Here is a 57,671-nt window from a genome sequence, read left to right as displayed (position 1 = left end):
CATTTTCCAATTACACCCTGGCCCTGAATCGTGCCTAATGTTAGAAAAAAAACACCAATCGTTAACATCCAATTTTTCATCTTATTTATTTTTTTTTGTTTTAATTTTCTGATAGTGGCATTCAGTTCAAATCCCAAAAGCAGAATCATACAGTTTATCCAAATATAAAACATTAGAATTAATAATGTACCTATCGAACCATAAAGTTCGTTATATTTTGAGAATTTTATAACCCAAATCCCAAAAAAAAATGAAGATATCACAATTAAAATAGTTGTAAAAACGGACCCAATACTTATAAAAGGCACTTTGTTATATTGCCTCGTACCATAACGCAATAATAGTGAAGAGGTTATCAGAATCATTAAAATAACGAACAAATATCGCCCCAAAATAATCAACGGAATGCGATCGCTTAACACATCCTGAATAATTGTTTTTTGAATGAATACCTCAAAAACAACAATTGTCGCTACTGTTACAAACAATATAATAGTCATGATGAGTGAAATTGCCAGCGCCACCAAATACTGATTCAGAAAACCGCGCTTATCAAAGACATGTTTCGAGGATTCAAAACCGCTAAGAATACCGTTAATACCATTTGCCATTAAAAATATCGAAAGCAAAAATCCCGACGACAATAAACCGGAGTGACTGTTGTTTAAAATATCACTTATAATCTTACTGATCGCCTCGTAGGTATTCGGAGGAACTCCCTGTTGCACAAACTGCAAAAAGTCCTGCTGAAATCCTTCAATAGGAATAAAGGGAATTAAGTTTAAAATAAATAATGCAAAAGGAAATAAAGCCATAAAGAAGCTGAACGAAACAGCACTCGCATGATACGAAAATGCTCCTTCAATAATACCGATGGTATACATTTCAAGCAAATCGTATAACGAAAAACCTTCAAGCCAGGGTAATTTTATTCTCTTGAAAAAACGAACTACAGATCGTACCACGGGAACTTTCTCAATCCGTTCTTCTATCTCTTTTGACATCTTTAATTTTTAGATTATTAGATTGTTAGATATTTAGATAATTCGAATATAACATGTAAATTTTAGATCTTTACTAACTATGTTTTTCTTTAGTCTTTATTCATAGCTAATTCCCACATCTTACAACTCACATTTCATTTAAAAAGCCTTCAAACTTAAATCCATGTTATAAACAGAGTGCGTTAGTGCTCCTGATGAAATGTAATTGACACCACAGAGTCCGTATTCACGAATTGTTTTTTCATTAATATTACCCGAAGATTCCGTCTGACATTTGTTGCCTATTAATTGCACTGCTGTTTTAGTATCTTCATAATTAAAATTATCGATTAAAATTCTGTGAACGCCTTCACTTAATAAAATTTCGCGAATCTCATCTAAATTTCTGGCCTCAACAATAATTTTCAAATCTAAATTATTCTCTTTTAAATACTCTTTGGTTTTCTTGATTGCAAGTGTAATTCCTCCTGCAAAATCAATATGATTGTCTTTCAGCATGACCATATCGTACAATGCAAAACGATGGTTTTCTCCTCCTCCAATTTTGACAGCCCATTTTTCGGCAACTCTGAAATTTGGAGTCGTTTTACGGGTATCTAAGATTTTAGCTCCGGTTCCGTCCAATAGCTGCACATACTGATCTGTTTTGGTCGCAATGGCCGACATACGCTGCATACTGTTCAAAACCACTCTCTCTGCTTTTAAAATGGACTGAGAACTTCCTGAAACTTCAAAAACTACATCACCATATTCTACATGAGTTCCGTCTTCTATAAAAACTTTCATTTTTAATTTCGGATCTACGTATTCAAAAATCATTTTCGCCAATGCAACGCCGGCAATAATTCCCTGATCTTTCACCAGTAATTTAGCCTGCCCGTGCGCCGTGTCCGGAATACAAGCCAGCGAGCTGTAATCTCCCGTGCCTACATCTTCCCGAATGGCATTGCTGATTAATAATTGTAATTCGCTTTGAAACTGTTCTTCGCTAATCATTTTCCTAAAATTTTTATATGATGCTAAAGTAGGACATATTTTGTGGATTTAAAAGCTTCGCTTTGATTTTAAAATTGAGAAATTAGCCGAAGATAGAGAAAAATAAAGATTAAACTCTTAACTAAACTTAATCTTTTACCAGCTTAAATAATTAACAAACATTAAATATCTTTGAGGTTCATTCAAACAAAATCATGGGATTAATTAAAGACATTTACTCCGTTTCTTTCTACGAACAATTTGGTCAGACTGTCGCGGAAGTACATCCGACATTTGACAAACAAAAATTTATTGCAGCCATTTATGAAGGCGATTTTAGCCAAAAAGAATGGAAAGACCGCATGAAACACACCACCGTTGTTTTACATCAGTTTATGCCTAAAAATTTCCCGGAAGCTACTTCTTTACTGGACAAAATAATTGAAAACTTAAAGAAAAACAGTTTTACCGATAGTAATCTGGCATTTATATTTTTTGCTGATTATATCGAAATGTACGGCCTGGATGATTTTAAAACTTCAGCGAAAGCCTTTGTTTCTATCACTCAATTTATAAGCTGCGAATTTGCTGTTCGTCCTTTCATTTTAAAATACAAAGAACAGATGATTGATGAAATGACCAAATGGTCTCTGCATGAAAATCATCATGTTCGCAGATTGGCCAGTGAAGGTAGCCGACCAAGATTACCCTGGGCAATGGCGATTCCGTACTTAAAAAAAGACCCTGACTCTATTCTGCCAATTTTAGAGAATTTAAAAAACGATCCTTCAGAATATGTGCGTCGAAGTGTCGCCAATAATCTAAACGATATTGTAAAAGACAATCCGCAAATCGTCTTGGAAATTGCCCGTAAATGGAAAGGTCATAGTAAAGAAACGGATGGAATCATTAAACACGGCTGTCGTACTTTATTAAAACAGGGACATCCAGAAATTCTGCATCATTATGGTCTGAACAATGCTAATATCGAACTTTCTTCTTTTGAAATCAAGACACCAATTGTAAAAATTGGAGATTATCTGCAGTTTCACTTTCATCTGAACAATAAAAATAATGACCCGAAAACGATTCGTTTAGAATATGCCGTTCATTATAAAAAAGCGAAAGGACATCTGGCAAAAAAAGTCTTTAAAATTAGTGAGAAGGTTTATCAGCCCAATGAAACCATTAAAGTAGAGCGAAATCAGTCATTTAAAATCATTACAACACGTGTTTTTCATACCGGAAAACATCAGTTGTCTATCATTATTAACGGGACAGAAAGCGAAACCCTCGATTTTGAATTGATTGAATAGTTAAAACACGAATTACACAAATTAACACAAATTGATTGAGTAATTTTTTAAACACATAAAAACATAGTTTTTGATTGTACATATAAAGTCATTTCATTTTAAATAAGATTCATCGTTTTGTGAAAAAAACTTGATTTTCTTGAACCTTCCTCCGCATCCAATTTAGGGTTCTATGTTTCTATGTGTTCAATCATTACACAAAATTAGTTCGTGAAAATTGGTGTAATTGGTGTTCTTTTTCAATTCAAATCAAATCTTTTTAATTCTATTCCTTACTTTTATAAAGAATACCAAAAACAAACTTTCTTAATCTAAATTAAGTTACAGATTGTGACTACAGCTGTAATTTTGCTTTCAACTAAAACAAAGAACATGTCAAATATCAGTTTAATCATCGAAGAACGCGCTGCCAATATTGGCAACTTTATGGTAGGTCGTCTATTGCCTTTCCGTGAAAAAAGAGCCGTTGGTCCGTTTGTATTTATCGACCATATGGGTCCGGCACATTTAAATCAGTATCAAAATATGGATGTTCCTCCGCATCCGCACATCGGACTTTCTACTTTGACTTTTTTATTTGAAGGCAGCATTATGCACCGCGACAGTCTGGGTACCGAACTGGAAATAAAACCAGGTGCCGTAAACTGGATGACAGCCGGAAAAGGGATCGTACATTCAGAGCGAACGCCTGAATATTTAAGACATTCTGACAAGATGCTTCACGGTCTTCAAATTTGGGTGGCATTACCTAAAGAACTGGAAGAAATGGATCCTAACTTTACACATGTGGAAGCCAGTGATATTCCGAGCTGGGAAGAAGATGGCGTTTCGTATAAATTAATCGCGGGAGAAGCATTTGGCAAAAAATCACCTGTTCCTGTATATAGTCCGCTTTATTTTATCGAAATCAAAAGCACCGAAGCCCGAAAAATCAACATTGGAAAAGATCTTTTTGGCGAAAGCGGTTTGTACATTCTCGAAGGAAGTATTAAAAGTGGAGAACATGTTTACGATCCGAAACAAATTCTGATTACCAACGACAGTACTTTATGCGAGTTCGAAATAGCCGAAAACACAACAGTTTATATTTTTGGGGGACAGCCCTTCCCGGAAGAACATTTTATCTTTTGGAATTTTGTTTCCTCTGATAAAAACCGAATAGAAAAAGCTAAAAAAGACTGGACAGAACAGACTTTCCCTAAGGTTCCGGGCGAAACGGATTTTGTTCCTTTACCTGATCCTAAAATGAGATAACTATGGATACACTATCAGCACAAATTGACACCCGTTTGTATCGCACGGAGATCACATCTGCCAGCGGAAATATTGTAATTGCAGATGAGCCGCAAGAAATGGGAGGCAAAAACTTAGGATTTAGTCCGTCAGAATTGCTAGCCTCTTCTCTAGCCTCCTGTACTTTGATCACACTTCGCATGTATATCAATCGCAAACAATGGGAGGTTACCGAAATCAATATCAAAGTTGACTTTGAAAGAGATCTCGACCAAAAAATCTCCTTGTTTACAAGAAAAATAGAAATTATCGGCGAGGTCGACGACAAGCAAAGACAACGTCTTGAAACCATTGCCAACAGCTGTCCGATACATAAAACATTAACAAATTCAATCGAAATAAAAACCACACTAATATAACACATCATGGAAATTCAACAAATAAACGATACAAGAAGAGGCTATTTTGAAGCTGTAGAAGATGGAAAACAAGCCGGAAAAATGACTTATACCTGGGCAGGTGATTCAAAATTCATCATTGACCACACCGAAGTAAATGAGGAATTTAACGGAAGAGGCGTCGGTAAAAAACTGGTTATGGCCGCCGTAGAATATGCCCGAAAAAACGATTTAAAAATTATCCCGCTTTGTCCTTTTGCAAAAAGCGTTTTTGATAAGGTCGAGGAAATTCACGACGTACTTTTTTCTTAAAGGGGCTGAGAGGCTGAGGGACTGAGGTTCTAAGTTTTTTTTAACCGCAAGGCTCGCAAAGAATTACGCAAAGTTCGAAAAGTTTTTTTTAGGTAAAGCGTTGCGAACTTTGCGTTTATATAAAATTTAGCACATAACAAAACCTTGCGCTCTTGGCGGTAAAAAAACAACACAACGAAATCAATTTTTAAATCTCGGCAGAAACTCGTATATTTGCATGTAATTTAAACTTAGAGTATGACAAGGATAATTACACTTTTCTGTATTTTTATAGCACAGATCGGCTTTTCTCAAACGGCTGACAGTTATTTAGAAAAAATAAGAAACAACGAAGCGCTTTCCACAGCTTTCTTCCAACAAATGCCAAAAGGCGGCGATTTACACCATCATTTTTCCGGATCGATTTATGCAGAACCTCTTTTAGAAAGAGCTATTGCAGAAGATTTTTATTTGAATTTAGAAACGATGGAAGTTTCTAAAACAAAACCAGAAAAAGGAAACTGGCAAACCTTCTCTTCTCTAAAAAAGGATGGCAAACTAGATCATTACCAACAACAGGTTATGCAAACTTGGTCTGCAAAAGATTATAATGGTTCTGTACCTTCTGATGATTTGTTTTTTGATTCTTTTCAAAAATTCGAACCTACTATTAAAGGCCATTTTGCCGAAGGAATGCTGGAATTAAAAAAACGTGCTCTGGCTGAAAATGTAAGTTATATTGAAACTCAATTATCAACGATTCCGTGTGATATGAATGTTTCTGACCTTGCTGATTTCAATGCAAAACTTCGCCAGACCGCGACTCAAAAAGATGAAAAAGCAGCTCTAAAGCTTTTAGACGAATTGTACCAATCACTTCAAAAGAAAGAAGCCAAAAAATATGCTGCAGACTTCAATACAAATTTTATTGCCAAACTGCACAAGGATCTGAAAATTGACGACGAGCGTTTTACCATGCGTTATCAAAATTTTGTGCTTCGTTTTATGGATCCTGTAGATTTATTTAAAAACCTGACGATTGCCTTTATTTCTGCCAACGACAGTAAACTGGTTGCAGGTGTAAACATTGTTTCGCCAGAACATGGCGAAAACTCCATGAAAGATTATTGGTTGCACATGGTCATGTTTAAATACTGTAATTCTAAGTTTCCTGCTGTAAAATATACGCTTCATGCTGGCGAACTGACTTTAGGACTGGTTCAGCCGGAAGAATTAACCTGGCACATTAACGACGCTATTCACATCGCCGGAGCCAACAGAATTGGACATGGTGTTGATATTGCGTACGAAGCAAATTCATATGATTTATTGCGTCACATGGCTCAAAAAAATATTCCAATCGAGATTAACTTAACGAGCAACGAGTTCATTTTGAAAGTAAAGGAAAACAGACATCCGTTTACACTTTACAAAGAATTTAATGTGCCAATTGTAATTAGTACAGACGATGCCGGAATTTTGAGAACTAATATGACAGAGCAATATGTTTTACTAGCCAAAAGATACCCTGATGTTTCCTATGCAACGATAAAAAAATACGTATACAACAGTATTAACTACAGTTTTATTCAGGATGAAGCGGTTAAAAAACAATTGATTAAGGATCTGGACAACCGTTTTAAAACTTTCGAAGCGAAGTTCTCTAAAAACTAGTACAAAAAAATCTGCCGAATCAGCTAAATCTGTGTGAGAAATTTTTACTCTTGCAGATTTAGCGGATCAAGCGGATAAAATCATAATAATGAATAGGATTCTTGAAGCTGCATATCTTTTTGTTAAACCGGAATTAGCCTCACAATTTGAAGCTGATTTTACGAAAGCAAGTCAATATATTTCCTCTATAAACGGATACTTAGGACATCGTTTAGAGAAATGCCTTGAAGTCGAAAACAAATATCTTTTATTGGTAGATTGGAATACTCTTGAAGATCATACAGTGGGCTTTAGAACCTCTGAGGCTTATCTGCAATGGAAAAAGATCTTACACCACTACTACGAACCTTTTCCGATTGTAGAACATTTTGAAACGGTTTTTGAAAACAAAAAATAAGCAATGAATATCAAACTTATCGCCATTGGCAAAACAGACAACAAATCGCTTCAAACTTTGATTGACGATTACACCAAACGTTTGTCGTTTTATATCAAATTTGATCTGGAAATTATTCCGGATATCAAAAATGTTAAGAATTTATCCGAAAGTCAGCAAAAAGAAAAAGAAGGTGAATTGATACTGTCGAAACTCTCATCAACGGATCAGCTGATTCTATTGGACGAAAACGGCAAAAACTTCTCCAGTGTTGGTTTTTCTGAAGAGTTACAAAAGAAAATGAATTCGGGAATCAAAACTCTGGTCTTCGTAATTGGCGGTCCTTATGGGTTTTCAGATACGGTATACAGTAAGGCACAAGGCAAAATCTCGCTTTCGCTAATGACGTTTTCCCACCAGATGGTACGTTTGTTTTTTATTGAACAACTGTATAGAGGATTTACTATTTTAAGGAACGAACCTTATCACCATCAATAATTATCAATTGATAATTATTAATTGTTAATTGCTCTTCTTAGCTAATACAACTTATTGCTTACAGCTTAAAGCCTAAAGCTAAAACACAAACTCTTCTTCCTGGTTTATAAAAACAAAAGGGATCTTTTTATCAGCTATGGTTTTTACCAATATTTTACACTGAATATACGTTCCAAAAGTCATGTTTTTATCGTACGAAAACTTAATCTCAGCCTTTGGATTGATGATTAAACTGTCTAAAAACTTTGGCAAATCATTTTTAGGGAAATCATATGTTTTTCTTCCGCTGTATCGTATCATTCCATTCTTTTTAAAATACAACTGGCTTCTGTTATTGGCAATCTCCATTTTATAATACACTTTCGTGAAAGGTATAAAAGCAAGATTCTTTCCGATCGAATCAGCGTAGGAATAATAATTTTCAGCATTTTCGTTTTTATGGGCACTGTCAGCTCGCTTTTTCTCTTGTAATTTCATTACTTCCGGAATGACCAATTTTAAAGGCAGACGCTTGTCAATATTAAAAATCCAATTGGTTGAAATAATGCTGCTTTTTCGGTTCACATCGGCGATGGTATCTTTTCCTTCGGTTTTAAAGAAGATATAAATCGGTGAAAGATCTTCCACATCTTTTACGATTGTAACATTCGATTTTGGAAGTAAAACGTCCTCTTTTTTTCCACAAGAGAATAAAAGACAGATTATAAATAGAGAAAAGTATTTCATAATTTATTTTTTTAATATATAAAATTCACACAAAGTTGTCATTCCGAGGAATGACAAATCTATCGTTTAAATATTCAGTTTATTAAACAAAGTAACACATTCCACCGCTTCCTTCACATCGTGAACACGAAGAATTTTAGCACCTTTTGTTAATGCAATAGTATTTAAAAACGTTGTTCCGTTTAAAGCTTCCTGTGGCGTTATATCAAGCGTTTTATAAATCATTGATTTTCTTGAAATCCCGGCTAAAACTGGTAATTCTAATATATTAAAAAGCTCCATTTTTTGCATTACTTCATAATTCTGATCGGTTGTTTTGGCAAAACCGAAACCCGGATCTAAAATCAAATCATTGATTCCTAAAGTTCTTGCACGTTTCACTTTCTCAGAAAAATAAAACAACATCTCTTTTACAATATCATCGTATTGTGTGAGGCTCTGCATCGTTTGCGGATTGCCCCGCATGTGCATCATAATGTATGGCACATTGTATTTGGCAATCACCTCAAACATTTTATCGTCAAGTTCACCTGCCGCAATGTCGTTTATAATGGCTGCACCGCTTTCGATACTTGCTTTGGCAACTTCGGCTCTAAACGTATCAATTGACAATAAAGCTTTTGGAAAATGTTTTAAAATCAACTCTATTACAGGAACAATTCGTTCAATTTCCTCTTGTTCTGATACAAATTCTGCACTCGGCTTACTGGAATAAGCGCCAATATCAATAAATGCAGCGCCTTCAGAAAGCATTTTGTCAACCTGATCAATTATTTCATCTTCATTTTTATATTTTCCACCGTCAAAAAAAGAATTGGGTGTCACATTTAAAATCCCCATTACTTTAGGAATCGATAAATCTATAAGCTGGCCTTTGCAATTAATTGTCATGGTTTGTTTTGTTATTTTTGTTTCAGGTTTCACGTTTTCTTTGTTTCAAGTTTCAGGTTTCAAGTTCCGGAACTTACACAATCTGTATCAACTTGAAACCTGAAACTTTTTTAAACCCTTCCCAGGTTTCAAGTTCAGAAAACTACACGATCTGCGTCAACCTGAAACTTGAAACCTGAAACTTTATATTTTATAGTTTCAAAATCGGGCATTAACACTTTGTTTAGAAAAAACTTGAAACAAAGAAAACCTGAAACTTGAAACTCTTTAATATTATCCCTATTTTTGAAGAAATTTTTAGCAAATATACAGCAATAAATGAAGAATACTTCCCTTGAATTTGATAATGTAATTACGGTTTGCCGTACTTTGTTTATTAATAAAATGAAAGATTACGGCAGTGCATGGCGTATATTAAGATTGCCATCCTTAACCGATCAGATTTTTATAAAAGCACAAAGAATCAGAAGTCTGCAGGAAAATGAAGTCCGTAAAATAGACGAAGATGAAAAAGGCGAATTCATTGGAATCATCAATTATTCGATCATGGCACTGATTCAGTTAGAACTTGGAGTTGTCGATCAGCCAGATTTAGATGTTGAAAAAGCAACTGAATTGTACGATGCTCAGGTAAAACGAACCAAAGACTTAATGGAAGCCAAAAATCATGATTATGGCGAAGCCTGGCGTGACATGCGCGTAAGTTCCCTGACGGATCTGATTCTGCAAAAAATACTTCGCGTAAAACAAATTGAAGACAATAAAGGAAAAACTATAGTATCTGAAGGCATCGATGCCAATTATCAGGATATGATTAATTATTCTGTTTTTGCTTTAATCCTAAACCCTATCACTAAATAAAATTCAATTTTAAAAATACCAAACCCCAAAAATTTTTTTGAAAAGTTGGAATTTGGAATTTTAGTTTTGGAATTTTAAAATCATTATTTTTATGAAAAACATCATTACCCAATTTTCCAGATTATTTGTCGGAGTACTTTTTATTATTTCCGGACTGATTAAACTAAACGATCCGGTTGGTTTCTCCTATAAATTAGCCGAGTATTTCAGTGAGCCGGTTTTTAACATGCCGTTTCTGGAGCCATTGGCTTTAGGATTAGCCATCTTTTTAGTAATTCTGGAAGTAGTTCTGGGTGTAATGTTATTGGTAGGATACAAATCAAAACTTACGATTTGGGCTTTACTGCTGCTAATCGTTTTCTTCACTTTCCTTACCTTCTACTCTGCTTATTTTGATGTAGTTAAAGACTGTGGATGTTTCGGAGACGCGCTTCACTTAACGCCTTGGCAATCTTTTACAAAAGATATTGTTTTACTATTCTTTATTCTGATACTGTTCATCAATAAAAAACTGGTAAAACCTTTATTTTCAAAAGCAGTCACGAATATTGTTACTTTGATAAGTATCGTTTTATGTGTTATTATGGCTGTTTGGGTACTCAACCATAATCCGATCAAAGATTTCCGTCCGTATAAAGTAGGAAGTAATATCGAGAAGGGAATGGAAATTCCGGAAGGTGCACCAAAATCTGTTGTTGAAATGATTTTCATCTACAAAGTAAATGGTGTTGATAAAGAGTTTACAGAAAAAGACCTGATGAACATTCCGGAAGGTGCTACGTTTGTAGACCGTAAAGACAAAGTAATTACAGAAGGTTATGTACCGCCAATTCACGATTTTACAATGACTAAAGATGATTCTGATTACAAAGACGAATTATTGAAAGAGCCTAAATTACTGGTATTTGTAACGTATGATTTAACATTGTCTAATCCTGAGGGAATGAAAAAATTAGAAATACTGAACAAAGAGGCGAAAACCAAAGGTTATAAAGTAATTGCAATGACCGCTTCAGGTCCTGATGAAATTACAAAAGCAAAAAAACAATACGGCTTAGATGTTGACTTCTATTTCTGTGATGCCACTACTTTAAAAACAATCGAAAGAGCTAATCCAAGTATTGTAGTACTGCAAAAAGGAACTGTCGTTCAAAAAGTACATTACAACGATATCAGCGATTTAAAATTATAAAATAGCATTCAACCTGAAAGGTTACAAGATCTTAGCAAAGTCCGCAAAGTTATAAAACGTTGCGGACTTTGTTTTTTTACTCCTCTTAGATACCTTCACTAAAATGGCATAGGATTCCTTTTTAATACCTCTTAAATACGTATTTCAAGAAGCCCTTTTTTAAGTCAATCTGACGTTTTTTTCCCGCCAAAAACTTATCGTTCCCAAAAAAATATTTCTCTTTTTTGCTTTTTCACAGATTTACTTTTAAAAATTCATTCCAATTTGAAGTTTATTCTCTCAACTATTACGATTTCACTCCTCTTTTTTTAACCGAAATTGGCTGATTTGTGATAAAATAAACGAGTCTTCAATTTTTGTTAATGTCCGATTGGCTTTCCATTTGTTTGTTTAACTTTGTTCAAAATCATTTACCACTATGAAACAAATAACGCTAATCTTTATTGCATTTATCACTTTTTCATGCTCACAAGCTCAGAAAACCAGTTTTTCTAAAGAAGCTTTGTCTGAAAAATTATTAGCAGCTGATGATAGTCAGGTTGCTTTCAAAAACATTTTAAAAAAATACAAAGGCAAAACTTTGTTAATCGAAGTTTGGGCTTCCTGGTGTGGCGACTGTGTAAAAGCAATGCCTCAGCTTAAAGAATTACAAGCAAATAACCCTACTGTTTCGTACTTATTCCTTTCTGCGGACAAAACTGCGGACAAATGGAAAGCCGGAATTGAAAAACACGAATTAAAAGGCGATCATTTCATGATGAACGACGGTATGAAAGGTGTTTTTGGAAAAGCAATTGACTTAGACTGGATCCCGAGATACATCATTATAGACAAAACCGGGAAAATTGTACTCTATCGTGCCATTGAAAAAGATTTTGACAAAATCAATGAAACCTTAAAAGGTTTAAAATAAACCGCAATATGCATTGCAATTGCAATGATAAACGTGAATAAAATAAAAGCAAAAAATAAAAAACTACCACAATGAGAAAAAAGATTGTCGCAGGAAACTGGAAAATGCATAAAAACGCAGCACAAACTGAAGAATTATTAAACGAATTAATCGCTAAAATACCTGCACAAACTACTGCACAAGTAATTGTAGCACCAACTTTTGTAAACTTGCAGGCAGCAGCTGCTAAATTAAAAAACACTACTATCGGTGTTGCAGCGCAAAACGTTCATCAGGCTGAAGGCGGTGCTTTTACAGGAGAAATTTCTGCTGACATGCTAACTAGTGTGGATGTAAATACCGTAATTCTGGGTCACTCTGAGCGTAGAGCTATTTTTCACGAAACAGATGCCTTAATTGCAAATAAAGTAGACACCGCTCTAAAACATGACATGACTGTAATTTTCTGTTTTGGAGAGGAATTAAAAGACCGTCAGTCTGACAATCACTTTAATATTGTTGAAAACCAATTGCGTGACGGATTATTCCAGATCGCAAAAGAATCATGGTCTAAGATTGTTTTGGCTTACGAGCCGGTTTGGGCAATCGGAACAGGAGAAACGGCTTCACCGGAACAAGCGCAAGAAATGCACGAATTTATCAGAGAGGTTGTTCGTAAAGCATTTGGAGCCGATATCGCTGATGAAGTTTCTATTCTTTACGGCGGTTCTGTTAAACCTGAAAATGCTAAAGAAATCTTCTCTAAACCAGACGTAGATGGTGGTCTAATTGGTGGTGCAGCTCTAAAAGCAGATGACTTTTTAGCAATTGTTACTGCTATCTAGATCTTTAGATTATTAGAGTCTCAGAATCTTAGAAACTTAGAATCTCAGCAACTTAGAATCTCAGTACCTCATAAAAAAAAGCGTTCGTAAAACCCGAACGCTTTTTTTATAACCTGTCTGCTCCCTATTACTTAAGATACGATTCTAACAAAGGACAATTGTATTTTTGAAAAGCAGCCGTTTTTCTATAAACCGAATAGAAATTAATCAGCTCCTGCCCTGCTTTAAACGGGTTCTTTTCTTCTTCCTCTGCAGAAACAATATTGGCGTAGTGGTTGTAATAATTGCACTCAAAAATCATTAAACTTGCCAGAGCTTTTTCATTTGTATTTTTAGACATTTTCAAGGCTTTCTCATAGTACATTTTGGCCATGCTTAAACTATAGTAATTACCATTTTGATACTTCTTTTCATTTTCTGAATTATCTCCATACACATAATCCACATACGATTCACCCGATGTCCAATCGTACGCAGTCATCATCCAGGAATTACCCAAATACGACACATTAAAATAAGCATGTGCCAGTTTCAGATTGCTTGTAGCTGTATTTTGTTTTTTCAGCTGAATCAACTGCGCAATAAAATCGGCTTTATTGAAACGATAGTCAAACTTTCGCTCTGTATCTCTTTGCAAAATTTTGGGCGTAAACGGATTCTCGTTTAAAAAATCTTTATACGCATAATTTTTCTCCCAAAAATCCTTCGGCATACTGGCAAAAGTTTGGTAAGCCAACTCCAGATTATTATTTCTGAATGCAATCGTTCCTTTCAGATCTTTATAATAATTGACATTTGGCGCTATTGTTCCTGAACAGATATACCTTTCAAAAGGCGTTTTGTCTTTTTTCTCCTGAAGTGCTATCAAACGATCTATATCTGCCTCAGTTGCATTATTTCGATCGAAATAACCGATATAACTGTAAAAATAAGGTGTATTGTAGGCGGAGTATTCTCCTTCATTTTTAATGTCTGATTTCATCGCCAGTAAACCTGCTGTCACGCGATCACCTTTTGCTGCAAAATCTTTGCTGGCGATTCGATACAAACTGTATAAATTCTTAAACAAACCTAAATCGGTCTCTACCAGATTTTCAACCGAATCAAAATATTTAAAAAGCTGATTTTGAACTTCGTTATTTTTCAAATCGTCCTGCTTTAAAGAAACCAATGCTAACTGAATATTCTTTTGCATTTGTATGGAAGAATTTGCTTTTTCTGAAATCATATCCGTATATTTCTTTCCCAGATCAATTTCATCTCCTATAAAACAAAGCTGTGCAATCGCTGCTGTGATATAGTCCTTTTGCTCGCCCGAAGTCTGCTCTCTGATGGAAATCAAATAATATTCCAACTCCCTTAAATACAAAATATCTTTCCTGAAATTCTCCTCCTTTGCTTTCGCATAGTTTTCATACCAGACTGTACTGTCAAAAACAACCGAAGGCGTTCCATCATTGGTGTATTGGGGTGTAAGAATCCAATCTTCAAGTTTGTTCACTTCCCTCCCGATCAAAAAACTCAAATACAAGCTATTCGGACTCCACTCATAAACTTCCTGAATGGTTTTCAGACCCGGTGCCGGATTGCGTAAACCTTCAATGGCCAGAATCACACTGCGCTCTTCATCGTTTTGAGCCAATGCCAAAGTCTCTGTTGTTAATTTCCAGTTGTAATGCTGTAAAACCGCAAATGATTTCTCTTCGCAGGACACAAATACTTTACTCAGCAAATAATTCTGCAAAGCTAAATCCTCAACACATAAAGCTTTATAATACAAAGCCCAGGGGCCTAAGATCGTGTTTTTGTTTTCTGCAAAATAAGTATCGTACAAACGAATCACTTCATTCTTATCAGAGGCATAAAAACTGTACCTCAACAGTAAAAAGGCATAACGCTGTTTCAAAAAAGAATCTTTTGCCGTTCTGATTTTCTTTTCAAAATCGCTAACATCGGCTATTTTATGATCTTTACTGTCATAACCAATATTTCCCCACGACTCCCATTTTACATCAGGATTACTGTTGTATTCTAGTTTTTTCGCAAACAAAATGTAATTGAGAAGCGCTTTGTTTTTTGAAAGCAGTAAGGCTTCAATGAAAGTATTCTTATCAAAAACTTTTTTCAGCGATTTCGTTTCATAAGCGGTTTCGAATTTCTCAGCATCCGTTTCGTACAAAATAACGTGCACGTCTTTTGGATCGACCTGACTGCCCAGTTTTTTCTTCCACTCCGCACAATTCAATTCCTGATCTGCCCCCGAAACAGTGTTTGTATCGTAGTAATTATCGGCCGAATAATAAAAAGGTGTCAGCTTAAAGAATCCTTCTCTTTGCGCTTTAAACAAAGCCAGTCTGCTGGTCTCAGGCGAAACACTCCATCCACAAGCCAAAGAGACTTGAACACTAAAAATAAAAAGTAAAGGGCTAAAAACGCGCATAATAACCGGATATATTTTGGGTTCCATAATCGTTGATGTATTTTTTATCAAAAGAGAAAAACGTCACTTTGGTCTGATTGTCGATTGGAATTTTACTTTTTACGATCGAAATCATTTTGTCAAGTTCGTCTTCAGAAATTTTCTCAATCCTGATTTCGTCCCCGTTTCTCAAATAAGTCTGTCCCACTAAAATGTCGTCTTGTAATATATATTTAGCGTCTGATACTTTTTTTAATTTAACGGTGTCATTTTGAACCCTGTCATAATCGGATAAAATCCCCTTAAACTGATTGCCTCTGAAAACAACTGCCCAACTGTACAATGGCAGAGCAATATCAAGCTTTAAACCGTATTGGTTGTGTGTAATATATTGTGCCAATTCTTCGCTGGTTCCTATGGAATTTTTGGTAGTAAAATCTTCCGGTTTACTCAAATTGTAACACATCAGCAAACCTTTATCTACAGGTGGAATCCCGGCTTTTGAAGCATATTTGTACTGCCAGAGTCTTATGGTAGCCGAAACCGCAGTCGCAGGATAGCTCTTTTTGATTTGCTTTAACAAGTAAAAATAATTGTCTTTTGATTTTTCCGACCAGTCACAATCGATCAGGATTTCTTTAAAATCAACTTTCAATTTTGCCATTTCACTCGATTTTACCGAATCATAATTCAACTGTTTACGATACTCCTGCTTGTAATAATCTTTTGGATACACAATCGAACTGGCTATTTTCTCGGCTTTCGAATCATTCATTTTCAATCCTATCTGTTCAATACGTTTGGCAATTCTCACAGCCAAACTGTCCAGTTGCTTTTTTTCGGATTTCAAAACTACTTCATTGGTAATGAAAATACTGGGGGTAATTTCAGGATTGCTTTCATTTAATCTGATATCGTGAAGGGTGGCAACCGGCAAAGGTTCTTTAGCATACGGATTCCAGTCTACATCAAAAAAACGAATGTACAAATGTTTTACCTTCAAGTCTTTTATCAACGAATCGTCTGTGTTTTCGAAATTCAAATCGGTTTTCCAATAACAAAACGATCGAACCACTTCATGTTCCTTCTCACAAGTTGCTCCGTTAAGTACCACAAAGAGCAAAATAAAAATGATATTCTTCATATTTTAAAAATCCTTACAAATTCCAATCAAAATTAACATTAATTAAGGTAAGGATATTGATTATTTATGAACAACTTTTGCTTTGGATTCTTACCTTTGCAAAAATTTTTTTTATGTCGAATATATATTTAGGGTACCATTTTACAATTGAACCAAAAGAACCGGGTTCTGAAATTTTAATTGCTGAACTAGGCGAAAAAGCGTTTGAGACTTTTACAGAAACGGAGAACGGAATTTCGGCTTTTGTGAAAAAAGATTTATGGGACGAGAATATTCTGGACGACATTTATATTTTACAATCCGAAGAATTCAAAATCGAATATACCATTGAGGAAATCGATCAGGTCAACTGGAATGAGGAATGGGAAAAGAATTTTGAGGCTATTGATGTAGACGGAAAATGCCATGTTCGCGCTCCTTTTCATGAGAAAACAAACGCTGAATTTGATATTGTAATCGAACCAAAAATGAGTTTCGGAACAGGTCATCATGAAACTACACACATGATGATTCAGCATTTACTGGAAATCGATGTTCAAGGTTTAAAAACACTGGACATGGGTTGCGGAACAGCCATTTTAGCCATTTTAGCCGAAATGAAAGGTGCTCAGCCAATTGACGCTATTGATATTGACAACTGGTGCTACCTGAACTCAATTGAAAATGCAGAACGCAATAATTGCCAACACATCTCCGTTTATGAAGGCGACGCAGCTTTACTAGCCGGAAAAAAATACGATTTAATCATTGCTAACATCAACCGAAATATCTTATTAAACGATATGCAAAGTTATGTTGATTGTTTAAATCCGAAAGGAATATTGCTTTTGAGCGGTTTTTATGAAGAAGACATTCCTTTTATCGATGCTTCCTGCACCGAAAAAGGTTTAACATATGTTAAAAAGTTTCAAAGAAATAACTGGGTTTCATTAAAATACGTAAATTAGATAGTTAATTATCTGTTTATTAAATAGTTCACAGATATCGATCTTTTAAATTCCGATACAATCTGTGCACGCTGTGACCAAAAAATTAGTAATTACAACAGTACAAAAACCTAAAAAAATGAGTACTAAAGAAAAAGTAAGAGAAAGAGTTCGCGAAAAGGAAGCCACAGGTTTCAATAACGAAATCATTGTTTACAACGACGATGTAAACACTTTTGACCACGTAATTGACACTTTGATGCGTGTTTGCAGTCATACGCCAGAGCAAGCAGAACAATGTTCCCTAATTGTACATTACAACGGAAAATGCACTGTAAAAACAGGGCCTATTGAAAAATTAAAACCGCAATGTACCCAACTTTTGGAAGCCGGATTAAGCGCTGAAATTGTTTAATTGCAAATAATTTAAAAACGATTCTATTTTATTCTATATTTGAATAAAATAGAATCGTTTTTTTATGGAAGAATACGGAAAGATATTGATTATTGCAACGCCGATTTTTTTAGTATTAATTATAATCGAAAAATTATACGGCATTTATAAAAAGAACGACACCGCTCCTTTAATAGACAGCGTATCGAGTATCAGCTCCGGAATTACCAATTCGGTCAAAGACGTCCTGGGATTGAGTCTGACCTTCATTTCATATGAATGGCTGGTTTCTAAAATTGCGCTTTATCATCTGGAAGCCAATGTACTTTCTTATTGTATTGCTTTTTTTGTCATTGATTTTTATGGTTATTGGAGCCATCGATGGGCACATCAGATTAATCTTTTCTGGAACAAACATGCCATTCACCACAGCAGCGAAGAATTTAACCTTGCCTGCGCATTACGCCAGCCTATCGCAAGTCTGGTTAATTTGTTTACATTTTTATTAATTCCGGCCGCATTGTTAGGAGTTCCGGCTTCTGTAATAGCCATTACCCTGCCCCTCCATTTGTTTCTGCAGTTTTGGTACCATACGAAACACATCAAAAAAATGGGGTTTCTGGAATACATCCTGGTTACACCCTCGCATCATCGCGTACATCATGCTATAAACCCTGAATATTTAGATAAAAACCATTCTCAGATTTTTATTTTCTGGGACAAACTTTTTGGTACTTTTCAGGCCGAATTAGACGATGTTCCTCCTGTTTTTGGTATTACAAGACCGGCACAAACCTGGAATCCTATCCGAATTAATTTTCAGCATTTAACTTTACTGCTTAAAGATGCCTGGCGTGCCGAAAACTGGAAAGACAAACTCACAATCTGGTTTAAACCCACCGGTTGGAGACCTGAAAATTTTGAAGAAAAATATCCTGTAACCAAAATCGAAAATGTTTTTGCCTTTAATAAATATGGTACTCAAAATTCACAAAAACTAATTTACTGGTCCGTAACTCAAATGTTAATCACGCTATTGTTTGTGACGTATTTATTTGATAATGTTGCCAAAATCGGATTGCCCAATATCTTCCTCTACGGATTTTTTATTCTGATTACCATTTACAGTTACAGCGAATTGATGGACAAGAGTAAATATGCCATTTTTTGGGAAGGTTTACGCTTTAGTATTGCCATTGGCATCATCATGTACTATGGAGACTGGTTTGGCTTAAATCAAGTTATCCCCTTTAGTAATCCTGTTATTTTAACCTATTTGACCTTATCCTTTTTAATTACAATTTACTTTGTAAATATTGATTTTAAAAACTACCGAAACCAACCTGTTAATTCATAAACCGATTATGAGAAATCACTATTTTTTTAAATCCTTTATCGTTGTCAGTATTCTATATCTAATTATTTTGTTTTTAGAATACCAAAATCTGGACTTGTTTCTAAAACCTGTTTTGGTACCATTATTAGGATTCGGAGTTTATTTTCACGGAAAGTTTCCTTCAAAAAACATCCTTTTGGGAGCATTATTGTTTTCCTGGCTGGGTGATGTAATTCTGCTTTTTGCTGATATTGGTGAAATCTATTTTATTTTAGGGCTTCTTTTTTTCCTAATTGCTCACCTCATGTATTGCGTCCTCTTCAACAAACAAACAAAAAGAAATACTACTATCAATAAAGTTCTTTTCGCAATTGGCAGCCTGCTTATCGCTTTTTATTTAGTTGGAATGGTTTTATTTTTGATGCCAAATCTAGGTGAATTAAAAATCCCTGTAATCATTTATGCAGCCGTAATTTCGACAATGCTGCTGTTTGCTTTTAATGGCAGTCTGACTTGGAAAAAAACAGGCAGTCTTTACGTTTTAGCAGGTGCAGTTTCATTTGTTACTTCTGATAGTATTTTGGCTTTCAATAAATTTCATGCTCCCATCGAAAAAAGTTCCTTTTTTATAATGCTTACCTATCTTGTGGCACAATATCTGATTGTAATTGGTATTCTAAAACTAAATACTAAAAAAGCAGATTAACCGCAGAATGTAGTGATGCAACAGATTTACAACCATTTTTTCCGTAAATCTTTAAATCCTTATCATCTGTAGTAAAAACACTTTACATTTGTAGGACCAACATTAATAAACCATGAAAAAAATAGCCCTTTTTATTGTTCTCATTATCAGCGTAACATCTTGTATAAGCACAAAATCGACTTTAAAAAATGTCGATGACAACGCTCCTGATCTTGTTTTAAAGAAAGACAATACATTTTCGATTACGCTTTTCAGCAACGATAAAAAATACGGTTACGACCCTGATTATCCTGTAAACCTGTTTTTTCAGAATACCCGAAATGAAGCTCTAAACGAAACTCGTTTTTTAAATGCTTTAGCAGGTCCAAATGGTGAAAAAATAACCTATACCCGCTTAGAAACCTGTTGTCCTTTCCCAACCAAAAGAAGCGACATGGGGGCAGGATTCCTAAATGTATATGAGCTGAAATGGGACGGGCAAAAGAAGCCGGTAAAACTCTATCTGAACGTTTATGAAAAAGGTATTTTAATGGTTCCAATGGGATTGCGTTTAAAGAGCAATTAAGGAATAAAATTACACTCAGAATTATACTATGTTAGAAAGTATACCTCTAATTTTGCTTATCCTTCCATTACTATTTCAAATTATAGCCGGTAGAAAAGCAATTGGTGAAACTATATCTTTAAAATTCGGAACGGTTTGTATAATTAGTCTCATCGCGCAAATAATAGTACCTGTTATTTCCTTTTACATTGCCACGTATAATGCTAATAAATATATCGAGCAAAATCCAAATTCACTTAGATGCGGAATGGAGTTTGTTGGACTTTTTATGTTCACGCTTATTTTTACGTTTGTCCTGATAGTGGTTATAATCATTCAGTACTTCATGAAACGATCTTACGAAAAGTAATTTTTTCATGATACTACTAATTTTCAAGCAACATGATAAATATCATTTATTATCTTTTTATAACGCATTAATATTGCCCTTCATCTTAAACATTTAAAATTTTGAATGAAGTCTTGCAATAGTCTCGAGGGAATAATCCTGATTTCAACATAAATTACACAGCAGATAACCGGATTGGGTTCTTAAAAAAAACATAAATCTTCATCTGCTATTCATAAATCATAACTACCTTTGCACTGTCAAAAAAACATACTATGAACATACAACATATTCCACAAATTAAGCATACTGAAAGCGGCAACTTCTTTTTATTAGCAGGACCTTGCGCCATAGAAGGAGAAGAAATGGCTCTTAGAATTGCAGAAAAATTAGTTGGTATTACCGACAACCTTCAGATTCCTTTTGTCTTTAAAGGGTCTTTCAAAAAAGCCAACCGTTCAAGAATCGATAGTTTCTCAGGAATTGGTGACGAAAAAGCATTAAAAATATTACGAAAAGTTTCAGAGACTTTTAACGTTCCAACCGTAACCGATATCCATACCAATGAAGATGCTGCTATGGCCGCACAATACGTTGACGTTTTACAAATTCCAGCCTTCCTGGTTCGTCAAACTGACCTTGTTGTTGCTGCAGCAAACACTGGAAAGACTGTTAATCTGAAAAAAGGACAATTCATGAGTCCGGAAAGTATGAAACATGCTGTACAAAAAGTACTGGATTGTAACAACGAAAATGTTATGGTTACAGATCGCGGTACTATGTTTGGTTACCAGGATATGATTGTTGATTACAGAGGAATCCCTACTATGCAGCAATATGCTACTACAGTTCTGGATGTAACACACTCGTTACAACAGCCTAACCAGACTGCCGGTGTTACGGGAGGAAGACCGGACATGATCGAAACTGTTGCCAAAGCAGGTATTGCTGTTGGTGTTGACGGTATCTTTATCGAAACTCATTTCGATCCTGCTAATGCCAAAAGTGATGGTGCTAATATGCTTCATTTAGACTATTTCGAAGGTTTAATGACCAAATTAGTAGCGATCAGAAAAACGGTTAACTCATTTTAATTTCTTAATACCATTTCATTGAAAACAAATATTTTAGTTTTCTTTTTGTTGTGTTTTTCAGTAAGCACTTTTGCGCAGGAAGAAATCACAGTACAAAGATACACCGCCCACAACAAAGGAAAATTTTTCGTTTCCTGGGGAGGAAACAGAGAAAGTTACACTAAATCTGATGTGAATTTCAGAGGGAAAGACTACAACTTTACAGTTGATAATATGAAAGCGCATGATAAACCTAAAGGATGGCATATTGATTATGTAAATCCGGTTAACATGACGATTCCGCAAACCAACTTCAGAATGGGGTACTTTTTTAGCGATCATTACAGTGTTTCTGTTGGTTGGGATCATATGAAATATGTGATGACTCAGAATCAAACAGCTAATGTAAATGGTTATATCAATTTACCTGCTGATCAGGCCGGATCTATTTACAATGGCGTTTACAACAATAGACCTGTAGACATGTCTCAGGGTGGTGCTCAGGAAGGTGGTTTCGGAAAAGGTGAGATCCAGCAAAATGGTCCTGCTTTTTTAATGTACGAACATACAGATGGTTTGAACTATATTAATACTGAGGTTTCCAGACATGATGATATTTCTAAATTGTTTGGTATCACAAATACGGATAAGATTCAGATTAACCTAACTGAGGGTTTAGGTGCAGGACTTTTATATCCTAAAACCAATACAACTCTTTTAGGAAAAGAACGTCATGATGATTTTCATATTTCAGGTTATGGCCTTTCTGCAAAAGCGGGAATCAACCTTACTTTCTTCAAGTATTTTTACATACAGGGTGAGTTAAAAGGTGGTTACATCAACATGCAGGATATTAGAACTACAACGAGCAGCGAAGATAGGGCTTCTCAAGACTTTTTCTTTTTTCAAAGAATTATTGCTGTAGGTGGAATCTTCAGAATCTAATATTTCTTAAAATTATACTTAAAAATAGTTATCATTTTGGTAACTATTTTTTTTTGACCTTTATTTGTTTCGCTAATTGGTAGATGAGGGGTTAAGGTATTGGTTTCAGGTTTCAGGTTTCAGGTTTCAGGTTTCAGGTTTCAGGTTTCAAGTTTTACAGATCTCATTTTACATTTTACATATCACATTTCACCTTTACAAAATGAAAAAATCAAAATATCTCTTTCCGGTTATTACCTTTTTACTCAGTTTTGGCTGTGCTTTGTTTGTTGCGCTGAAAGTTTTTCCTAACAATCCGTTTTCCCCTACCAAAACCAAAGAGGAAAACACTTTACAAACTAAAATTCAGGATGGAGATATTATTTTTCAAACCTCTCAATCTCCGCAATGTGAAGCTGTACGAATTGCCACAAACTCTAAATTTTCTCATTGTGGCATCATTTACGATATCAACGGAAAATGGTTTGTTTTTGAAGCAGTTCAGCCTGTAAAACTTACTCCTTTTAACGAATGGATTCAGCATGGAAAAGAGTCCAAATATCTTGTAAAACGATTAAAAAACCCGGATAAAGTTTTAACTCCTGTAGTGCTGCAAAAAATGAAAGCGTACAGTCAGCAATTTGACGGAAGAGAATATGACGCATATTTTGAATGGAGCGATACCAAAATTTATTGCTCTGAACTGATCTGGAAAATTTACAAAAATGCCGCAAACATCGAATTGTCAAAACTAAAACAGTTGAAGGATTTTAATTTAACCGATCAAAGGGTACAAAAAATAATCAAGGAAAGATACGGAAATAACATTCCGCTCGACGAAAAAGTGGTCGCTCCTGTTGATTTGGCTGATTCTGACCTCCTAAAAACGGTTATTGACACCTACTAAAAGCCCTTTTTTGTCAGTATCGACGAATAAAACAAAAATACTTCGTTTCTAAAAACTTACATTTTTAACCCCATGACAACTCTTTAACGTATTAAAATGTTTTTAAACGAATATTTAACAAAATAGTTAAAATCAAAACATAAATCTAACATTTTAATACTATTTTAGCAGAGTAAATTTTAAGTTAGGTTTAAACTATGATCGATAGAGCACCTAAATATTCCCAAAATAATCTGCATTTTTTCCCGCAGTTTGAAGATTTTTTTGACTCTTCACCCGATTTATTGTGTATTGCCGGTTTTGACGGCTATTTTAAAAGAATAAACCCGGCTATGACTAAATTACTGGGCTATACTGAAGAAGAAATACTCTCAAGACCAATAAACGATTTTATTCTTGAAGCCGATAAACTGACGACTACAAATGCCCGCAAAGAACTTACTCAGGATATTGGTTTGTATAATTTTGAAAATCGATATGTAACTAAAAGCGGTGCTATCGTTTGGCTTTTATGGAGTTCTTTTCCGGTTGCCAAAGACAGACTCGTTTATGCCGTTGCCAAAAACATCACTTTCAGAAAAGAGATGGAACAGGAAAGAAATCTTCATCTGGCAGAACTTACCAAACTCAATAAGGAACTCAGACAGCTTACTTATACTACGGCACACGATTTAAGATCTCCTGTAAATAACATACTGGCCGTTTTTGATCTCTTGGACAAATCTACTATTACAGATCCCGAAACGCTCGAATTAATCTCCATTATTGAAATTTCTACACAAAGTTTAAAGAAAACATTAATTGATCATGTGGCACTTCTGGATAAAAAAAATGAAGAAGACGATCAGTTGGAAGTCCTGCATTTTGAAGTTGTATTGAAAGAAGTTTTAGACTCTATTAATTCCTTAGTCCACAATTCGAAAGCCAAAATTTCAATTGATTTTTCGGAGGCAGAAACAATTCTTTTCAACAAAACTTCTTTAAAGAGTATATTCCTGAATCTGATTACCAATTCGATTAAGTACTCAAAACCTGGTTTTTTACCATTTATCAGTTTTAATTCCCTTACTATTAACGGAACCACACAGTTGATTATTTCGGATAACGGAATTGGTTTTGATATGGAAAAAGTAAAAGACAAAATTTTTGGATTACATCAGACATTTAACTCAAACAAAGACAGTAACGGAATCGGACTCTATCTGGTTTATAATCATGTAACGAATCTTGGCGGTCATATTGACGTGGAAAGTAATCCCAACAAAGGGGCAAAATTTACGATCACGTTTAAAAGTTAATCACATAAACTTCTAAATAAAAAAATTCCAAATTCCAATAAGGTCAGCCTTATTGGAATTTGAAATTTGAATTTGATTTTTGCAATTTAGTTTGCAGCCGGAAGAACAATTCCACCCTGATCCATTAAATACATCAAAGTTGTCATGGTTGCAGCTCCAAGCTCTAATTCTCTTTTATTAATAGCATCAAACTTATCGTTTGCCGCGTGGTGGTAATCAAAATAACGTTGTGAATCCGGTTTTAAACCTGCTTTTACAATCGATTTAGAGGTTAAATGATTGATATCTGATCCTGCATGTCCAATAGTGAAACTATGCACCAAATAAGGCTCAAAAAGGTCTTTAAATCCAGCTATTTTCTTAAAATTAGCGTCATCTGCTTCAATTGAAAATCCTCTTGGAGAAAATCCACCAGAATCACTCTCTAACGCAAAAATATGATTCTCTTTCTTTTGTTTTGAAACTTCTTCATACTTAGCGCCACCTTTTCCTCCATTCTCTTCATTCATAAACAGAACGACACGAATCGTATTTTTAGGCTTATAGTTTAAGTTTTTCAAAATTCGAACTACTTCCATACTTTGAACCACTCCTGCTCCATCGTCGTGTGAACCATCTGCTAAATCCCAGGAATCTAAATGTCCTCCGACAACCATAATGTTGCCAGGGTTTTCTGTTCCGGTCATTTCTCCAATCACATTATAAGATAAAACATCCGGCAAGGTCTCACAGGATTGTTTGAAATAAAATTTCAAAGACGGATTTACTTTCAAAGATTTACTTAACAATTCTGCTCCATTTGTACTGATTGCGGCAGTTGGAATGTATTGATCTTTTGGTAAGTCGCCATAACTTTGAGCTCCTGTATGCGGAAAATCGTCTAAACGTAAGTTCATCGAACGTACGATTGTTCCAACTGCACCTAATTTTGCCGCTTCTTTTGCACCGGCATACCTTTGATCTACACAGGCTCCGTAAGATTTAAAGGTTTCGATATTTTCCGGATCCATTGGTCTGTTATAGAACACAATTTTACCTTTTACTTTATCGCCTAATTCTACCAGTTCTTTAATTCCCTTTACTTCGATTACTTCGGCTGTAAGGCCCGTTTTAGGAGTAGCAACTGATCCTCCCAAAGCACAAATTGGCACTACAGTTTTCGTTTTATTATCTAAAATATAAGCGGTTTCTTTTTCGCCGCGTACCCAATGCGGAACCATTACTTCTTGTAGATAAACTTTATCAAGACCAAGGGTTTCCAATTGTCTTTTCGTGTATTGCACTGCTTTTTCGGCACTTGCAGAACCTGATAAACGGCTTCCGATGTCGTTAGACAAATATTCTAACCAGGTATAACATTTAGACTCGGTCAGGGCCTTTTTATAAAATAATTTAATGTTTTTCTCATCATTTGACTGCGCAAAAGAGGTCAATCCGTTTAAAACTAATGCAGTTAACAGAATCGTTTTTTTCATAGGTTGTATAGCATTTTTTGGTTGTTAAACAAAGGAACAAAATTCTTTAGAACTGCCAGTATTTTTATGTAACGATTTCGAAAAAAAATAACACACAGAAACATAGACTTCCGATATAAAAAAAACTACAAAAGAAATAGGTGTATTTCAGTGAAGTGGAACGTCTTTTTTACAGATACGGAACCTATGTTACTCTATGTGTTACAATAAATTACACTCAAGAGGTCAAAATGAGAATTATTTTACTTCTACTACTTCATTTTTTACACCAATTCCGTTTTCATTAAACGCTTCAATTGTAAAATAATAAGTGGATCCTTTGTCCAGGCCTCTAAAATCATACGAACTTTCGTCGTAAACCATAATGCTGTTATACAATTTGTCCGGTGCAATTCCGTAATAAATATTGTAACCGGTTGCGTTCGTCTGTTTTTTCCAGGAAATCATAGCGTTTCTTGCATCATCTGCATTTCTGTCTACTTTAAAATCAAGAACCGACTGTGGTTTTTCTGCCAATCCGTTTCCAAACACTCTGAAATCTGAAATCGCAAACAGTCCGGAGGCATTATGAACGTTGACCATTTTAATGTAACGTGCTTTTATTGCTTTCGTCAGCTCGACATAATCGTGCGGAACGTCTTTTGCATTTTTAGATTTATCGACCACCAATTTCCAGTTTACAGCGTCATCCGACATGAATATTTTGTACTGATAATAAATATCCATTGCCTTATTGAACTGTGTTGCTTTATGATCGGCATAGTTGATCTGCAAGGCATTGATCTGCATTTGTCTGCCTAAATCAAGCTGTAACCATTCACCCGGATCAGCTGTTTTTGCGGACCAGTAGGTTTGAATATTTTCATCGGTTAAATTAACCGCCCCGTAACAAAACTTCTCGTATACTTTTTTACCTCCATTGTCCATTCTGTGGGTTTCCACTTCCATGCATTCTTCTGAAGAGGAAACAGTGACAGGCTTTTTATACGAAAGCAGCATCCAGCCGGAAGAAGCTCCTTTCTCCTGGTTGCGTTTTTTGGTGGGAAGAACAATTGGAAAATCCCCATAAGAAGTAATCGAATACATCACATCGTCTTTATCAAATCCGGCAGGAAACATATCAATACGACGTTCGAAACGGTCTTTGATGGAGATCTTACAGGTTCCGGTATTCCAGTAATTGCCATAATTGTCTGCAAAAGTGTTTCCATGTCCCGCTCCGATTACAAATCCTCCCGGTTTGTATGACATAGGATTGTGTTTTTGATAGGTGAAAGGTCCTAACGGGCTGTTACCAACATGAACTCCATTGGCATAACCTTTAAATTCTGTGGCAGGAGCTCCATACTGCATGTAATATTTGCCATTGTGTTTGGTCATCCAGGCTCCTTCTATAAAATTCCCCCAAGGTGCGGGTTCCATATCATTATTGGGGCCAAAACGTTCCCAGCCGTGATTGGCAGGATCTAAACCTACTACTTCTTTGATCTCGCCATAAGCACGCTGAATATCTTCTACTTCGGTGGCTTTGTACAGTTTTTCATAAGCTGCCTGATTGCCTTTCGGAAGCCAGGTGTTATAATCTACTTCTACACCTACAAGTGGTAATTTTCCGCTTGAACCGTAATACATGTATACTTTTTTATCATCGTCCTGAAAAATAGCAGGATCCCAGGTTGGCAGCATCGCTTTATCAACATGTCGCAGCCATTGTCCAGATTTTGGGTCGGCAGTTTTCCAGATTGGATGATCTCTTTTCCAGGTCGAACCCACATAAAATAAGGTATCATTGACTACCCAGGCTGCAGGTGCACATTGATCGTCGTCGGCGGGCTTGCGTTGAAAACTTCCGTATACAAATTTCCAGTCCGACATGTCTTTACTCCAGAAATATCCCGCCTGGTTGGTCGCAAACAAATAGTATTCGCCTTTAAATGTAATAATTACCGGATCGGCACTGGAACGTCGGGATTCCGGAATACCATTGTGATTTTCGGTGGTATAATTGTACCCAATATTGATTGGATTACAATAGGTCGTTGCTTTTTTATTGGGGTCAAACCATTCTGTTTTACCGGGAATTTTAGTGTTTTGTGCGAGTATTGTATTGCTTAAACTAACCAGCATCAGCATAACAGCTACTACATATGTTTTTTTCATAGGATGATTTTTATATAAAAGATTTTCTCCAAAAGAGAAAACACAGTTTCAATAGCTCTATTTTTTCTGTTTTATCTTTTGTTCTAACAACTCAGGTTCATTGGTAGTGATATAATTGAATTTATGATCAATTATCCAGTCCATATCGGCCGTTTCGTTTACTGTCCAGGTATTTAAAATAACCTTATACTCTTTGGCTTCTTTGATCCATTCCGGATGCTTCTTAAATACTGAATAATGATAATCAATGCCGTTGATACGATCTGCTTTAACTTCTTTTGGAGATTTGTTTCCTTCGAGGTACTGTAAACTTGCCCGAAAATCGACTTCTCTGATTTGTTTCAGCATTTCGTAATCAAAACTAATGTAGCAGGTATTTCTTTCTGCTTTAAGTTTATGGATGGTTTCAACAGCCATCAACGCCGTTTTTTTCCCTCTTTCTTTACTTATTTCCGAAGGTTTTATTTCGCAAACCAAAAGTGTGCGTTTATTATTTCGCTTACCTTCAGCAATATACTCGTACAAGGTTGGGAGCTTCTCTCCGTTTGAAAGTTTAAACTTTATAAGATCGGCATAATTGGTTTCCTCAATAAGCAATTTGTTGTAATGTGCATCATGATTGATGACAAGTGAATCATCGGCTGTTCTCCATACGTCAAATTCTGAACCGGGAAGTTTTAAGTCGATGGCATGTCTTAGAGCGGCTATAGAATTTTCAGGAAGATTGTTTTTTTTCCATGCCCCGCGATGTGCCACAATTGCATTTTCTTTCACACAGCAGGACTGAAAAGCCATTGTTAATGTTAAAAGTAATGCTATCCGAAGTGCTTTAGTAGTATTCATTATTTTAAATTTATAAAGGTTTAAAAAATGTCTTTTAAAAAAAAGCCCTTCGCTAACCAATTACGAAGGGCTAATTACTAATCAATAAACCAACTTAATTAGTTAATACAAAACTAACTTTCTTCTCGGCATTTGAATTTCCACCAACGAAAACATCAAACTGTCCAGGTTCTGCCACAAATTGTAAAGCAGAGTTATAAAATTTTAAATCTTCAACTGTGATCTCGAATGTCACGGTTTGTTTTTCTCCTTTTTTAAGAGTTATTTTTTGGAAATTTTTAAGTTCTCTTACAGGTCTTGTTACCGATCCTACTACATCTCTGATGTACAATTGAACTGTTTCTTTTCCATCATAATTTCCAGTATTAGCGACATCTACCGTTACTTTTAGCTTTTCGCCTGAGTTCATTTTATCAGATGAAATTTTCAGATTTGAATACTCAAAAGTGGTATAACTTAACCCGAAACCAAATGGAAACAATGGTTCGTTTCTTTCGTCAATATAGTTGGATCTGAACTTTTCGAACTTACCTTCTGTGTTAACCAAAGGTCTTCCTGTATTTTTGTGTGCATAGTAAATTGGCAACTGACCAACACTTCTTGGGAAGGTTGATGTTAGTTTTCCGGAAGGGTTTACATCTCCAAACAAAACGTCAGCAATAGCATAACCCGCTTCTGTACCTGCGAACCAAACATTCAAAATAGCCGGAACGGTTTCATTCTCTTCTTTAATTACTAACGGACGACCGTCAAACAATACTAAAACAACCGGTTTTCCTGTTTTTAGCAAGGCGTTTAATAAATCTTTTTGGGCTTGTGGAATTTCCAAATTTGTACGGCTGCTTGATTCACCGCTCATCTCTGCAGATTCTCCAAGTGCCGCAACAATTACGTCTGACTGATTGGCTACTTTTAATGCTTCTGCCAGTAATTCTTCTTTCGAACGTCCGTCACGGTGTAACGTTTTACCAAACATGGTTGCTTTAGTTTCAAACTCTTCATCGTAATCTAAGTTGCTTCCTTTTGCATATAAAACTTTTGTCGATGCTCCTGCTACTTCTTTGATTCCTGCTAAAAGTGAGATTGCATTTTCCATTCTTGTTGCTACGCTCCAGGTTCCCGGCATGTTTTCTTTGGCATCTGCCAGAGGTCCGATTAAAGCAATTGTTCCTGATTTTTTAAGTGGCAACAATTGATTTTGGTTTTTTAACAACACTAATGATTGTGCTGCTGTAGAACGAGCTTCTTTTCTGCTGTTTGCTGTAAAAATTTCTGTTTTTGCTCTATTAGCATCACAATACTTATAAGGGTCACTAAATAGACCTAAATCGTATTTTGCTTCCAGAATAAGTTTAACAGCATTGTCGATGGTCTCTATCGTTACTTTTTTCTCGTCTAACGATTTTTTCAAAGTTCCTAAGAAACCTTCACCCACCATGTCCATTTCAACACCTGCATTTAACGAAAGTGCCGAAACAGCTTGTAAATCTCCCATTCCGTGCTCGATCATTTCAGGAATCCCTGTAAAATCGGTAACCACAAAACCTTTAAAGCCCCATTGTTTTCTTAAAACATCTGTCATCAGCCATTTGTTTCCTGTTGCAGGAATTCCGTCAATCTCGTTGAAAGAAGCCATTACAGAACCTACACCTGCATCAACAGCAGCTTTGTATGGAGGAAAGTAATCGTTGAACATTCGAATATGACTCATATCAACCGTGTTGTAATCACGACCTGCCTCTGGTGCTCCGTATAAAGCAAAGTGTTTTACACAGGCCATAATTGAATTGTTTTTAGAAAGATCGTTTTGCTGGTAACCGTTTACCATTGCTTTTGCAATCTGACTTCCCAAATACGGATCTTCTCCTGAACCTTCAGAAACTCTTCCCCAACGCGGATCACGAGAAACATCAACCATTGGAGAGAATGTCCAGTTGATACCATCTGCACTCGCTTCCTGAGCTGCAATTCTGGCACTTCTTTCAATCAGATTCATATCCCAGGTACAAGATAATCCTAACGGAATCGGGAAAGTAGTTTCGTAACCGTGAATCACGTCCATTCCGAAAATCAATGGAATTTTCAGACGACTTTTCTCCACCGCAATTCTTTGTACTTCTCTAATTTTTTGAACAGATTTAATATTGAACAAACCTCCAACTTTACCTTCAGCAATTTTTTTCGCCACATCAGAACTGTTTGCCTGTCCTGTAGTAATATCTCCGGAGGTTGGTAAATTAAGCTGCCCTAATTTTTCATCCAGTGTCATCTTTGACAATAACTCTGCTACAAACTCCGATTTTGGTTTTATTTTTACTGTATTCTTAGTGTTCTTTTTCTGAGCATATCCCAGAACAGCACATCCTAAAAACAGTAAGACTAATTTGTTCTTCATTCTACTATATTTATTTGTTTGTGTTCGTTTTTTATTGGTTTAAATGTCCAGCCATAAAATGCTGGACTGTCATAAGCTCCTGTTACTAGAATCCGTACTTTCCGGATTTAAAACCAAGCTTAACCAAACCTTGTTTTACTTCGGGAGCATTCATGAATAATTTCCAAAGCAAACCGGTACGATAATTTTCAATCATTACTACTTCAGGTCCCTGGTCAATAGCCAGGTAACGTTTTGCAACCCAATTATTCTGTAGGCTAAGCGCATCATAAAACCCTGCCTCACCAAAAGTTTCCTTTTTATGATTTTCGTATAAATTTCTAATTACAGCGATTGATTCTTTTGGTGTATACACAATTGAACTAATGGCTGCTGTTGGAGAGATAACTCCTTTATCGTTACTTGGCATGTGAGCATCGTACCCAATAGATCCGTCAGGATTTCTGGAATAAGATGCGGTTAAGCCCCAATAATCAGCCCCGTATCCTTTAAATTTCCCTGGATTTTCGATACAATACTGGTAATCAATTTTTACCTGATTGACATTCAGATCCCAATAGTTGGCATACTTATCTGTTAGCTGGTTCGGATCAAGTCCTACATACGAATAATGTGCCCAGAACAATGGTCCGCCAAATTCCTCGGCCCCATTGTGTTTTAAAATTAGAGGAATATTGTATTTGGTTTTAGAAGAAACTATTCCGCCGCTTCTCGCCCAGCCTTCATGATATGCTTTTGCATCGATCGCGTGTGTTGGTGAAGATGCTGCCATGACATAGGTAATCAAACATTCGTTGTAGCCTTCAAGAGCAAAATTCATTTGCCAGTTGTAAGTTGGTGACCAGTGCCAGTACAAAACATTTTTATTATTCGTGTACCATTGCCAGTCTACTCCTTTCCAAAGTGCATCGTATTTTTGAGCTACCGCTTTTTCTTTCTCTGAACCGTCTTTTAGATATTCGCGAACGGTAATCATTCCTGCAACCAAAAATGATGTTTCGACTAAATCTCCACCATTATCCTTGGTTCCAAAAGGTTTTACTTTTCCTGTATTTCCATCTATCCAGTGCGACCATGCTCCATGAAAACGATCCGCTTTGCCTAAAAAATCAGCAATTTTGTTCAGTCTCTCAACTCCTTTTTCTTTCGTTACATATCCTTGTGACATTCCGGAAACAATAGCCATCAATCCAAAACCTGAACCTCCTGTGGTTACAATATGTGCATCGTTTTCAGGGTAAATTCTATCCGGATGGTAACGTTCTCTTGCTAATCCTGAATTTGGCTCAGCATAATCCCAAAAATATTTAAACGTCTCTTTTTGAACTACAGCTAAAAGTTCATCATCTGTTAATTTTACAGCAGACGATTCTTCTTTTTCTGTTTGTTTGCTTTCTTGTCCGTTACAGCTCAAAAAAGTAAAAGCTAATAGTAAAACTGAAATTTTAACCATTATATTTTTTTTAATATCAGTGAATAAAAACCACTTCCTTCAAAAAGGAGAAGGAAGTGATTTTAAAAGTTTATTTAGTAACCTCCTGGATTTTGTTGTGAAAGTCCACCCGCTTCTCTTAAGAATGTCGTAGGAATTGGAAATAATTCATGTTTACCAACAACGAATGTTTTTCCGTCGGCAGCCATAGCAGCCTGAGCTTGTCCTGTTCTTACAAGATCAAACCATCTGTCATGTTCGAAAGCCATTTCTAATCTTCTTTCTTTCCAGATTGCTTTTCTAACATCTGTTTGAGAAGTAAAAGGAGTATCTCCTAAACCTGCTCTTTTACGAATCATATTCACTAAAGGAATTGCTGCTGATGTCTGTCCCAATTCATTCAAAGCTTCCGCCTTCATTAACAATACCTCAGCATATCTTAAATATCTAAGATTGGTATCTGTAAATTCCTGATTGTAGAAATCTGAAGAATACGCTTTGTAATTGTACATTGGATTTGCAACAGTAGCCGGTACCGGTCTTCCATCGTATAAAACGGAACCTCTGAAAATAATCGTTGCTGCTCTTCTTACGTCGCCTGCTTCATAAGCATTTGCTAACCCCTGAGTAGGTGTATTGAAACCCCAACCCCATCCTCCTGCACCACGTGGTGCCTGAGAAACAGAGTAGTTTCCAATTCCAAAACCAGGGCTTGAAGTTGAACCAATTCCATTAATTTCAAAAATGGACTCAGGACCAAATTCTCCTGCTTTTTTATATTGTAGCGCATAATCAGCTACTAAAGAATATCCTGTTACTTTATCACAATTGTCAATTACTTTTTGCCAATTTTTTTGATATAAATTTACTTTTGCTAACAGAGCATAAGCAGAACCTTTAGAAACACGACTTTTGTCTTCTGCTGCATAAGCTGATTTCTCCGGTAAATTTGTAATGGCATCATTCAAATCTTTCTCGATAAATGCGTAAACTTCAGCCGGCGTTTTACGCGTTAATTGCATGATTCTATCCCCTTCTGAACCCGGAATTGGTAAATGATCAATAATTGGAACTCCACCATAACCTTTTACTAAAGTGAAATACATAAAAGCTCTGAAAAATTTAGCTTCTCCTTCTAATCTTACTTTTAAAGCCGGTGTCACCTTATCTAATTTAGGAAAAATAGCCAAAGCCTGATTACATCTGTTAATTCCCGCATAATGAGCATCCCAGGTAGACTGAAATGAAGGAGTCGAAGCATTATAGGTTAAAGCATCAATTATGTCCTTATCTGCTCCGGTGTCTCCAGGATCAGAACCTTTATCAGCATCATCAGAAATGATACTCGTAACAGCATTCCATCCAAAAGAAGACATATCCCATCCTAAAAACTGATTGTAAATTGCGGTTACAAAACCTGAAGCTCCTGCGTCGTTATTGACCAACTCTACATCTGCTGACGGAATTGATTCTGTAGGGCTTACATCTAAAAAATCATCTGCGCATCCTGCAAAAAGTAACCCGGACAACACAAACATTGATATATATATTCTTTTCATGATATTAAAATTTTAAATTAGCACCGATAACAAATGATCTCAATGATGGGTAAGCATCTAACTCAACACCCTGAGTACCTTCAACCAATTTACCATCACTAACGACGTCAGGAGAGAAACCTGAATACTTTTGAGTAATAAACGGATTAATTGCGTTTACATAAATTCTGCAATAGTTAAAGAACAGATCTTCTTTTAATGGCAATTTGTATCCTAAACTAATGTTGTTGATTCTGAAGTAATCTGCTGATTCCAAAAAGAAAGTAGATGCATAAGGAATCTCATTAGAAGGCGCCGGATTTGAAGCAGTTGTGTTAGTTGGTGTCCAGAAATTACGAGCCATAGAAGCTTCTATATTTTCACCACCAAAACGCTGTGCTTTTTTTCCATTGTATACTTTTGCTCCTCCTGTTCCGTAACCATCAACAGAAAAATCAAAGTTTTTATAATTTACTCCCAGAGTAATTCCATACGTTGAAGTTGGTAAAACTGTTCCAACATACTTTTTATCGGTTCTTTCGTTTAATGCTGACTGAACTACTTTATCACCCGCTGCTGTGTAATATAACATTTTACCATTTGACGCATCAATACCAGCAAACTCATACATATAGAAACTTCCTAAAGGTTGTCCAACTGAAGTGTTATCCAATATTTTAGTGTTTTGACCGTTTCCTAAACCTCCACCAATAGTCGGAGCAATTTGAACGTTTTTCAGACTTGTAAGTTCATTTTTATTGTGAGAGTAATTACCCCCTACCCAATAACTTAAATTATCGCTTATTTTATCATCCCAACGCAAAGCAATTTCATACCCTTTGTTTGATACTTCTCCGATATGTGAATAGGTTGAAATATTGTATCCTGAAGTTGCATAAGGTTTAACATTTAAAATGGTATTGGTTGTTTTTTTGTCATACAAATCAAAAGATCCTTTTAATCTGTTTGCAAACAATTCAAAATCAAATCCTCCTGAAAGTTCTTCTACAATTTCCCATGATAAATTAGGATCGATCTGTGAATTGATCGTTATTCCTGAGCCGAGACCCGGTACATCAACTCCTGAAGTAAAAACCTGAGTATTTAACGGTATGTTCTGATTTCCTAATCTACCCCATGATCCTCTTAATTTTAATAAATTAAGTGTTTCAATATTGCTCAAAAAACTTTCTTTTGATACAATCCAACCTAAACCAACTGATGGAAATGTTCCCCAACGTTTGTCTTCAGCAAATTGAGAAGATCCGTCACGTCTTACAGTACCTGTCAGTAAATATCTGTCCATTAATTTGTACTGAAAACGGGCAAAATAAGAAGCTAATCTTCTCTGATTCAAAGCTTCATCTTTATAACCTGTTACTGAACTTGCAACATTAATATCTTTTAAAGACCAGTAGTTTGAATTTGGATTTACATTTTTTCTGTCAATCGTTAATTTTTCTCTGGTTCCTTGTACGTTGGCCTCTATACCGGCAGTAACTTCAACATCATGAATTTCTGCAAAAACTTTATTATAAGTCAGGTAATTAGATAAATTCCAGTTGAAATACTGATCTCTGCCTCTTGTTAAAGTATTTGTATTTAAACTTTTAGTGTCGTAAGCAGATACTACACGAGTAGGATCTCCTGATAACCAAAGTCCTAAATTATCTACATAATTATATTGTTTGTAAGTAAAGAACTCTCCATTAAACTGAGAGGTGAATTTTAACGATTTGAAAATATCATAATCCAATTTCAAACCTCCTTGTAAAATAACAGTCTCTTGTCTCTCATTTGTAAAATCCAACTGAGCCACCGGATTCGCAACATTATTGAAAGACGCTCCTGTTTCGGCAACCACTCCATTTGAAACAAATGGCACTCCATATTTTCCATTAGGATAACGTACAGGAACAAGAGGAGATTGTCTGTAAGCATTTGTAAAAGCGCTTAAAGGCATTGGAGTATTTTTTATCGTACTCACACTCATATTCTGAGTTACTCTAACTTTATCCGAAATTTTAAACTCATTATTACTTCGAATCGTAGTTCTACCATAATCAGATCGGTTCAGAATTCCTTTTTCTTCGTAATTTCCAACACTAAAAAAGTACTTTACATTATCTGAAGACCCTGAAATGGCAATATTGTTTTGGGTATAAGATCCTGTTCTTGTAATTTCATCAAACCAATTGGTATTGTATGGCTGATTGGCAGAAAATCTTCCTTGTGGAAAATCACCACTGTAAGCAATATTACTATAACGAACATATTCGTCACTATTTGCCATTCTAACCTTTTTCAAAGGAGTTCTGATTCCGGCAAAGCTTTCTACATCTACCGTAAGTTTTCCTTTTCCGGATTTCGTGGTGATCATAATTACACCATTTGCACCTCTTGTACCATAAATAGCTAAGGAAGAAGCGTCTTTTAAAATCTCGTACGATGTAATATCATTTGCATTAATGTTATTGATATTCTCCGTTGGCATACCATCTACTACATACAAAGGATTTTTTCCTCCCAAAGCACTACCGGCACCTCTAATGATTACAGAAGGTGTACTTCCCGGTGCATCTGAAGCAGATACCTGAACCCCTGCCGCCTTACCTTGTATGGCCTGAGAAGCATTTAGTACCTTCATTTTTGTAATCTCTTCAGATTTAATAGAGCTTATCGCTGAAGTATTATCAATTTTCTTTCTTGTTCCGTATCCAATTACAACCACATCTTTTAATACAGTATCACCTGATTCTTTTAAAGTAATAGTCATTGGTGCGGAAGTTGCTGCCACAGAAACAGGTTCAAAGCCCAACATCGAGATCTTTAGTATCTCCCCCACTTTGGCATTTATGGCAAAATTTCCGTCGAAATCAGCATCAGCAGAAACTCTTGAGTTTGAAGCAGCAATAATTGCTCCGGGAACTCCCATTCCATTACTGTCTACTACTTTTCCTTTAATTGCTTGTCCAGACATATAAGCCGGCAATAGCAAAAGCGCTAAAAAGCTAAAAATAAAATTTTTCATACAGTTCGTAATCGTTTAAGTTAGTAGAGCCAAATTAAACAATTACAACGTTGTAGTACATCAAATACCACTACTACACAGCTACATCATTATGTTAAAATTAGAATGTAAAAGTTTAAATTTCAGCATTTTAAATGTTAATTTTATTTTATTAACATAACGTTATGATGTAGTAATGATGTATTAGAATTATACAATAAAAGAAGTAGAAAAATATAAGATATTTAAAAAAATAATCTCAATCTTACAGACTTAATAAAAACTTTGAGAGATTTTCATCCTGAGTAAGGCCTAATTTCTTTCTTAAACGATATCTGTGCAATTCTACGCCCCTAAAAGAGATGTTCATCATAGGTGCAATTTCCTTGGAAGAAAGATTCATTTTGAGGTAAACACACAGTTTTATATCCTTAGGAGTTAAGTTTGGAAACTTTTTAGAAAGGTTAATGATAAATTCATTATGAATCTGATTCAGATTGGTTTCAAAAATCTCCCATTCGTGTTTGTTCACCTCATTGATTTTGATTGCTTTTTTGATTTCACTCTTCAGTTTATTGAAGTCTTTTTCAGAATTCAAGATGTTCTGAATGTTATCAATCATTTCACTTTGCTTGGCAATAGACAATGATTTTCCGGCAACTTCTGAGGATTTTGTTTGCAGTTCCAGTTCCAAAATGTGTTTTTCATACTCCTGAACATTCAATTCATTCTCTGCTTTTAATTCCATTTCCAGAATTTCACGCTGATGCTTTAACTCTTCGGCCTGCAATTTCAGTTTTTGCATATAACGTAACTTGTTCCATTTGTAATAGAAAAATAAAACTGCTGCCACTACAAGCAGATACAGTAAAATCATCCAGAATGAAAAATACCAGGGTTCTGCCACTTTAAAATCAAAATCTGCTACCTCCTCGTAACTCGCACCATCATGTTTGTAAACCACTATAGCATGTGAACCACTACTTAAATTATTCAATACAATAAGTCCGTCTGAAATTGGCAGGAAATCGCCGTTTTTATTAATTTTATAAAACAAATTAGGCTTACTTGCCCCGTAAATTCCGGAAATTACATTTATTCTTATCTCAGTGTTGTATTTGATCTTATCCTCATTTGATATAAGATTTCCATCATTAAAAGCTTCTATCTTTACATGCGCATTTTGCTTGTTTTCATAAGTGAGCTGAAGTGATATAAAACCATCATCAAGATTGAGTAAATAGTGGTTCTGAGTTTTAAAAATCCTCAGATTATCATTGATCAGGGTGCCTTTATAATATTTCTCCTGAATGATATTCCAAATAAATTTATTGCCCTTTGCATATATATGGTACAATATTCCATTCTGAAGCACTACAAAATGATCTTCATCAATTGAAACGACATCACTTATATTCTTAAAATTAGAATTAAACAGCTCATTTTCTTCAAGACTGCCGCTAATCGAATTATAGGTATACCAAACATTATTGATTAGGAAAAGAATTTCATTTCTAAATTCAAAAATCTTTACACCAAAATCATTCTTAATTTTACTCTGCTGTGTTATATTTTCAACTTTTTTAGTCTTATAGTTATCATCGTACAATACACGATACAATCCGCGGTAATTATCTGCAGCCCAGATTTCATTTTTCTGATTCTGAGCCACATACTTGATAGGTTTTGAAAGATCATTAATAACTTTGTTCTCAGTTGGTACCGCAATATCATTATAAGCCACAACACCGCTGTAAGTCGATTGAAAATAAGTATTATTGATACTGCTTTTTGTCAAGTTCCATCCTCCGCTTCTGTTATTGATTTTAACCAATGAACCATTTTCGTAACAAAAAGTTCCATCATTATGACCTATAATATACTTGGTACCAATTTTACTAATATTCCAGGCCTGCCCCTGTGTATTGGGCAACATATTAAACTTACCGGAAACAAATTCGAAAACTCCGTGATTGGAAGCAATCAGATATCCCTTATCGATAGCTGCGACAGAATAAACAGAACCCAAAAGTCCTGAATTATCATAAAAGAAAGAAATCGGAGAGTTGATTTCGACATGCGTAATACCATTATCCAGACCAAGCCATAAATCGTTCTCTTTATCGAAACCGATGCTTAATACCGAATTATTCATCAAGACATTATTCCGATTGATATTTTTATAGGTATCCGTTTGAAAGTCGTAAATAAAAACACCTCTGTTCCCGGTTCCTACTACCAGTTTATTTCCTTTAATAAACTTAGCAACATTAATCGTTGCCGATTTTAAAACTTCATTCAACGGATTGTTCCAGGGTCTTAAACCTCCTTTTTCTACAATAAAAATTCCTTTCTTCTGTGTAAAAATAAACGTCTCGTTCTTGTACTTTTCAATAGCGTGAACTACGGTCTTTTTTAAAATATTCCAACCTTTCGGATTGGCTATTTTTGAACCGTCCATTCGGAAAAGACCTTTTGCAACTGAAGCAACATAGACATCATTATCTACTACAAAGCAATAGGATATTAGAAAAGGGAATTTAATTTTCTTAATGTGTTTTCCATCATAAATAAAAACATCATTAAAAGACTGGAAATAAACGGAACCTTTAAACTTGAAAATTTTCCAAATCTCTTCATTGTCCTTTTCGTCAAACAAACGCAGTTTTTTAGTGATGGAAACGTAATGCATCTTTCCCTCTTTTCGGTACCAGTAACCAAACTCTTTATACGAGCCTGAATAGATCTTATCACCTTCAATCATGATCGAACGGATGATCGTTTTATTAGGTAATGTATACTTTTCCCATATGACACCGTCATAACGCAGTAAATAGTGATTATTGGCAAAATACATGGCATCATCATTACCCTGAACCACATTCCAAATTTGATTGTCACCTTGGTAATCAGATTTATTATAATTTTCTACGAATGGAAGTAATTCTTGTGCCTGGATTTGAAAAGCAATGAAAAAGAAGAATATAAATTTAGGAAGTATCGATTTCAAAATATTCGGTTTTATCTTCAAAGATACTGACAAATATTGAATCTGATAGCATAAAAAAAGCTCCTCAACAGAGAAGCTTTCCATATAATAGTAAGTCTATTCTAGCTTTGAAGCAGCTGATAAACCTGATGAGCAATTTCGTATTCTTCATCTGTAGGGATCACCAAAATTTTTGCTTTTGAATTTGGTACATTAATCTCTCTGATTTCTTTAGAACGAATCTGATTCTTTTCATCGTCCAGTTCAATTCCAAAATAATCCATATCAGTACAAACCAGCTTTCGCATATAAGAGGAGTTCTCTCCAATTCCCGCAGTGAAAATAATTGCATCCAAACCGTTTAGAGCTGCCGCGTACGAACCAATCGTTTTTTGAATCCTGTAGGCATTCATTTGCAGCGCCAATTGACAGTCTTTATTTCCTTTTTCCGCTTCTGCTTCAATGTCGCGCAAATCGCTGTAGCCTGTAAGTCCAAGCATACCACTTTGTTTCAATAAAATCGAGTTTACTTCATCAGCCGAATACCCAAGATTCTTAACCATATAAAAAATAACCGACTGATCAATATCTCCCGAACGAGTTCCCATGATAAGACCATTTGAAGGAGAAAATCCCATGGTATGATCGATACTTTTCCCGTCTTTAACAGCGGTCATACTACAACCATTTCCCAAATGAATGGTGATTATTTTAGAGTTCTTTTCTAAATAATCAATTGCTTTTGCAGAAACATATTTATGACTGGTTCCGTGAAAACCATAAACACGCACTTTATGCTCTGTTAAAAGATAATTTGGAATAGCAAACTTATAAGCTACTTCTGGCATCGTTTGATGGAATGCAGTATCAAAAACTGCAATTTGCTCTGCATCACTAAAGATTTCTTCTGCGACATTAATACCCTCCAAATTAGCAGGATTATGCAGTGGCGCCAGTTCAAAAAGTTCTTTGATTTTTAATTTTACCGCTTCATCAATTTTCACGGTATCGCTAAAGGCACTTCCTCCGTGAACCACGCGATGACCCACCGCCGCAATCTCCGAGGTCGATTTAATCACTCCCTTTTCGGCATCTAAAAGCATATTGGCCACTTTTTGTAAACCAACTTTATGATTTGCAATCGGCAATGTTTCTTCGATGGTATTTGACGGGGTTTTGAAAATTACATTTGAAGTTTCCAATCCAATTCTGTCAATCATACCGGTACAAATTACCTCATTTGTAGGCATAACCATTAATTGATATTTGATTGAAGAACTTCCTGAGTTTATGATAAGTATTTTCATTTTTTTTTTTAAGATTCTAAGAGACTGAGTCTCTAAGTTTTTTACTGTTTTTAGCTTTAATGTCACCCTGAGCGAAGTCCAAGGCCGGGCAAACAAAGAAGGCTTCGACTCTGCTCAGCCTGACTTACGTTTTTTAATTGATTAAAGTCCTTGCGCCTGAATAGCAGTGATTACCACGGTATTGATGATATCATCTACGGTACAGCCACGGCTTAAATCGTTTACCGGTTTGTTTAACCCTTGTAACATTGGGCCGATAGCCAAAGCACCGGTTTCACGCTGAACTGCTTTATAGGTATTGTTTCCTGTATTTAAATCCGGAAAAATAAGCACACTCGCCTGCCCTGCTACTTCGGAGTCCGGCATTTTACTTTTTCCGACAGCACGATCTACGGCGGCATCGTATTGGATTGGTCCTTCAATTTTTAAATCAGGACGTTTTTGTTTTACGATTTCAGTTGCGGTTCTTACTTTATCTACTTCATCCCCTTTTCCTGAAGAACCTGAAGAATAAGAAAGCATGGCTATTTTAGGCTCAATTCCGAAAGCTGAGCTTGATTCTGCCGATGAAATGGCAATTTCTGCCAATTGTTCTGCTGTTGGGTTTGGATTAATGGCACAGTCTCCAAAAACAGAAACTCTGTCTTCTAAACACATAAAAAACACAGACGAAACTACTGATGAATTGGGCTTGGTTTTAATGAATTGTAAAGCGGGTAAAATAGTATGCTGCGTGGTATGAGCAGCACCTGAAACCATTCCGTCAGCATGTCCTTTATACACCATCATCGTTCCAAAATAAGAAACGTCTTCCATTAAATCCCTTGCGGTAGTAATGCTGATATTCTTGGCTTTACGAAGCTCATAATAAGTGTTGGCATAATCTTCATAAAGCTCTGATTCAATAGGATTAATGATATTGATTTTAGAAAAATCCAATGTAATTCCAAGCTCATTGACCTTACCTTCAATTTGTTTTTTATCTCCAATGATCGTAATATCGACAACATCCATCGACAACAATCTCGAAGCGGCGATGATAATTCTCTCGTCGTTTCCTTCCGGTAAAACAATATGTTTTCGGTGCTGTCTGGCTCTCTTCACCATGTTGTACTGAAACATTTTTGGTGTCATTCCTTCTGCTTCAAAAGTGATTAGCCTTTCAGACAAATCATCCATGGCAACATACTTTTCGAAAGTACTAATCGAGGTTTCTATTTTATGAGTATTATTGGCGTAGATTTCTGATCTGATAGATCCAATTTTGTTTGTAATACCATAAGTTCCGCCATCAACTGCGATAATAGGTACGATGGATGAAAGACCTTCGATAAGTTTTAAAATACTTTCTTCAGGAACAATGTTTCCGGTTAGAATAATTCCGGATATTGTTGGATAATTTGCCGATTCGTTGGCTTGTAAAGCTCCCAGGATAATATCCGAACGATCTCCGGGAGTAATCACTAGCGCATTATCATGCAAATGGACCAGATAATTGTGCAATTGCATTGCTCCAACACTAAAATGCCCTATTTCATTATTCAGATAAGCACCTCCAAACAGTACTTTGGCATCTAGCTGATTGACTATTTCCTGCATCGTTGGATTGTTCAAACTTGAAATCAGCGGAATGGTATTGATAAGCACATTCGTCGGCAAACTTTTTTGCAATCCCTGTGTCACCAATTCTATATTTTCCGGTTGTACTTTATTGGCAATGACCGATAAAACTTCAACTTCTTTCACTTTAAAGGAATCATAAACCAAATACAGGCTGTCTACTAATTCTTCTAAAGTTTTGCCAACTCCTGATCCGATAATAATAGTAGGAATGCCAAGATTTTTAGCGATCAAAACATTCAAATCGAGTTCGATCGAGGTTCCTTCTCCGGTAAAGCTTGTTCCTTCTACCAGAACAAAGTCAAAACGTTCTTCAAGTTTTTTATATTTCTCGATAATCAAATCGAGAACCTCTCCTATTTTCCCTTTGTTCTTTTTCTTGATTAGTTTGCTTTTGGTGATCGCAAAGGCATCCTCAAATTTAATATCCAAATTAAAATGTGACAGTACTGTTTCGATATGATTGTCTAACTCGCCATCTACAAAATCTTCCACGATAGGTCTGAAATAACCCACTTTAGCCGTTTTACCAATCAAAATACTCATCAAACCAAGTGTCACAATTGATTTTCCGCTGTTCTGGTCGCTCGTAGCTATATATATTGCTTTACTCATAATTTATGTATTAACTCAACAAATGTCGTATATAATCTATTTTTTAACGATAAATAAACGTTAAAACCAACGTCTTTTTTTGAAATAAATAATTAAGGCTATGACCAATAAAAACATGCTGGTCATCACAATGAAATAGCCGTTTCTCTCCTTTAATTCCGGCATATATTCAAAATTCATCCCGTATACCCCAACAATAAAAGTAAGCGGAATAAATATGGCTGAAATGATGGTCAGGGTTTTCATAATCTCATTCATTTTTCGGCTTTGTTCCGAAAAATAGAAATTGGAAGCACTTTCTAAAGAACTCATATCAGACTCAATCTGCTCCAGAAGTTCTAAACTTTTCTGATGCAGTCTAATGAAAAAATTAAAGGTTTCTTTCTGAATAAGACCATTGTTTTCATCATCATCTTTAATGGTTTTCAGATAATAAAGTGAATCACGAAGCGGAGTGATGGAACGTTTTAAAAAATTAAAATTATCGCGATGATTTTCAATTTTTTCCAAAATAACCGGATCTGCTCCTTTTTTGGTTAAATCTATAAGTTCTTCGATATTATCTTCTTCATCTTCGATGGTTATATAGAAGTTTTCCATTACGGCATCCAGCAACAAATAAAGCAGATAATCGACCTTTTTTGTTCTTACGATTCCGGCATGGGTGCGCAGGCGTTCACGTATGTGTGTAAAGAAATCACTTCTTTTTTCCTGAAAAGAAATCAGTATTCCGTCTTTTAAAATAAAACTGAGCTGCTCAACCTTAAGACCGTCTGAATACTCTGAAGGCAACAACGATTTTATATTGAAAAATAAAATATCCTTTTGTTCCTCCAACTTGGTTCTTTTGGTCGTATTTAAAATATCAGCCAGTAAGAAATCATCTACTTTAAAATGATCTCCGATTGTTTTAATAAGACTGATATCATTTAATCCGTGAATATTCAGCCAATTATTTTTAGTATAATCAAAACATGAATTTATGGCCAAAACCGTAAATTTCTCATATTCAACAATATCAGTATCATTATAAACAAAAAGCTGCATTTCTGTTTCATGACTTTTATGTGTGCCCGTGTACTCCAGACTTGTATGCTGCAACTTTCTGCCTTTCTTGTATTTTATCTTTCTCATTCAAAAATGATTTACAAAGTAATATTACAAAAAAGTTTCCGAATGGAAAATGACAATTGTCATTTTGCTAAGCTTATATCATTATAAATTGTACTATTTTTACTACTTTAAATAATTTAACCGGACAGGTTTTTGATACCTGTCCGGTTTAGATAACGTAAACAATTGGCAAATAACACATAAACATGCAAATTACAGAACCTTTAGAATTTGGAAAATACTATCATATTTACAATCGTGGTATTAATAACGAAAATCTTTTTAAAGAAAATAGAAATCATGTGCATTTTCTCAATTTGTACAATAAACATATTGAACCAATCGCAGAAACTTTTGCATGGTGCCTGCTTAAAAATCATTTTCACTTACTGGTTAGAATTAAAACTTTTGAAGAAATCCTTCGTACTCACGAAGACTACGAAATTAAACGAATTATAGCCCCTCATCAATCCTTTGGAAACTTGTTTAATGCCTATACAAAAGCAATCAATAAAGGATATAATAGACATGGTGCATTATTTGAACGAGCTTTTAAGCGAAAACTAATTGATAACGAAACTTATTTACAAACTGTTATAAAATACATCCATTACAACCCTGTAAATCATGGCTTCTGCCAACGCCCGATTGAATATCCCTGGAGTTCCTATCAAACCTGTATCTCTGAAAAACCTACAAAACTAAAACGTGAAAAAGTAATTTCATTGTTTCAGGATATTGAAGGCTTAAAAAGTTCGCATCAGCAAAAAGAAAATTTTACTTCATTGGAAGATTTCCTTAATTCATAATGTAATACTATAAACAAACCGGACAGGTTTTAAAAACCTGTCCGGTTTAAATTAAAAATACAACACAATTAAACACTAACCATAAAAAAAACCGAGTCATTTCTGGCTCGGTTTTTTTCAAAACAAAGTATTCTAATTATGGTTGTGTTATGACAGTATAAGACAAGTTTGTAAAAGTTCCGTTTTTTACTTCAAAAATTTCAGGAGTATTAACTTTAGTCTGCAGCGAACCTACTTTTTTAGACGTAAAGCTAAAAGTTCCGGATACCGTTTTATTAGCAGGATCCATCGAAGTTATGGTTAACTTTCCAGTCTGAACAAAATGTTCTGTAAAAGTACTTCCATCAATTAAATAAGTATTTATGAATAAAGCATCCATATTATCCTCATCTTCTGCATTTTCATCAAAGTTATAAGCTTTTATTGGCATAGCATCAGCAGTTGTCAGTTCGCTTACACAGGCTAGCGATAACATTTGGGCATTGTCCTGAATATTAATATCAAAACGTTGCTGTTTTTCGCTTTTTACTTTGATTAATGTTACACTGTTAATTTTGGTTGCATTCCATGCTGTACCATTTATGGTAGCCGAAACAGAGTTACCATTATCCTTCTTATCATTTTCATCACTACTGCAAGCTGTTAACAAGACTGATAACGTCAATAATCCAATGCTTAAAATTTTCTTCATGTGAGAGTTAGTTTAAATTATTTTTTTTCAAAATAAAGGCTAAAAACCCTAATAAACTTACGTAAAACCACATTCGCAACAAATAATTTCGGCAAACTGGACAGGTTTTAAAAACCTGTCCGGTTTAAATATTCAATACAAGAAATTCGAAACTTTATTTTCCTAATATAATCCACAAAACAAACCCGACAGGTTTTTGAAACCTGTCGGGTTTAAATAAAAAAACCGGATCATTTCTGACCCGGTTTTCATTATTGTTTAAATAAGAATTATTTTACTTCTTCGAATTCAACGTCTTCAACGTTATCTCCTTGAGACTGCTCTTGTTGTGGAGCTGCTTGTTGCCCTTCACCACCTTGAGCGTACATTGCTTCTGTAGCTGTTTTCCAAGCTGCATTAACATTGTCTAATCCTTTTTGGATTGCATCAAGATCTTGAGATTGGTGAGCCATTCTCAATTCAGTTAAAGCATATTCGATAGCTGTTTTTTGATCGTCTGTCAATTTATCCCCTAACTCTTTCAATTGAGATTCAGTTTGGAAGATAGTACTGTCAGCTTCGTTCAATTTCTCAGCTCTTTCTTTTGCAATTTTGTCAGCATCAGCGTTAGCTTCAGCGTCTTTTTTCATTTTTTCGATTTCTTCAGCTGTTAAACCAGAAGAAGCTTCGATACGGATATCGTGAGATTTTCCAGTTCCTTTATCAGTTGCAGAAACTTTGATGATACCATTAGCATCGATATCGAAAGTTACTTCGATTTGAGGAACTCCTCTTGGTGCTGGTGGAATACCATCTAAGTGGAAACGACCGATAGTTTTGTTATCAGCTGCCATAGCTCTTTCTCCTTGTAATACGTGGATTTCAACAGATGGTTGAGAATCAGCAGCAGTAGAGAATACTTGAGATTTTTTAGTTGGAATAGTTGTGTTAGACTCGATTAATTTAGTCAATACACCACCCATAGTTTCGATACCTAAAGAAAGAGGAGTTACGTCAAGTAACAATACATCTTTTACATCTCCAGATAAAACTCCACCTTGAATAGCTGCTCCAATAGCAACAACCTCATCAGGGTTAACACCTTTAGAAGCTTTTTTACCGAAGAATTTCTCTACTTCGTCAGCAATTCTTGGCATACGAGTAGAACCTCCAACAAGGATTACTTCGTCGATATCAGATGTAGATAAACCTGCATCTTTTAATGCTTTAGCAACTGGCTCCATAGAACGTTTTACTAAAGTATCAGATAATTGCTCAAATTTAGCTCTTGATAATTTTTTCACTAAGTGTTTTGGTCCTGAAGCAGTAGCCGTTACGTATGGCAAGTTGATTTCAGTTTCAGCAGAAGATGATAATTCAATCTTAGCTTTCTCAGCAGCTTCTTTCAAACGTTGTAATGACATTGGGTCTAAACGTAAATCAATTCCTTCTTCAGATTTGAATTCGTCAGCTAACCAGTCAATAATAACTTGGTCAAAATCATCACCACCTAAGTGAGTATCACCATTTGTAGATAATACTTCAAATACACCGTCTCCTAATTCAAGAACAGAGATATCAAAAGTACCTCCACCTAAATCGTAAACAGCAATTTTTTGATCAGTTCCTTTTTTATCTAATCCGTAAGCAAGTGCAGCAGCAGTTGGCTCATTGATGATACGCATAACTTTAAGACCAGCGATTTCACCAGCTTCTTTAGTAGCTTGACGTTGTGCATCGTTAAAGTAAGCAGGAACAGTAATAACCGCTTCAGTTACAGTTTGACCTAAATAGTCTTCAGCAGTTTTTTTCATTTTTTGAAGTGTCATTGCAGACAACTCCTGAGCAGTGTATAAACGACCGTCAATATCCACACGTGGAGTATTGTTGTCACCTTTTACAACACTGTAAGGAACTCTTTTTGCCTCTTCTTGAGTTTCAGCAAAAGTGTGTCCCATAAAACGTTTAATAGAAGCAATCGTTTTTGTAGGATTCGTTACTGCTTGTCTTTTTGCAGGATCACCTACTTTAATTTCTCCACCTTCAACAAAAGCGATGATAGATGGTGTAGTTCTTTTTCCTTCTGCGTTAGGGATAACAACTGCTTCGTTACCTTCCATTACAGAAACACAAGAGTTCGTCGTACCTAAGTCAATTCCGATTATTTTACCCATTTTTTATATATTTAATTTTTGATATACATTTTATAACTCAGGTGGCATAAGTCAATCTTTGTGCCAATATAAAAAACCAAAGTAAATTGTCAGTTTTACTATTGGCACGACAATAATCATCTGACAACATGACATTTTTAATACCTGACATACGTGGCACAATAGTTTTTTGCATGTCATTATTAACGGAATTGATCATTCATTAAGTCATAAAACAACAGTATAAAAAGCCCCGTCAAGTCTCTTATTTACAGCAAAACATGCTACATTTGAAAAATAATAGAGTCCCGTTTTAACCAAACAAAATTCAACTCTCTCTTTTTTATTGATTTTTAAGCTTTAAAGATAGCATCTTAAAAGAAGAAATTAATAATAAGCAACATTAACAAATTATAAAAAAACAAACTGATGATCGAAATTGATAAAATCGCATTAATAAAAGTCGAAAATGGTCAAATTCTAAGCACTAAATCAAGAGGAAAAAACAAATATTATATTCCGGGCGGAAAAAGAGAAGCTAACGAAACTGATGAACAAACTTTAATCAGGGAAATCCAGGAAGAACTAAGCGTTGAAATCCTACCGCAATCTATCGAATATGTTGGAACTTTCAAAGCACAATCTGACGGACATGCAGATGGAATTACCGTAAAAATGACCTGCTACAAGGCAGATTACACCGGAACACCCAAGGAAAGCAATGAAATAGCAGAAATTAAATGGTTAAATTATAAAGATCTGGACATCATTTCAGAAGTTGATAAAATTATCTTCACACATCTGAAAGAAAACGGATGGATCAATTAAACAAAAATTAAAGATGGGCGAAGAGAATTTTTTGTTTTGCAGTTTCAGAAAACCATAACAGAACCGACAAAGCATCAAAAAAAGTACAAACAATTGACAAACTGAAACATACACAATTAGCATTAATACTATTCCCATATTTAGTAAATTGCAGTACTAAAATTTCAGCACATCAATAACAATTGTAAAATATGGAAACTAAAAAAGCATATATCGCAGGAGGCTGCTTCTGGGGAATGGAAGAACTGTTCAGAACCCGTCCGGGAATTTTAAATACAGAAGTAGGTTATATTGGCGGACAAAACGAAAACCCAACTTACAGGAATCATCCCGGCCATGCTGAGGGAATAGAACTGACCTATAATCCTGAAGTTACAAACTTTAGAGAGATTCTGGACTATTTTTACCGCATTCACAATCCTACTACGATAGATCGTCAGGGCAATGATATGGGGTCCAGTTATCGTTCTGCCATTTTTTATCAAAACGAAGAGGAAAAGGCCATTGCCAAAGAGGTCATTAATCTTGTAGATACTTCAAAAAAATGGGGAGAAACCGTAGTCACTACTTTAGAGCCTTATAGTCCTTTTTGGGCTGCCGAACCGGAGCATCAGGACTATCTGCAAAAACACCCAAATGGCTACACCTGTCACTTTGAAAGATTTGAAGAGAGTTTCTTACTCTAAGTACAAACCATCTTTTATCTCCAATAAAGAAGATCATAAAAATTTCAAAACTTTATTGGAGATAGTATTGGATCAAATAGACAGGAATTAATATGACAGTAATCAAATGAATACAATAGGTTTTGGAGGAGGCTGTCATTGGTGTACCGAAGCAGTTTTTGATTATTTTGAAGGAGTAACCAATGTACGGCAGGGCTGGATAAAATCTGAAGCACCTGACGATACTTTTTCGGAAGCTGTTCTTGTTGATTTTGATTCCCGTATTATCCCGTTAGAAGTTCTCATTGAAGCACATTTGATTACACATTCCAGCACTTCAAATCACAGTATGAGAGAAAAATACCGATCTGCTATTTACTTTTTCGACATCAATGAAGCTATCCAAATTTCAGAAATACTCCAAAAACTAGATCATAAATTAAACCGAAAACACATTACCAGAATCTTACCTTTTACTGCCTTTAAAAGCAACGAAGAACAATTTCTACACTATTACGAAACCCGAAAAGAAGCTCCGTTCTGCCAGACTACTATTATTCCAAAACTGAAAAAATTACAAGAGGAGTTTGAAAAACATAAAAAAAGCAGTTAAAAATAAAGTAAAATATTCTTCAGTTTTCCAAAAGAGATATAAATATTCGTAATTTCGGTTTTTCATTAAAATTACAATTACAAAATGGCTTCATTTATTAAAGAAATCTCTTTTCGCTGGTCAGATCTTGACCCAAACTTTCACGTTCGTCACAGTGCTTATTACGATTTTGGCGCACAGCATCGTATTGAAATCCTTGAAGAACTGGGTTTAACTTTAAGAGTAATGCAAACGCAGGGTTTTGGACCTGTTTTGTTTAGAGAAGAATGTATTTTCAGAAAAGAACTAAAACTTTCTGACAAAATATTTATTCATACCAAAACCTCAAAAATGAAAGCGGATGCTTCACGCTGGTCGATCATTCATGAATTTAGAAGAGAAGACGACACACTTTGTGCTGTTATTACAGTTGACGGGGCCTGGATGGATACTAAACTTCGTAAATTAGCTTCTCCAACACCGGAAATCGCTATCGAAGCATTAAGCATCTTCCCAAAAAGTGATGATTTTGTTGGACTTTAAAGTAAAATTCAATCTGATATAAATTACAAAAATCCAAAAAGCACATTCTAACAAAAGTCGTTTTTTGGATTTTTTTTTCAAACTTAAAACCTATGATCGACTACTTAAAAGACTTTAGAATAGGGATTTTCATTGCCATTATTGCCATTGTCACAATAATTCTTGGTGCGGTTACGGATAAGGTACTTCGTTATTTTTTGTATCGCAAACAGGCCAATAAAGAATATGATGCTACCGGCTTTAAGTTCCTGAAGCACCTGATCATTACTGTAATTTATATTTTAGGGTTTGCCTTTGCGTTAATTCAGATTCCCGAATTTAAAATAATAGGTCACTCGGTTCTGGCAGGAGCCGGAGTAATCTCAATTGTTGCCGGTCTGGCTTCGCAACAAGCCTTAAGCAATATTGTAAGCGGAATATTTCTTGTTGTTTTTAAACCTTTTCGCATCAACGATAAAATTACCATCAACAATTTTGTGGGTACTGTAGAAGATATCAATCTAAGACAAGTGGTCCTGAAAGATGCCGAAAACAACCGGATTATCATTCCAAATTCAGTAATCAGCGCCCAGATTATTGTCAACACCAACATGCATGATAGCAAATGTTGTAAAATCATCGAAATCGGCATTGGCTACCAGTCTGATATTGAAAAGGCCTTAGAAATCATGCAGGACGAAATTGCCAAACATCCGTTTTTTATCGATACCCGAACTGCCGAAAGCAAAAAACAAAACACACCTCTGGTTGTAGCTCGTGTAGTAGCACTGGCAGACTCAAGCGTAACCTTAAAAGCATGGGCATGGGCAAAAAACTCTACAGATGGCTTTATCCTCTATTGTGATTTGCTCCAAAGCATTAAAAAACGTTTTGATGAAAATAATATTGATATTCCTTATCCACAGCAGGTAATAACACTCAAAAAGTAATTTACTCTCCAGATTATTTCATGCTGCAGTTCAGAACTTTTTTATTGAAACTTCAGCCCAAAATTAACTTTATCAAAAGTAGTACTGCAGGAAACCGCAAAGCGCCCCACGTTAACCGTTCCGAAAATTCCCTCTTCTCCATGGCCGGAATAAAATCCTCCTGCCGAAAAACGAGTATTCTGATACTTCAGTGCAATGTCATTGACCCTGCTGTTTAATTGCCCGAAAACAATGAGATTGGGAATAATTTCATAACTCGCAAAGACTTTTGGAGCCAGTTTTTTATAATAGTCAAACCCTTCATCACTACCATTATGAATGCTGGAGGAATGCAAATTTGCCAGGCTACCCCCAATAAAAGTATTCTCATCAAAATGCCAGGATACACTAAAACCTGTAAAGGTTCCGTCATATCCGCTTCGGGATTCTACATAACCCACAGAGATTGTTGCACGAAACTTATCACACATCTTACCAATATAACCAACGTAGGTTCGGTCTAATTCAGATTTATTAATACCCGCCCCAAAAATAATATCATCCTCACACATGGTAAGCGCATACTGAAAATAAGCAGAATACTGATTTTTATTTCCCGCAACAACACTTCTCCCCTTGTCCAGATCAATATTTGGCGAAATCACAGTCGAATTTATCACAGCAAAATCAAATGTATTCATTTCCTGCGCAAATATGGGGGAAGCAATTAGGAACAAAAGTAGTACTGCTTTCATGATGTCAAATTTTAGGTGCAACATTCTTTTACTAAATTACTGACAAAATGATATGCTGAAAAAGAAACTCTACAAAGTGATAAAATACTCGTTAAAATACAATATATTAAGAAAAATAGGAAAATTATATCCCCTCCTATTTATTATTTATTGCATTTTCAATTCCATTTTAAGATCATAAATTGTATTTTTGAATCAACAACAAAAATTAACCACGTCAGTTATGCTAACTCCCTTTTTACAAGTTTTCGGAAGAGAAAACAGAAGTACCTTACTGCACAACTCAGAGAAAACAAATAAAAAACATCATAATTATTCTTTCTAATTCACATCATTTAAAATTAAAATATATGTTTACAATAGAACAAATCAAAGAAGCACATGCTAAAGTACAAACCGGTGCTGACTTCCCTAATTATATTCAGGACTTAATCATTTTAGGCGTAAAAGGCTATGATACTTTCGTGCATGACGGACATGTGGAATACTACGGAGTAAACAATTATCATGTAACGGCTGACGAAAAATACGACGAGATAAAAGTAGAATCAGTTCCGAACAAAGAACGTTTTATCGAATTTTTAGTGATGCATCAGGATGGTCAGACCGATTACCTTACTTTTTGTCGCCACGCTGCGCAATGTGGAATAGCCAAATGGAGAGTCGATATTATAGAAATGACCTGTACTTATTTTGACAAAGACGAAAATGAAATCCTAATCGAGAAAATTCCAGGTTAACCTTTTAACTCTAAAAATAAAACGATCCAAAGAATCCTATTTAATGAAAAATACAATCGCCGTAGTGGGTCTCACACTATTACTATTTGCCTGCAATTCAAAACAATCAGAAGATAAAATAAACACGTCCAGCATTACTAAAAAAGAAAGTACACATACAAAAACTTCAGAAAATAAGTCTGTTGGTTCTCCAAACTATGAGATCTCAACATACGACAATCCTGAATTTACATCCCGAATAACAGAGCACAAAAGGGACTTAAAGCAATTTTCAGAAAAAAAACTTTTTTTAGTTATTCATGATAAATGGATTCAAAAACTAAACAAAGAACAACAGGTTTTTTTTAGCGAAAATCCTAATTACGAATTACTTTCTATGGCCAAAGGAAATCTATTTCAGGAAGACAGTAATGATTTTGTTTTTATAGTTTACGACAAAAAGAAGGTGAAAATTTCGATTTTACTCTATAACAGCCTAACTTCTGAATATGCTGAATTATACAAAGACATAAAGGTCCAAAATGGCTTCGCTGACACCAATCCTGATGCTGGTTTTTTCAGAACACTTGACTATCAATTTGCAGATGAATTTTTATTTTACAATGAAGACGCTCTTAAAGAACATCCCGATAATTATTTAGAAACCTATGTTGCGGCTAAAATTACCGACCTGTCAAAAGACGAGGATTTCGCATTAGACCATGGATCCTTTGCAAAAAACGTTTCGAGAACCAATCTGTCAAATACCCTTTGTCTTGCTACAAGCTCTGTTTATAGTAATTGGGATTGCTTGCGATATGATAAAACAAACCATACTTTTTTAGTTTTTTATACACAGGCCTTTGCAGACTAAATACGCCGATTTTGTATAAGAATTCTAAAAAATAAACTTTTTTAAGATGGCAACTAAACTTTCACCGATCCTAAGCCCTAAAGAATTAGTACAACGCTCTAATTCACCTGAAATTATTCTCATTGACGCCAGAGCCGGAGTAAACGCAGAAGAAAATTATCGCAGTGAACATCTTAAAGGAGCACGTTATATCGATTTGAACAAGGACCTGGCAACCGTAGCGACCGATCCTTCAAACGGCGGAAGACATCCCTTACCTTCCATAGAGAAATTTTCTGAGGTACTTTCTAAAGCAGGAATTTCACCCGAAAGTCATGTCGTAATTTATGATGATAAAAACGGATCAAACGCAGCAGCTCGCTTTTGGTGGATGCTTCGGGCGATAGGACATGAAAAAGTTCAGGTTTTAAATGGTGGTTTACACGAAGCTGTAAAAGCAGGTTTTCCAGCAAATGCTGAAATCGAAACTTTTAAACCGACTGAAAGATATCCTATTTCAAAATGGACTTTAAAAACTGCTGACATTGAAGAAGTCGAAAAAGCCCGAAATAACAACGAAAACATTGTAATTGATGTAAGAGACAAAAATCGATTTGACGGTCTGACAGAACCTCTAGATTTGATTGCAGGACATATTCCGGGTGCGATTAATGTTCCGTTTAGTGAAAATTTAGACGCAAACGGTTTTTACCATTCTCCTGAAATCTTAAAGGAGAAATATTCCCAAATCATCGGTGATAAAAAAACAGAAGATATTATCGTTCATTGCGGTTCAGGAGTCACCGCCTGTCATACTTTACTGGCTATGGATTATGCTGGAATACCCATCCCTAAACTATATGTAGGTTCCTGGAGCGAATGGTCTCGTAACAATCGTGAAATGGCTACTAAACCAATTGAATAATTACTTTAAGATACAGAAATGCAGCATTGGGACATACTTTTATCAAATCAGGTCAATAAAAAAGCTTTTATAGACACTTTACTTTTAGGGGAAGCCAAAGGAGAATTAGCCCTTTTTAACACTCAAAAAGGTATTTTGTTCTCAGACATCGCTATCGAGAAATTCATTGAAAAAGAATACCAATACGATACTATTGAAGCAGCTCCTGAATCACACAGACAGCTAAGAACTTTTTCTTCGGGCGAACGTAAGAAAGAGTTTCTCAAATATTGCATCAATCAAAATCCTGATTTTATCATTTTTGATAATCCCTTTGATCATTTAGATCTGGCCTCACGTGCTGCTTTAGCAAAATCTCTGGAAAGATTAACCGATAACATTGCAATCATTCAATTGGTCAATCGCGTAGCAGATGTACTTGATTTCGTTCCGAATAAAGCATCGATTAAAGACAATTCTTTTGAACTGCATCCTATTTCAAAAAACGAAAAACATTTTAAAACTTTAAACACAGCAGCAATTCCCAAAGCGATTGAACCGCACTCTTTTCACGAAAGTGTTTTAATCAAAATGGATAAAGTCTCCGTAAGTTACGAGGAAAGAAAAATTGTCGATAACATCTCATGGACGATTAAACAAGGTGAATTCTGGCAACTGGTTGGTCCCAACGGTTCAGGAAAGAGCACCCTCTTGTCTCTAATCACGGGCGATAATCCAAAGGGATTCGGTCAGGATTTGTATCTATTTGGAAGAAAAAAAGGAAGTGGCGAAAGTGTTTGGGACATTAAAAAGCAAATTGGAATTTTCGCAACTTCTATGACTGACCTGTTTCAAAAGGGACATACTCTGGAAGAAATGATTCTTTCCGGTTTTTTTGATTCCATCGGATTGTATATTGACCCCACTACTTTACAAAAACAAACAGTAGCACAATGGCTCGAAGTAATTGAAATGAGCCACTTACGAAAAAAACGCTTCATTGACCTTTCTATAGGACAGCAAAGAGTCGCTTTAATTGTCAGAGCCGTTCTAAAACATCCTCCGTTATTGATTCTCGATGAACCTGTCGAAGGTCTTGACGATGAAAATGTTGACTTGGTCATTCAATTGATCAACACCATCAAACAAGAAACAAATGTTAGCATACTGTACGTTTCACATCGTATAGAAAATGGCCTCGCTCCTACCTCAGTATTTGAACTTTTGCCAACTCCAACCGGATCTATCGGTAAAATCAAATACCATTCAGAGTTAAATTAAAAACAAAAATGAAAATTAAATATCTTACTTTTCTAGCATCCACAATACTACTGATTTCCTGTTCAGGTACTATTTCGACTGCGAAAAAAGAATATCAAATCACAAAAACTGCCGCGTTAAAATCCGATTGGAATTTTAATCCCAATGAATGGAGACTCCAAAACGATACCTTAACCGGAAACGGAGGTCCAATGCATTGGGGCGTGATCGAATCCAAAAAGAAACTTCCAAAAAACTACGAAATCGACTTTAAAGTTAACATCGTCAAAGAATCTTTGTTTGAAGTCATGCTTCATATCCAT

General features: G+C 35.4%; 53 protein-coding genes and 1 pseudogene (2 of these 54 cut by a window edge). 32 read left to right on the top strand and 22 right to left on the bottom strand.

Going from position 1 to position 57,671, the window contains the following annotated elements; genetic code table 11:
* From C245_RS24385 to nadC, 3 genes and pseudogenes are all read right to left on the bottom strand, one after another.
* On the bottom strand, window positions 1–68 hold the beginning of the coding sequence (locus tag C245_RS24385; RefSeq protein WP_232424351.1) for a DUF2147 domain-containing protein. Its footprint begins 352 nt before the window's first position; only the first 68 of its 420 coding nucleotides appear in the window; it begins with the start codon at window positions 66–68; its stop codon lies beyond the left edge, outside the window.
* Between the two features lie 21 nt (window positions 69–89).
* Window positions 90–1,004 (bottom strand): annotated as a pseudogene (locus C245_RS22920) (YihY/virulence factor BrkB family protein); the annotation flags it as partial.
* Between the two features lie 138 nt (window positions 1,005–1,142).
* A complete protein-coding gene (gene nadC / locus C245_RS0110720; RefSeq protein WP_017496599.1) occupies window positions 1,143–2,000 on the bottom strand; it encodes a carboxylating nicotinate-nucleotide diphosphorylase in 858 nt (285 codons plus the stop codon).
* Window positions 2,001–2,194: 194 nt separating this feature from the next.
* Between nadC and C245_RS0110715 the strand changes: the two genes are divergently transcribed.
* The 7 genes from C245_RS0110715 (at window position 2,195) to rlmH (ending at window position 7,765) form a co-directional block, all read left to right on the top strand.
* Complete coding sequence (locus C245_RS0110715; protein WP_017496598.1) at window positions 2,195–3,295, top strand: DNA alkylation repair protein; 1,101 nt, start codon at window positions 2,195–2,197, stop codon at window positions 3,293–3,295.
* A gap of 372 nt (window positions 3,296–3,667) precedes the next feature.
* On the top strand, window positions 3,668–4,549 hold the full coding sequence (locus tag C245_RS0110710; protein ID WP_017496597.1) for a pirin family protein: 882 nt from the start codon (window positions 3,668–3,670) through the stop codon (window positions 4,547–4,549).
* Between the two features lie 2 nt (window positions 4,550–4,551).
* Window positions 4,552–4,947, top strand: coding sequence for an OsmC family protein (locus C245_RS0110705; RefSeq protein WP_017496596.1), 396 nt, complete (start codon window positions 4,552–4,554; stop codon window positions 4,945–4,947).
* Window positions 4,948–4,953: 6 nt separating this feature from the next.
* Window positions 4,954–5,238, top strand: coding sequence for a GNAT family N-acetyltransferase (locus tag C245_RS0110700; protein ID WP_017496595.1), 285 nt, complete (start codon window positions 4,954–4,956; stop codon window positions 5,236–5,238).
* 237 nt (window positions 5,239–5,475) lie between these two features.
* The gene (locus tag C245_RS0110695; RefSeq protein WP_017496594.1) at window positions 5,476–6,891 is read left to right on the top strand and encodes an adenosine deaminase; all 1,416 of its coding nucleotides are present in this window, start codon (window positions 5,476–5,478) and stop codon (window positions 6,889–6,891) included.
* Window positions 6,892–6,979: 88 nt separating this feature from the next.
* Window positions 6,980–7,288 carry an antibiotic biosynthesis monooxygenase gene (locus C245_RS0110690; RefSeq protein WP_017496593.1) on the top strand — a complete coding sequence of 103 codons (309 nt, stop codon included), beginning with the start codon at window positions 6,980–6,982 and terminating at the stop codon, window positions 7,286–7,288.
* A 3-nt stretch (window positions 7,289–7,291) separates the two neighbouring features.
* Window positions 7,292–7,765: a 23S rRNA (pseudouridine(1915)-N(3))-methyltransferase RlmH gene (gene rlmH / locus C245_RS0110685; protein ID WP_017496592.1), complete on the top strand. Its 474-nt coding sequence runs from the start codon at window positions 7,292–7,294 to the stop codon at window positions 7,763–7,765.
* A 78-nt stretch (window positions 7,766–7,843) separates the two neighbouring features.
* On the opposite strand, the gene C245_RS0110680 is transcribed toward rlmH, so the two are convergent.
* Together C245_RS0110680 and folP are read right to left on the bottom strand one after the other, a co-directional pair.
* A complete protein-coding gene (locus tag C245_RS0110680) occupies window positions 7,844–8,491 on the bottom strand; it encodes a hypothetical protein (RefSeq protein ID WP_017496591.1) in 648 nt (215 codons plus the stop codon).
* A gap of 66 nt (window positions 8,492–8,557) precedes the next feature.
* Window positions 8,558–9,382 (bottom strand): dihydropteroate synthase, encoded by an 825-nt coding sequence (gene folP / locus C245_RS0110675; RefSeq protein WP_026110000.1) that lies wholly within the window; start codon window positions 9,380–9,382, stop codon window positions 8,558–8,560.
* Between the two features lie 318 nt (window positions 9,383–9,700).
* Here folP and C245_RS0110665 point away from each other — a divergent pair, with 318 nt between their 5' ends.
* The 4 genes from C245_RS0110665 (at window position 9,701) to tpiA (ending at window position 13,172) form a co-directional block, all read left to right on the top strand.
* Window positions 9,701–10,243, top strand: a complete 543-nt coding sequence (locus C245_RS0110665; protein WP_017496588.1) for a DUF1599 domain-containing protein — start codon at window positions 9,701–9,703, stop codon at window positions 10,241–10,243.
* A 91-nt stretch (window positions 10,244–10,334) separates the two neighbouring features.
* Window positions 10,335–11,435 (top strand): BT_3928 family protein, encoded by a 1,101-nt coding sequence (locus C245_RS0110655; RefSeq protein WP_017496586.1) that lies wholly within the window; start codon window positions 10,335–10,337, stop codon window positions 11,433–11,435.
* Window positions 11,436–11,853: 418 nt separating this feature from the next.
* Window positions 11,854–12,348: a TlpA disulfide reductase family protein gene (locus tag C245_RS0110650; RefSeq protein WP_017496585.1), complete on the top strand. Its 495-nt coding sequence runs from the start codon at window positions 11,854–11,856 to the stop codon at window positions 12,346–12,348.
* 71 nt (window positions 12,349–12,419) lie between these two features.
* Window positions 12,420–13,172, top strand: coding sequence for a triose-phosphate isomerase (tpiA, locus tag C245_RS0110645; RefSeq protein WP_017496584.1), 753 nt, complete (start codon window positions 12,420–12,422; stop codon window positions 13,170–13,172).
* 127 nt (window positions 13,173–13,299) lie between these two features.
* On the opposite strand, the gene C245_RS0110640 is transcribed toward tpiA, so the two are convergent.
* On the bottom strand, window positions 13,300–15,639 hold the full coding sequence (locus tag C245_RS0110640; protein ID WP_017496583.1) for a hypothetical protein: 2,340 nt from the start codon (window positions 15,637–15,639) through the stop codon (window positions 13,300–13,302).
* Window positions 15,599–16,735 carry a hypothetical protein gene (locus C245_RS0110635; RefSeq protein WP_017496582.1) on the bottom strand — a complete coding sequence of 379 codons (1,137 nt, stop codon included), beginning with the start codon at window positions 16,733–16,735 and terminating at the stop codon, window positions 15,599–15,601. Before C245_RS0110635 ends, C245_RS0110640 begins: the two co-directional genes overlap by 41 nt.
* A gap of 113 nt (window positions 16,736–16,848) precedes the next feature.
* On the opposite strand from C245_RS0110635, the gene prmA reads away from it, so the two are divergent.
* The 10 genes from prmA (at window position 16,849) to C245_RS0110585 (ending at window position 25,192) form a co-directional block, all read left to right on the top strand.
* Window positions 16,849–17,682 carry a 50S ribosomal protein L11 methyltransferase gene (prmA, locus tag C245_RS0110630; RefSeq protein WP_017496581.1) on the top strand — a complete coding sequence of 278 codons (834 nt, stop codon included), beginning with the start codon at window positions 16,849–16,851 and terminating at the stop codon, window positions 17,680–17,682.
* A 118-nt stretch (window positions 17,683–17,800) separates the two neighbouring features.
* Window positions 17,801–18,076, top strand: a complete 276-nt coding sequence (locus C245_RS0110625; protein ID WP_026109999.1) for an ATP-dependent Clp protease adaptor ClpS — start codon at window positions 17,801–17,803, stop codon at window positions 18,074–18,076.
* A 64-nt stretch (window positions 18,077–18,140) separates the two neighbouring features.
* Window positions 18,141–19,412 (top strand): sterol desaturase family protein, encoded by a 1,272-nt coding sequence (locus tag C245_RS0110620; protein ID WP_017496579.1) that lies wholly within the window; start codon window positions 18,141–18,143, stop codon window positions 19,410–19,412.
* 7 nt (window positions 19,413–19,419) lie between these two features.
* Window positions 19,420–20,097 (top strand): lysoplasmalogenase, encoded by a 678-nt coding sequence (locus C245_RS0110615; RefSeq protein WP_026109998.1) that lies wholly within the window; start codon window positions 19,420–19,422, stop codon window positions 20,095–20,097.
* A gap of 112 nt (window positions 20,098–20,209) precedes the next feature.
* Window positions 20,210–20,662 carry a hypothetical protein gene (locus tag C245_RS0110610; RefSeq protein ID WP_017496577.1) on the top strand — a complete coding sequence of 151 codons (453 nt, stop codon included), beginning with the start codon at window positions 20,210–20,212 and terminating at the stop codon, window positions 20,660–20,662.
* A 28-nt stretch (window positions 20,663–20,690) separates the two neighbouring features.
* Entirely contained in the window at window positions 20,691–21,011 is a 321-nt protein-coding gene (locus tag C245_RS0110605) for a hypothetical protein (RefSeq protein ID WP_017496576.1), read from the top strand.
* A 254-nt stretch (window positions 21,012–21,265) separates the two neighbouring features.
* Window positions 21,266–22,084 (top strand): 3-deoxy-8-phosphooctulonate synthase, encoded by an 819-nt coding sequence (gene kdsA / locus C245_RS0110600; protein WP_017496575.1) that lies wholly within the window; start codon window positions 21,266–21,268, stop codon window positions 22,082–22,084.
* A gap of 18 nt (window positions 22,085–22,102) precedes the next feature.
* On the top strand, window positions 22,103–23,008 hold the full coding sequence (locus tag C245_RS0110595) for a hypothetical protein (protein ID WP_017496574.1): 906 nt from the start codon (window positions 22,103–22,105) through the stop codon (window positions 23,006–23,008).
* 202 nt (window positions 23,009–23,210) lie between these two features.
* Window positions 23,211–23,894 (top strand): YiiX family permuted papain-like enzyme, encoded by a 684-nt coding sequence (locus tag C245_RS0110590; RefSeq protein ID WP_017496573.1) that lies wholly within the window; start codon window positions 23,211–23,213, stop codon window positions 23,892–23,894.
* Window positions 23,895–24,091: 197 nt separating this feature from the next.
* On the top strand, window positions 24,092–25,192 hold the full coding sequence (locus tag C245_RS0110585) for a PAS domain-containing sensor histidine kinase (RefSeq protein WP_017496572.1): 1,101 nt from the start codon (window positions 24,092–24,094) through the stop codon (window positions 25,190–25,192).
* 86 nt (window positions 25,193–25,278) lie between these two features.
* Here the strand turns inward: C245_RS0110585 and C245_RS0110580 are convergent, their stop codons facing one another.
* The 11 genes from C245_RS0110580 to corA all read right to left on the bottom strand — a co-directional run bounded on the left by C245_RS0110580 (window position 25,279) and on the right by corA (window position 45,710).
* Window positions 25,279–26,667 carry a M20/M25/M40 family metallo-hydrolase gene (locus tag C245_RS0110580; RefSeq protein WP_017496571.1) on the bottom strand — a complete coding sequence of 463 codons (1,389 nt, stop codon included), beginning with the start codon at window positions 26,665–26,667 and terminating at the stop codon, window positions 25,279–25,281.
* Between the two features lie 237 nt (window positions 26,668–26,904).
* Window positions 26,905–28,827, bottom strand: coding sequence for a discoidin domain-containing protein (locus tag C245_RS0110575; protein ID WP_017496570.1), 1,923 nt, complete (start codon window positions 28,825–28,827; stop codon window positions 26,905–26,907).
* Between the two features lie 57 nt (window positions 28,828–28,884).
* On the bottom strand, window positions 28,885–29,670 hold the full coding sequence (locus C245_RS0110570) for a glycerophosphodiester phosphodiesterase family protein (protein ID WP_017496569.1): 786 nt from the start codon (window positions 29,668–29,670) through the stop codon (window positions 28,885–28,887).
* Between the two features lie 94 nt (window positions 29,671–29,764).
* The gene (gene bglX / locus C245_RS0110565) at window positions 29,765–32,065 is read right to left on the bottom strand and encodes a beta-glucosidase BglX (protein WP_026109997.1); all 2,301 of its coding nucleotides are present in this window, start codon (window positions 32,063–32,065) and stop codon (window positions 29,765–29,767) included.
* Between the two features lie 85 nt (window positions 32,066–32,150).
* Complete coding sequence (locus C245_RS0110560) at window positions 32,151–33,518, bottom strand: glucoamylase family protein (RefSeq protein WP_017496567.1); 1,368 nt, start codon at window positions 33,516–33,518, stop codon at window positions 32,151–32,153.
* Window positions 33,519–33,592: 74 nt separating this feature from the next.
* Window positions 33,593–35,056, bottom strand: coding sequence for a RagB/SusD family nutrient uptake outer membrane protein (locus C245_RS0110555; RefSeq protein ID WP_026109996.1), 1,464 nt, complete (start codon window positions 35,054–35,056; stop codon window positions 33,593–33,595).
* 4 nt (window positions 35,057–35,060) lie between these two features.
* Window positions 35,061–38,066 carry a SusC/RagA family TonB-linked outer membrane protein gene (locus tag C245_RS0110550; protein ID WP_017496565.1) on the bottom strand — a complete coding sequence of 1,002 codons (3,006 nt, stop codon included), beginning with the start codon at window positions 38,064–38,066 and terminating at the stop codon, window positions 35,061–35,063.
* 244 nt (window positions 38,067–38,310) lie between these two features.
* Window positions 38,311–41,055, bottom strand: a complete 2,745-nt coding sequence (locus C245_RS0110545) for a histidine kinase (protein ID WP_026109995.1) — start codon at window positions 41,053–41,055, stop codon at window positions 38,311–38,313.
* Between the two features lie 101 nt (window positions 41,056–41,156).
* Complete coding sequence (locus tag C245_RS0110540; RefSeq protein ID WP_026109994.1) at window positions 41,157–42,341, bottom strand: acetate/propionate family kinase; 1,185 nt, start codon at window positions 42,339–42,341, stop codon at window positions 41,157–41,159.
* 141 nt (window positions 42,342–42,482) lie between these two features.
* Window positions 42,483–44,576: a phosphate acetyltransferase gene (gene pta, locus C245_RS0110535; protein ID WP_017496562.1), complete on the bottom strand. Its 2,094-nt coding sequence runs from the start codon at window positions 44,574–44,576 to the stop codon at window positions 42,483–42,485.
* Window positions 44,577–44,636: 60 nt separating this feature from the next.
* A complete protein-coding gene (gene corA / locus C245_RS0110530) occupies window positions 44,637–45,710 on the bottom strand; it encodes a magnesium/cobalt transporter CorA (RefSeq protein ID WP_017496561.1) in 1,074 nt (357 codons plus the stop codon).
* A gap of 185 nt (window positions 45,711–45,895) precedes the next feature.
* Here corA and C245_RS0110525 point away from each other — a divergent pair, with 185 nt between their 5' ends.
* On the top strand, window positions 45,896–46,498 hold the full coding sequence (locus tag C245_RS0110525; RefSeq protein ID WP_017496560.1) for a hypothetical protein: 603 nt from the start codon (window positions 45,896–45,898) through the stop codon (window positions 46,496–46,498).
* Window positions 46,499–46,634: 136 nt separating this feature from the next.
* Here C245_RS0110525 and C245_RS0110520 read toward each other — a convergent pair whose 3' ends face one another.
* From C245_RS0110520 to C245_RS24265, 3 genes are all read right to left on the bottom strand, one after another.
* Window positions 46,635–47,189, bottom strand: a complete 555-nt coding sequence (locus C245_RS0110520) for a DUF6252 family protein (protein ID WP_017496559.1) — start codon at window positions 47,187–47,189, stop codon at window positions 46,635–46,637.
* A gap of 269 nt (window positions 47,190–47,458) precedes the next feature.
* The gene (gene dnaK / locus C245_RS0110515; protein ID WP_017496558.1) at window positions 47,459–49,342 is read right to left on the bottom strand and encodes a molecular chaperone DnaK; all 1,884 of its coding nucleotides are present in this window, start codon (window positions 49,340–49,342) and stop codon (window positions 47,459–47,461) included.
* A gap of 37 nt (window positions 49,343–49,379) precedes the next feature.
* On the bottom strand, window positions 49,380–49,541 hold the full coding sequence (locus C245_RS24265; RefSeq protein ID WP_017496557.1) for a hypothetical protein: 162 nt from the start codon (window positions 49,539–49,541) through the stop codon (window positions 49,380–49,382).
* Between the two features lie 209 nt (window positions 49,542–49,750).
* Here C245_RS24265 and C245_RS0110505 point away from each other — a divergent pair, with 209 nt between their 5' ends.
* From C245_RS0110505 to C245_RS0110485, 5 genes are all read left to right on the top strand, one after another.
* Window positions 49,751–50,149, top strand: a complete 399-nt coding sequence (locus C245_RS0110505) for an NUDIX domain-containing protein (RefSeq protein ID WP_017496556.1) — start codon at window positions 49,751–49,753, stop codon at window positions 50,147–50,149.
* A gap of 191 nt (window positions 50,150–50,340) precedes the next feature.
* The gene (gene msrA, locus C245_RS0110500) at window positions 50,341–50,835 is read left to right on the top strand and encodes a peptide-methionine (S)-S-oxide reductase MsrA (RefSeq protein WP_017496555.1); all 495 of its coding nucleotides are present in this window, start codon (window positions 50,341–50,343) and stop codon (window positions 50,833–50,835) included.
* Between the two features lie 106 nt (window positions 50,836–50,941).
* Window positions 50,942–51,427, top strand: coding sequence for a peptide-methionine (S)-S-oxide reductase (locus tag C245_RS0110495; RefSeq protein WP_017496554.1), 486 nt, complete (start codon window positions 50,942–50,944; stop codon window positions 51,425–51,427).
* An 84-nt stretch (window positions 51,428–51,511) separates the two neighbouring features.
* On the top strand, window positions 51,512–51,949 hold the full coding sequence (locus tag C245_RS0110490; protein ID WP_017496553.1) for a thioesterase family protein: 438 nt from the start codon (window positions 51,512–51,514) through the stop codon (window positions 51,947–51,949).
* A gap of 92 nt (window positions 51,950–52,041) precedes the next feature.
* Complete coding sequence (locus C245_RS0110485) at window positions 52,042–52,878, top strand: mechanosensitive ion channel family protein (RefSeq protein ID WP_017496552.1); 837 nt, start codon at window positions 52,042–52,044, stop codon at window positions 52,876–52,878.
* Window positions 52,879–52,919: 41 nt separating this feature from the next.
* On the opposite strand, the gene C245_RS0110480 is transcribed toward C245_RS0110485, so the two are convergent.
* Window positions 52,920–53,612: a hypothetical protein gene (locus C245_RS0110480; RefSeq protein ID WP_157495831.1), complete on the bottom strand. Its 693-nt coding sequence runs from the start codon at window positions 53,610–53,612 to the stop codon at window positions 52,920–52,922.
* A gap of 350 nt (window positions 53,613–53,962) precedes the next feature.
* Here C245_RS0110480 and C245_RS0110475 point away from each other — a divergent pair, with 350 nt between their 5' ends.
* The 5 genes in view from C245_RS0110475 to C245_RS0110455 are tightly spaced (at most 46 nt apart) and all read left to right on the top strand, a layout consistent with a single transcriptional unit that may run on beyond the window.
* A complete protein-coding gene (locus tag C245_RS0110475) occupies window positions 53,963–54,352 on the top strand; it encodes a DUF1398 domain-containing protein (protein ID WP_017496550.1) in 390 nt (129 codons plus the stop codon).
* Between the two features lie 43 nt (window positions 54,353–54,395).
* On the top strand, window positions 54,396–55,205 hold the full coding sequence (locus tag C245_RS0110470) for a hypothetical protein (protein WP_017496549.1): 810 nt from the start codon (window positions 54,396–54,398) through the stop codon (window positions 55,203–55,205).
* A gap of 46 nt (window positions 55,206–55,251) precedes the next feature.
* Window positions 55,252–56,109: a sulfurtransferase gene (locus tag C245_RS0110465; protein WP_017496548.1), complete on the top strand. Its 858-nt coding sequence runs from the start codon at window positions 55,252–55,254 to the stop codon at window positions 56,107–56,109.
* Between the two features lie 18 nt (window positions 56,110–56,127).
* Window positions 56,128–57,369, top strand: coding sequence for an ATP-binding cassette domain-containing protein (locus C245_RS0110460; protein WP_017496547.1), 1,242 nt, complete (start codon window positions 56,128–56,130; stop codon window positions 57,367–57,369).
* Between the two features lie 8 nt (window positions 57,370–57,377).
* On the top strand, window positions 57,378–57,671 hold the 5' end (the start) of the coding sequence (locus tag C245_RS0110455; protein WP_017496546.1) for a hypothetical protein. Its footprint extends 321 nt past the window's final position; 294 of the gene's 615 nt are visible here — the first part of the coding sequence; the start codon lies at window positions 57,378–57,380; the stop codon falls past the right edge of the window.

This window comes from Flavobacterium sp. WG21, from assembly GCF_000335775.1.
In the GTDB taxonomy this organism is placed as follows: Bacteria; Bacteroidota; Bacteroidia; order Flavobacteriales; family Flavobacteriaceae; genus Flavobacterium; species Flavobacterium tructae.
Note: the sequence above shows the minus strand (reverse complement) of the source record. Positions and strands in the feature narration are given on the sequence as shown.

Bases quoted from the DNA above. Each gene is read 5' to 3' on its own strand.
- nadC (WP_017496599.1), bottom strand. From the start codon at position 2,000: ATGATTAGCGAAGAACAGTTTCAAAGCGAATTACAATTATTAATCAGC.
- C245_RS0110715 (WP_017496598.1), top strand. From the start codon at position 2,195: ATGGGATTAATTAAAGACATTTACTCCGTTTCTTTCTACGAACAATTT.
- C245_RS0110710 (WP_017496597.1), top strand. From the start codon at position 3,668: ATGTCAAATATCAGTTTAATCATCGAAGAACGCGCTGCCAATATTGGC.
- C245_RS0110705 (WP_017496596.1), top strand. From the start codon at position 4,552: ATGGATACACTATCAGCACAAATTGACACCCGTTTGTATCGCACGGAG.
- C245_RS0110700 (WP_017496595.1), top strand. From the start codon at position 4,954: ATGGAAATTCAACAAATAAACGATACAAGAAGAGGCTATTTTGAAGCT.
- C245_RS0110695 (WP_017496594.1), top strand. From the start codon at position 5,476: ATGACAAGGATAATTACACTTTTCTGTATTTTTATAGCACAGATCGGC.
- C245_RS0110690 (WP_017496593.1), top strand. From the start codon at position 6,980: ATGAATAGGATTCTTGAAGCTGCATATCTTTTTGTTAAACCGGAATTA.
- rlmH (WP_017496592.1), top strand. From the start codon at position 7,292: ATGAATATCAAACTTATCGCCATTGGCAAAACAGACAACAAATCGCTT.
- C245_RS0110680 (WP_017496591.1), bottom strand. From the start codon at position 8,491: ATGAAATACTTTTCTCTATTTATAATCTGTCTTTTATTCTCTTGTGGA.
- folP (WP_026110000.1), bottom strand. From the start codon at position 9,382: ATGACAATTAATTGCAAAGGCCAGCTTATAGATTTATCGATTCCTAAA.
- C245_RS0110665 (WP_017496588.1), top strand. From the start codon at position 9,701: ATGAAGAATACTTCCCTTGAATTTGATAATGTAATTACGGTTTGCCGT.
- C245_RS0110655 (WP_017496586.1), top strand. From the start codon at position 10,335: ATGAAAAACATCATTACCCAATTTTCCAGATTATTTGTCGGAGTACTT.
- C245_RS0110650 (WP_017496585.1), top strand. From the start codon at position 11,854: ATGAAACAAATAACGCTAATCTTTATTGCATTTATCACTTTTTCATGC.
- tpiA (WP_017496584.1), top strand. From the start codon at position 12,420: ATGAGAAAAAAGATTGTCGCAGGAAACTGGAAAATGCATAAAAACGCA.
- C245_RS0110640 (WP_017496583.1), bottom strand. From the start codon at position 15,639: ATGGAACCCAAAATATATCCGGTTATTATGCGCGTTTTTAGCCCTTTA.
- C245_RS0110635 (WP_017496582.1), bottom strand. From the start codon at position 16,735: ATGAAGAATATCATTTTTATTTTGCTCTTTGTGGTACTTAACGGAGCA.
- prmA (WP_017496581.1), top strand. From the start codon at position 16,849: ATGTCGAATATATATTTAGGGTACCATTTTACAATTGAACCAAAAGAA.
- C245_RS0110625 (WP_026109999.1), top strand. From the start codon at position 17,801: ATGAGTACTAAAGAAAAAGTAAGAGAAAGAGTTCGCGAAAAGGAAGCC.
- C245_RS0110620 (WP_017496579.1), top strand. From the start codon at position 18,141: ATGGAAGAATACGGAAAGATATTGATTATTGCAACGCCGATTTTTTTA.
- C245_RS0110615 (WP_026109998.1), top strand. From the start codon at position 19,420: ATGAGAAATCACTATTTTTTTAAATCCTTTATCGTTGTCAGTATTCTA.
- C245_RS0110610 (WP_017496577.1), top strand. From the start codon at position 20,210: ATGAAAAAAATAGCCCTTTTTATTGTTCTCATTATCAGCGTAACATCT.
- C245_RS0110605 (WP_017496576.1), top strand. From the start codon at position 20,691: ATGTTAGAAAGTATACCTCTAATTTTGCTTATCCTTCCATTACTATTT.
- kdsA (WP_017496575.1), top strand. From the start codon at position 21,266: ATGAACATACAACATATTCCACAAATTAAGCATACTGAAAGCGGCAAC.
- C245_RS0110590 (WP_017496573.1), top strand. From the start codon at position 23,211: ATGAAAAAATCAAAATATCTCTTTCCGGTTATTACCTTTTTACTCAGT.
- C245_RS0110585 (WP_017496572.1), top strand. From the start codon at position 24,092: ATGATCGATAGAGCACCTAAATATTCCCAAAATAATCTGCATTTTTTC.
- C245_RS0110580 (WP_017496571.1), bottom strand. From the start codon at position 26,667: ATGAAAAAAACGATTCTGTTAACTGCATTAGTTTTAAACGGATTGACC.
- C245_RS0110575 (WP_017496570.1), bottom strand. From the start codon at position 28,827: ATGAAAAAAACATATGTAGTAGCTGTTATGCTGATGCTGGTTAGTTTA.
- C245_RS0110570 (WP_017496569.1), bottom strand. From the start codon at position 29,670: ATGAATACTACTAAAGCACTTCGGATAGCATTACTTTTAACATTAACA.
- bglX (WP_026109997.1), bottom strand. From the start codon at position 32,065: ATGAAGAACAAATTAGTCTTACTGTTTTTAGGATGTGCTGTTCTGGGA.
- C245_RS0110560 (WP_017496567.1), bottom strand. From the start codon at position 33,518: ATGGTTAAAATTTCAGTTTTACTATTAGCTTTTACTTTTTTGAGCTGT.
- C245_RS0110555 (WP_026109996.1), bottom strand. From the start codon at position 35,056: ATGAAAAGAATATATATATCAATGTTTGTGTTGTCCGGGTTACTTTTT.
- C245_RS0110550 (WP_017496565.1), bottom strand. From the start codon at position 38,066: ATGAAAAATTTTATTTTTAGCTTTTTAGCGCTTTTGCTATTGCCGGCT.
- C245_RS0110540 (WP_026109994.1), bottom strand. From the start codon at position 42,341: ATGAAAATACTTATCATAAACTCAGGAAGTTCTTCAATCAAATATCAA.
- pta (WP_017496562.1), bottom strand. From the start codon at position 44,576: ATGAGTAAAGCAATATATATAGCTACGAGCGACCAGAACAGCGGAAAA.
- corA (WP_017496561.1), bottom strand. From the start codon at position 45,710: ATGAGAAAGATAAAATACAAGAAAGGCAGAAAGTTGCAGCATACAAGT.
- C245_RS0110525 (WP_017496560.1), top strand. From the start codon at position 45,896: ATGCAAATTACAGAACCTTTAGAATTTGGAAAATACTATCATATTTAC.
- C245_RS0110520 (WP_017496559.1), bottom strand. From the start codon at position 47,189: ATGAAGAAAATTTTAAGCATTGGATTATTGACGTTATCAGTCTTGTTA.
- dnaK (WP_017496558.1), bottom strand. From the start codon at position 49,342: ATGGGTAAAATAATCGGAATTGACTTAGGTACGACGAACTCTTGTGTT.
- C245_RS24265 (WP_017496557.1), bottom strand. From the start codon at position 49,541: ATGATCAATTCCGTTAATAATGACATGCAAAAAACTATTGTGCCACGT.
- C245_RS0110505 (WP_017496556.1), top strand. From the start codon at position 49,751: ATGATCGAAATTGATAAAATCGCATTAATAAAAGTCGAAAATGGTCAA.
- msrA (WP_017496555.1), top strand. From the start codon at position 50,341: ATGGAAACTAAAAAAGCATATATCGCAGGAGGCTGCTTCTGGGGAATG.
- C245_RS0110495 (WP_017496554.1), top strand. From the start codon at position 50,942: ATGAATACAATAGGTTTTGGAGGAGGCTGTCATTGGTGTACCGAAGCA.
- C245_RS0110490 (WP_017496553.1), top strand. From the start codon at position 51,512: ATGGCTTCATTTATTAAAGAAATCTCTTTTCGCTGGTCAGATCTTGAC.
- C245_RS0110485 (WP_017496552.1), top strand. From the start codon at position 52,042: ATGATCGACTACTTAAAAGACTTTAGAATAGGGATTTTCATTGCCATT.
- C245_RS0110480 (WP_157495831.1), bottom strand. From the start codon at position 53,612: ATGAAAGCAGTACTACTTTTGTTCCTAATTGCTTCCCCCATATTTGCG.
- C245_RS0110475 (WP_017496550.1), top strand. From the start codon at position 53,963: ATGTTTACAATAGAACAAATCAAAGAAGCACATGCTAAAGTACAAACC.
- C245_RS0110470 (WP_017496549.1), top strand. From the start codon at position 54,396: ATGAAAAATACAATCGCCGTAGTGGGTCTCACACTATTACTATTTGCC.
- C245_RS0110465 (WP_017496548.1), top strand. From the start codon at position 55,252: ATGGCAACTAAACTTTCACCGATCCTAAGCCCTAAAGAATTAGTACAA.
- C245_RS0110460 (WP_017496547.1), top strand. From the start codon at position 56,128: ATGCAGCATTGGGACATACTTTTATCAAATCAGGTCAATAAAAAAGCT.